Below are 57,671 nucleotides of genomic sequence, written 5' to 3'. Positions count from 1 at the left end.
ACGCGTGCCCGCTTTGCGGCGCTGCACTTTTGCCGCCCCCGCAGTCCCGCGCGAGACGTCCTGACGTCCGCGCGCAACGAATCAGGAGTGGAGGAGTTTCATGGAAGGCTTTATTACCGACTGGCTGAACCTCGCATTGCGCTGGTTCCACGTCATCGCGGCGATCGCCTGGATCGGCGAATCGTTCTACTTCGTCGCGCTCGACAACAGCCTCAAACCGCCTACGGACCCCAACCAGAAGCGTCGCGGCGTGTTCGGCGAACTGTGGCACGTCCACGGCGGCGGCTTCTACAACATGCAGAAGTACACCGTCGCGCCGCCCGAAATGCCCGACGATCTGCACTGGTCGAAGTGGCCGTCGTACACGACGTGGCTCTCGGGCGCGTCGCTCTTCACGGTGCTCTACCTGTTCGCGCCGAACACGTACCTCATCGACAAGAACGTGCTCGATATGGGTCCGGTCGTGGCGGTGGCTTCGGCGCTGGGCTTCCTGGCTGCGGGCTGGATCGTGTATGACTCGCTGTGCCGCCTGCTGGGCACGAAGGACAAGCTGCTCGGCGTATGCGTGGGCATCTACGTGGTGATCGCCGCTTACCTCGCCTGCCATATTTTTTCGGGCCGCGCCGCGTATCTGATCATGGGCGCGATGCTGGCTACGATCATGTCGGCGAACGTGTTCTTCGTGATCATTCCTGGCCAGCGCAAGATGGTCAACGCGATGCTCAAGGGCGAAGTGCCGAACCCGATCTACGGCAAGCGCGGCAAGCAACGTTCGGTGCACAACACGTACTTCACGCTGCCGGTGGTGTTCGCGATGCTGTCGAACCACTACGCGATGACCTACGCGCATGAATATAACTGGGCCGTGCTCGTGGTCATCATGCTGGCCGGCGCGCTGATTCGCCAGTTCTTCGTGATGCGTCACCGTGGCCAGCAGCTCTGGTACCTGCCGATCGGTGGCGTGGCGCTGATGTTCGTCGCGCTGGTCTGGACGCTGCCGCGCCCGGTCGTGCCGCAGGCCGAAGCCGCCAATGCGCCGACGATCAAGATCGGCGACATTCAGCCGATCCTGCAACAGCGTTGCGCGGGTTGCCACTCGGCCCACCCGACGATGATGGGCGCAGCGCCCGCTGGCGTGATGTTCGATACGCCCGATGAAATCTCGCAGAACGCGCAGCGTCTGTATCAACAGGCCGTCACGCTCAAGGCGATGCCGCTGGGCAACGTCACCCACATGACCGACGACGAACGCATGAAGATCGCCGCATGGTTCCAGGGCGGCGCGAAGCAGTAATTCTGTTACGCCAGTTCGGCTAACTAAAAAGCCCGAAGCATTTTTGTGCTTCGGGCTTTTTTTGTCGGCGTTGCGCGAGGCTAGCGCTCCGCACTTGCCCCCGCGGGCCGCACAGCGAATAGCTGCGTATTGAGGCGCCCGACTTCGTCGAGGTCGAGCATCGCGGTCTGCCCAAGAAGCTTGAGGACCGCGAGCACGACGTCGTAACGCGCACGAATCAGGTCACGGCGGCCAGCGTACAGCGCGTCGGTAGCTCGCAGTACATCCAGGCTGGTCCGGCTACCTGCGCCAAAGCCGATACGGGTGGCCTCAAGCGATGCCTGCGCACGCTGTACCACCTGATCGAGCGCCGCCATACGCGTGCCGCCCGCGCTCACGCGCAGCCAGCCGTCGCGGGCATTCGCGCCGGCATCGCGCACCGCGGCGTCGAGCTCGTCACGTGCCTTGTCCTCCAGTGCGCTTGCTTCGTCGACTTTCGCCGTGGTTTCGCCGCCGGAGTAAAGCGGAATCGTAACGGCGAGCATGCCCGTGGTGGTGGTGGTCGGCCGCGAATAACCACCCGCCGCTCCCGCCGGAGTATGAGTGATCTGGAGACTCACGTTGGGATAGCCCGCAGCCTGTGCCTTTTCGGTCTCGAAGCGCGCGATCCTCAGCGCCACTTCGCCGATCTGCACCGCATAGCCGCGCGACTGCGCCTGCGTGATCCAGCGTTGCGCGTCCGGCGGATCGAGTCGCGGCACACCACCAGGCGCCAAAGTCGAGATGGCATCGACGGAGTGACCTGTGATGCGCTCCAGCGCCGCCTGCGCAAAACGTGCCTGGCTTTGCGCGTCGAGTAACTGCAGTTGGGCCTGCGCACGGCTCGATTCGCCGTCGCGCACGTCCACCAGCGTTGCTTCGCCAGCGGCCTTCGCCCGCGCGAGCAGCGCGAGATGCGCGTCGAGCGCATGTAGATAATCCGTTGCGCGCGCCACCTCTTCAGCCGCTGCGAGCACGTCGAAATAGGCCTGCGCCGCTGCAAGGATGGCGTTTTGTTCGGCGCTGGCGGTTTGGAGACGGCCCTGCAAGACCATCCAGTCGGCCTGACGATACGCAGTCCAGCTTGCCCAGTCGAACACGGGTTGCGTGAGCCCGACGGTCCAGCCGCTTTGCCAGTAATGCTGGGTGGGAAAGTCCTCCGTGACGATGCCGTTATAGGCCCGGCCCCAGCCGCCGGAAACGTGAGGCAACAGCGCCGCGCGTGCTTTCGGCACGGCCTGCGCGGCGGCGCGCGCCGAGTCGCGCGAAGCGGCCAAAGCCGGATCGTGGTCGAGCGCGTCGCTCACGACCGAAAGCAGGTCGGCTCCGTGCGCACCGCCTGCCAGCAGGGAAAGGACGAGCGTTATCGTGGCTGCCGTGCGGTTCATCACGCCCCCTCCATCGCCGCTTGCGCATCCCGCCGCTCGACGCGTACGAACCCGCCATCGACGAGCCGGTAGTGCTTTTCGAAGCCCTCCGCCATCGCCACATCGTGCGTAATCACCACGACGGTTCGATCGAGCCTCTGAAGCAACGCCGAAATGCGCCGTACCGCAACCGGATCGAGGTTCGATGTCGGCTCGTCGAGCAGCAGCAGTTCCCGCGACTGATAAAGCGCGCGCGCCAGAAGCAGACGCTGGCGTTGCCCGGCCGAGATATTGGCGAGCGTGTCGCTGATGACCGTGCGCGTGCGCATCGGCAAGCGCATGACATCGTCGAGCAGACCGACGGCTTCGAGCAGTGACAGAATGCGCGCCTCATCGGGATTGCCCTCGAAAAGCGCGATATTGTCGGCGATTGACCCGTGCAGAATGATGTCGCCCTGTCGCATATGCGCGGCGTGGCGGCGAATCTCGTCGACGTTCAGATTGGGCCAGGCGATACCGTTGAACGTGATTTCGCCCTGTTGCGGCATATCGGTGGCCGCGAGCAATCTGAACAGCGTCGATTTGCCGGCACCGGACGGCCCCGTGATGACGATTTTGTCGCCGCGCACGATATCGAGGTTCGCATTGGACAGCACGGGCTGGTCGGAAACGCCATACGAGAAGCCGACGTTGCGCAGGGCGATGCGTTCAAAGCGGCGTACCTCGACGGTCTTGTGCAGGTCCGCGAACGGTGTGTAGCGTTCGGCCTCGCATTCGACAATATCGTCCACGCGTGCGACAGGCACGCTCAGCATGAAATACGCGAAACCCGTGTTGATGGCCAGTGCCATGCGCTCGGAGAACAACGACTTGTAGATCATGAAGGAGTAAAAAGCGCCCACCGAGATTGTGCCGGCAAGCATTAGCTTCGCTGCAAACCAGGTGATGACGAGCGTTTCTGCGTGCGCGAGCAGCTTGAGCAGTGCATCGCGCGTGGCCGTCAAGCGGCTGCTCTGAAACAGCGCCGACGCGTAATTGCGGAACAGTTCCATGAAACGCGCCACGCGGCGCGTCTCGCCTTGGGACAACTTGATGAGCGACGCTCCTCGCACCGTTTCGAACAGCGCATCGTCGCAGCGCGCGCTTTCCTGCAGCACACGCGCGTGTGTGTCGCGCATTGCCGCGAACATCGATCCGGACACCAGCAAGTACAGCGCGAAGATCGTCACCACAACCACCGACAGTTTCACGTCCTGAACGAACATCAAAAGCATGGCGAGCAGGCCGACCATCACGTCCACGCAAAACGACAGGACCGATCGCGACGCGAAAGCGTTGATTTCGTCCTGCGATTTGAAACGCGTGAAAATATCGCCGAGATTGCGTTTTTCGAAGTACGCGATCGGCACGCGCAGCAGATGCGCGAACAGGCCTTCGGTTGCGTTCACGCTCACGCGCGCGTACAGCAATTCGACGAGTACGCCCTGGACGTACTGGCTGACTGCGCCTACAAGGAAAACAGCGGCGAACGTGAAGACCAGCACGTTAAGCAGGTTCAGGTTGTCTTCGGCGACTACGTGGTCGAGCACGAACGAACCCAGATATGGCTGCGCCAGAATCGCGAACTGCGCGCCGAGTGCAACGAAGAGTGTCTTCGCGAACTGGCCGCGCAACTGCGGATTGAGCTGGCGCACGCGCGCAATGGCATCGGGCACGCGCAGACGGCGACGGATACGCTTTAGCGTGGGTGCCGGTGCGCACTCGATCAGATATCCTGAAATGCAGGCTAGAAACGTGTCCATCGCGATGCGCCGGCGTCCGACCGCCGGATCGATCAGCATCACGTAGTGACGCGTCGCCCGCTCGAACACGACGAAATGCGCGCCGCCAAAGTGGATGACCGAGCCGGGCTTGATCTGACTGACCTGCGACGCGTCGAAGCGGAACGCCTGCACTTCGAGCCCAAAGTCCGTCGCCACGTCATACAGGTCCATCAAGGACAGACCGTTTGCCGAAATCGGCCGGTAAGCGGAAAGCTCGCGGACTTCGGTGGCACGCCCGAAATGCGAAAGCACCATCGCAAGACACGCATAGCCGCATTCCGCGACTTCATTCTGGTAGATCACCTGCATGTCAGCCTCGCACAATCTTGAACAACGGCTCGAGCACCCATTCGGCGATGGTGCGGCGCTCGATCACTACGCTCGCCGTCGCCTGCATGCCAGGCAGGATGTCGAAATGCTGCGCGCCATAATCGAAGGTATGACGCGGGAGCGTGACCCATGCGACGAATTCGTCGCCCGGCGTGGATGGCGCATCGCCCTCGCCGGCCTTCGCGGGATTGGGCGCCGGCGTCGACACAGTCGTGCGGGAGATCGAATCGATGCGCGCTTCGTACGATCCGAAACGCGCATAAGGGAACGCATCGAACTTGAGGTGTACCGTCTGCCCCGGCCGCACGAAACCGCGCCGTCGCGACGGAATACGCAGTTCGGCGCGCAGCGGGCCGCCGGCATCGGTCACGATCACCATGGCGATATCCGCGGGCTGAAGCGTGCTGCCTTGAACGAGCCGCGAGAACGTCACGATGCCGGCTTTCGGTGCGGAGATCGTCGCGTCGCGACGTGTCTGCTCGAAGCGGGCATCCGCCTCCTGGAGATCGCGTGCCCGGCTTGTATCGAGTTCATGCAACTGCGCGTTGAGCGTCTGCTGCGTATTGCGCAAGTCAGCGAGCGCCGCGACCGTCTGCTGGCGTCGAGCCGCCAGTTCGGCGCGCGCGATGCGGCTCTGGTGCTGATCCGCCTGGGCTTGTTCGATGCGATCAGCGGGTACGTAGTCTGCAACGGCTTCGAGGCGCGCAAGCTTCTTCTGCGCCTCGCCAACCAGTTGGTCGCTTTGCGCGCCTTGTACATCTAGCTCAGCGAGCTCCGCGCGCCGGCTCGTTTCGTTCGCGCGTGCAGTGGCGAGTTGGGTCGTCAGATCGACGTGGCGCTGCGTGTATCGTGCGTTAGCCGCACGGCGCTCCTCGTCGCGCACCTGCGCGTCGAAGTCTGCCCGACTCATACCGCCGTGCGCGAGCGAGAGGTCGCGTTCCAGCCGGAATAGCGGCTGCGCCGCCTCGACCCGCGCGGGCGGCTGCACGTAGATTGCCGAAACGAGCCCGCTTTCGCCCTGCAACTTGATCTCGGCTGGCGAAACGATTTCGCAGCGTACGTCCTGCTTGAGTTCCACTTCGTGCGTGAAAGCAAAGCCGACGCCGAGCACGACAACGCTCGAAGCCGCGTAAGCGATCCAACGCCAGCGGATATCCCTGAACTCGGGAAGATAAAGTGGGTCCACGTTGTGAGAAGGTCCCCGTGACCGGTGTTCCGGCCATCCATGTGGTTATCGTGCCGTTGCCGGATATGCCCGGCTCCTATGCACTGGAACGTTTTTGAACGACAGGCTATCGGACCGGCGCGAAGTGATACACGCTGGGATGACCCGCGAAAAGCCAATGCGGATAGTTTTTCCGGCGCGCCGTATCGATGTTGTCAGCAAGTCGCTGTGGCGCGGCTTCGTCGGCTAGCGCAATGGGATCAAAAATGTGGATGCCGAATCGCCCACGCTCGAAGCGCAGATAGAACGACAGCAGCGTCGCGTCGACAGGCGCACCCAGCCGGAATATGCCGTTGTGCAAACGCGCCGGCCGGCCGCTCAACTTGACGCTCACGGTCTCCATCGGATATTTCGCCAGCGCAAACGGCGGAACATCGGCAAACACCACTGCCACGCCGTCTCGCCGCAGCGTTCGGATGACGCGCAAGCCGAGGCCGTTGCGGCTATCGCGGCCATTTTCGTCGTAGGTGTACAGCACACGGAGCGAGGGGATCATCTGCGCGTCGTTGCCGTACACGTCGCGCGGCACGCCCGATACAACGGAGAGGGATGCGAGTCCCAGCGCCTCGCGCACATTGTCCACGACGTAAATGTTCGCGTACTGCGAAACGTAATGGAATGGCGACAACACAACGACGCGTCCGGGCTCTGCGGCTTTGATCTGTCTGATACGAGCGGCCAGTTGCATCGCGGCGGCACGCAGATCCGGCCAGACGTCACGGCCGAGCGCTCGCCCTGCATAGAGGCGCTCGTCGAGCCAGCGCTCGCGCACATTCGCGCTCATGACACTCAATGCATCCTTGCGCGTGAGGCCCACATCGCTGCGACCGGCGTCATAACGGGCAATGCCTGTCGAGCGGGCACGGCCATCGCACGTCGCCTTAATCAGCCAATGAACTCGCGCAGCCGAATCGAGTACTGGAAATGGCGTACAGAGCAACAAACGGCGCCGTAGCAGGAATCGCCCTTGCGCCAGGCGGCTCAGGAAACGCAAGAGAGGTTGTTTAAGCACTTCGTAGACAACTGCAGGCAGCGATAAGTAGCGGTGTAATAACTAAGCGAAAAAAAGGGGGGCGCCCCCCTCTTCATTAAACGACGCTAATTAGCGCGGCACGACGGGAGCCGGGCACGGCTTCGGAGCCGGTGCCGGTTGGCTCGAGCAGCAGCTCTTGCAGCAACCACCTGCAGCGTCGATGTTGGCGAGTTGGGTACGGTCGATTTTTTGCATCGTAGTTATCCTTTAAGAATGGTTACCGCGATTTACAGCGGCGATGGCATCTTATCAATCTGCAATCCGAAGAAAAAGACAATGCAGCGAATTTATCCATCGATTTACAAAGTTCGACATAAATCTCAAACAATCAGTCATAAACCCTATAAATATAAGAATTTCTCACGAACTCGCTATAAATAAGATTAGGCGATTCGAAATTAGACCACCCTATATCCAGCAATTTTTGCTCAAAAATATTTAATAAATTCAGAAATATCGTATTTACGGCGTTCGAACGTATCAATAGATTCTACGCAAGCATCGTCTCGTGAATTCGACTGTGTCAAAGGTGTGTGAGTACGTGACAAACCCTTATTAATACGGCATCCTGAATGAATAATACTTATCGCTGTGTGTGGAGTGAAACAGACCAAACTTGGGTCGCAGCCCCCGAAACCGCCACCGCCGGCCGCAAGGCGTCCAGGCGTGTTGCCGTTATCGCCACCAGCGCGCTTGGGATTGCCGTCGCACTCTCTTCGCAGGCAGTAGATGCAGCGACTGTTGGCACTGTCGGCCAGGGTGGCCTTGAACTGTGCACCGGTGCTTCTGGATACGCGTGGGGTTCGTCGGGTGGTAGCGAGGCACTCGACTGCTCGACCGACGGCAAAGGTACAACGGATGGCCTGGCTTTTTCGTTGAACAACGCCGCGGACACGAAGGGTGGCTACGGGATGAACGCGTCCACCGCCCAGGTGGCGGGTTACAAAAACGGCACGCTCAATATCAAAGGCGCGAGCGTTATGGTCTACGGTCCAACGACTTTCGACAGTGTCGTGACCATGAGCAACCAGAAAATCGTGCAGCTTGCGCTTGGCAAAGTTTCGTCGGATAGCACTGAAGCTGTCAATGGCTCGCAACTCTATGCCGTATCTTCTAGCGTAGCCAACGCCGTGCAGTACGACTCGTCGGCGCACAACTCGGTGACGCTGGGTGGCTCGGGTCATGCACCTGTCGCACTGACGAACGTCGCTAATGGCGCGTTGAACGCAAACAGCACCGACGCGGTGAACGGTTCGCAACTCAATGCGACGAACGCGAACGTCACGTCCGTTACCAACACGGTGAACAACATCACCAACGGCGGTGGCATCAAATACTTCCACACTAATTCGACGGCGGGTGATTCGTCGGCGGCGGGCGCGAACTCGACGGCAATCGGCCCGGTCGCTTCCGCGGCGGGCACAGCCGCGATCGCGCTTGGCGCGAACACCCAGGCAACTGGTGACTATTCGGAAGCGATTGGCAACAGTGCGGTCGCATCGAATCTTGGCGATATTGCCCTGGGCGCATCTGCCACGGCCACGGGCGGTGGAAGTTACTACGCAACGGCAATCGGCACGAACAGCTCGGCCACGGCATATGCCACGACCGCACTGGGCGCGGGCGCAAAGGCAACGCAAGGCAGTGGTACGGCGCTTGGCTATCAAGCCAATGCTGCGGGTTTGAACTCAACCTCAATCGGCACGAACTCGGCGGCCACGCAAACGGGCTCGATGGCAATTGGTCAGGCTGCGAATGCCTCGGTGGCGAACTCGGTCGCGCTGGGCACGGGCTCGGTGGCGAACACTGCAGCGGTAGGCACGGCAAGCGGCACGATTGGCGGCACGACCTACACCTACGCGGGCAAGTCGCCGACGGGTACGGTGAGCGTGGGCGCAGCAGGCGCTGAACGCACGATCACCAATGTCGCTGCAGGCCGCCTCGACGCCGACTCCACGGATGCCATCAACGGTTCGCAACTGTACGCCTCGGACCTGGCAATGCAAAACCTCATCACGGACGGAAATTTCGTCGCTTACGACGATTCGACCCGCAGCCACGTGACGTTTGGTGTCGCCGGCAGCCAGACGACACTCTCCAATGTCGCCGCAGGGACGCAGCCCACCGACGCAGTCAACGTTGCGCAGATGAAGCAGGCGGTCATTACCGGCAATCCGTACATCTCCGGCTTTGGTTCGGGAGAACCCGCGCAGTCCACATCGATAGGCGCGGTGGCGCTGGGTCTTGGCTCGAAGACAACCGTGCCTTATTCGATTTCAGTGGGCGACGCGTCTTCCGGCCTCCTTCGTCGAATTGTCAATGTGGCGCCTGGCGTGGAGATGACGGATGCGGCTACGGTGAGCCAGTTGGGTTCTTCGGAAACCAACATGCTGTCGGCCGTGAACAACCTTAAGAGCAGCACCCAGACGGCCCTTCAGTCGCTCGACGCCCGGGTGGGCGCGCTGAGCGAGGCGTCGAGCGGCACGGGCGAGGTTTCGGCGAGCACCAATGCCCAGTCCAGCGGGAATGCGAGTTCGGCGCTGGCCACAGGCAACGGTTCGGTCGCACTCGGCTCGGGGTCGGTCGCGAACGAGGACAATACTGTGTCGGTCGGTAGCGACGGCACGACCAGGCGCACGCTGACCGACGCGGACGGCAACACGACCACCGTACAAAGCCAGATCAACACGCGGCGCATCGTGAACCTCGCTGCGGGCCAGGACGATACGGATGCGGTCAACGTCTCGCAGCTCAAATCCGTCGCAAGCGCATTGGGCGGCGGCGCCGGCATCAATGCTGCCGGTGGCTTCATCGCACCGTCATATTCAGTGGGCGGAACGACGGTCAACAACGTCGGCGACGCGATCGCCAATCTTGACAATCGCGTACTGAAAAATACCGCAGACATCGCTTCGATCAACACCGCACTCGACAGCGTCGCGTCGTCTGGCGCAGCGGCTTCGTCTTCCTCAACCCCGCACCTGGTTACCGCCACGCGCACGCTCCTTGGTGCAAGCCCCGTCGGTGCAGCTAGCGCCGTAGGCGACACTGCCAGCGGTTCGGTCTCAGCAACCGATACAGCATCGACGACCGATGTGGATGCCGTCCACTACGACACCGCAGATCACTCGAACATCACGCTTAGCAGCACGAGTGGCGCCAACGTCGGCTTGAGTGGATTGCAGAACGGAACCCTCTCCGCAAACAGCACCGATGCGGTAAGCGGCCAACAACTCTACGCCACGAACCAGCAGGTCGCGAGCATCAGCCAGGCCGTGCAGAACATCAGTACGACGGGATCAACGGCGGTTTCGGTGAATTCGACGAGCGGTGTCGCCGCGGCATCGGGCGCGCAATCGGTCGCGGTTGGCGGTGGCGCGGTCGCGACAGGTGCAAACTCGAGCGCGATCGGCGACAAGGCTAACGCATCGGCCAACAACGCCGTTGCGATCGGCGCGAACTCGATTGCGAATCGCGACAATGCAGTCTCGGTCGGCCAGGAAGGCGCCGAACGTCAGATCGTGAACGTCGCCGCGGGCACGTCAGGCACCGATGCCGTGAACCTGAACCAGTTGAACAGCGCGATCGCCCAGCAATCGAACGCGATCGGCCAGCAGATCTCTAATCTGCAAGGCTCGATCAACACGGTGTCGAAGAACGCCTACGCGGGCGTGGCGGCGGCCATGGCCATGCCGAACCTCACGCCTTCGGGCCCGGGTCGTACTGTCGTCGCGGCGGGCGGCGGCTACTACATGGGCGGCAGTGCGGCAGCGGTCGGTGTGACGTATCGTTCGGCCAATATGCACTGGCTCATGAACGGCGCCGTGTCCGTCACGAGCACAGGCAATCCTGGCGTGCGTGCGCAAGTCGGCTACGAGTTCTGATCGCGGCGCGTCGTATCCGGCGCGCATAGTTGGCGTACGCGCAATGCAAAAAGCCACGGCCCAGGCCGTGGCTTTTCCGTTTCATGCTCTAATCAATCCGACGCGTTTTAGCGTTGCCCTTCGCGCATCGCTTCTTCGGTCAGCCAGAGCGATTCCGGCAGATCCTGCTCGTTGAGGTTCAGTCCTTCGCCACCGCGATCGACGACGATGAAGTCGCTCACGTCGCCAAGCGCAATTAGCGGATGGTGCCAGACGCCCTTCGCATAGTTCACGCCCTGCCAGCCACTCGACACGAACGCGCGAATCTTCGTCGCGTCCAGATCGCCCGCCGGCGCAACAACGACGAGATACGGCTTGTCGTTGAGCGGCACGAATGCCTGGCTGCCGAGCGGATGACGCTCGAGCATCTTCACCTCGAAGGGCAACACGCGCGGCTGGCCGCGAAAGAGATTGACGAGCGTGCGCCCGCCCTCTTCCGTGACGTCGACGTTCGCCAGATCGTGATAGCGGATCGTCGTGCCGAGGTTGATCGGAATCTGCTTCGCGCCCTCAAGCTCGATCACGTCGCCGAACGGCGCGAACGCTTCGCGCGTGAGCGGCTCGATGGTCAGCGTTGTCTTCACTTCGCTCATGATGGTCTCGTCGCCGGATCAGGCGAGCGTGCCCCACAGACGCACGCGCGACACGCCGCCGTCCGGGATGATGTTGAAGCGCACGTGCGTAACCGGACCCAGTGCCGCGAGTTCGTTCTCGAAGTAGTGCTGCTTGTCCATCTGCAGCTTCTGTTCGTCCAGCAGCATCGGCCAGAACATCGCCTGCGTCACGAGCGAGCTGTCGGTGCCGCCCACCACGCGTGCGGCCTGGAACGAGCAGCGGTCCGGGTAGTTGCCCTTGAAGTGAGCCGTATCGACTTCGATCTTCTTGATGATGCCCGGCTGCGCCAGCGCGATGATCGCCCAGTCGTTGCCCGGTTCGCGGCGGCGGCGCGTTTCCCAGCCGTCGCCCATGTTCACGCCACGGCCCGGCATCAGCAGCGTCGAAGCCACGCCGAAGTGCTGGTTGTTCGCGCTGACAAGATACGCACCGTTTTCCATCGCAGCCAGATCGAACAGTTCCGAGCGGCTCGCGCCCTGCCAGTCCACCTGCGGCTGGCCGTACACGCGCAGACGCGCAATGCCGCCATCCGGATAGATGTTCACGCGCAGATGCGTGAAGGGCTTGTCGCTCGATACTTCCACGTAGTGGTGGCTGTTGCCGTTGAGCGAGGTCGACGGGACGATTTCCGTCCATTGCGTCGATGCGCCCGGTGCGCCGTCCACCACATAGGCGGCTTCAACCGACGCTGCCGGCGGGAAGTTGCCCGTGAAGTGGCTGGTGTCGAGGTCGAGCCCCTTGATGACGCCCGGACGCGCGAGCTTCACGACGCACCAGTCGTAGCCGTTGCTGCGCTTGCGGCGCGTTTCCCAGCCGTCCATCCACTTGCCGTGGTCGTCGTACTTGCCCGGGATAAAGACGGCCGGCTCCGGATTGAGCATGCGCTCCTTCGGCGCGAAGAAGTCGTCGCTCGCCTCGAGCGCCTGCGCCCCTAGCCGCGGGTCCGCGAGATTGACGAAGCGGCGCGTGAAATCAGGTGCGTTGGGGTCGAGAGTCGGGAGTGCCATCTTTGTCTTCCTTCGTATCTTTTCTGTGGTTCAAAACGGCGCTGCGCCCGGCGGCATGCGACTTGTTGCTGCTGCCTGCCGGAGCGCATCGCCACGTCACGCGTCGATCAGCTCATCCAGCCTGAAGCGCGCGATACGGTAAATCTGGTCGAGGCTCGCGCGCATTTCGTCGGCGCGATTGTTGTTCACGCGCGATTCGAAGTTCGCGATGATGCCGTGGCGGTCATAGCCGCGCACCGCGAGAATGAACGGAAAGCCGAACTTCTCGCGATAGGCGCGGTTGAGCGCCTGCAGCTTGTCGAATTCTTCCTGCGTGCACAGGTTCAGGCCCGCGCCGCTTTGCTCGCGGGTCGATTCCACCGTCAGTTCGCCGCGTACGGCCGCCTTGCCCGCAAGTTCCGGGTGGGCGTTGATGAGTGCGAGCTGCTGCGCTTCGCCCGAGGTTTCCACCGCCTTCGACATCGTCGTATGCAGCGCGTCGATGCTCGCGTAGGGCCGTTGTTGCGCCGCCGTCTCGGCGACCCAGGGCGAGTGCTCGAAGATGCCCGAGAGCGCGGCCACGAAGGCGTCAGTCGAGGCCTGATTCAGCTGTTCAAGGGTGTAGTGCATTGCCTTCATGCGGCGACCCCGCGGTGATCGTTCTGTTGCGGTTGATAGGGATGGTGTTCGCGCCAGTGGCGCGCGATATCGACACGGCGCGTCACCCAGACGCGATCATGTTTTTCGATGTGATCGAGAAAGCGCTGCAGCGCGCGCATACGGCCCGGGCGTCCGAGCAGGCGGCAGTGCATGCCGATCGAGAGCATCTTGGGCGCTTCGTCGCCTTCTTCGTAGAGCACGTCGAACGCGTCGCGCAGGTACGTGAAGAAGTGATCCGCCGTGTTGAAGCCCTGCGGCGTGGCGAAGCGCATGTCGTTGGTGTCGAGCGTGTACGGCACGATCAGTTGCGGCACCGTCTTGCCACCCGTTACTTCGACGTCCATCCAGAACGGCAGGTCGTCGCCGTAGTAATCGGAGTCGTAGAGGAAGCCGCCGTATTCGGCCACGAGCCGATGCGTGTTGGGGCTGTCACGGCCGGTGTACCAGCCGAGCGGGCGCTGGCCCGTCACGCGTTCGATCGCTTCCATGCCGAGCTTCATGTGCTCCGCTTCGCGCTCGGGCGTGGCGTCCTGATAATGAATCCAGCGATAGCCGTGGCACGCGATCTCGTGCCCCAGTTCGACGAAGGCGCGCCCGAGGTCCGGATGACGCTCGATCGCCATGCCCACGCCGAAGACCGTGAGCGGCAGGCCGCGCTTTTCGAATTCGCGCAGGATGCGCCAGACACCTGCGCGCGAGCCGTATTCGTAGATCGACTCCATGCTCATGTGGCGCGCCGGGTAGGCCGCGGCGCCGACGATCTCGGAGAGGAACTGCTCGGAGGCGGGGTCGCCGTGCAGCACGCAGTTTTCGCCGCCCTCTTCGTAGTTGAGCACGAACTGCACCGCGACGCGCGCCTGGCCAGGCCAGTTGGCCTGCACCGGATGGCGACCGTAACCGATCAGATCGCGGGGATATTGGGGATCGAGTGGCATGCTGTCGAATCTGTCGAAGGGTGATGACGAAACGAAACTACGCGACGAAACTACGCGAAACTGGCTATCAGTCCATGCAACGATGCCCTTTCACCGCATTAAAACCTTGCGCCACAAGGATTTGCAGGTACGGGGGCATTCTGCTTCGAGGACCGGCCCAGTGTAGCGAAATCGTTGGGGCGCGCCCATACGCGAGGACGGATAGTACGGGTCAACGGAGGTGTATGTGCCGGGCCCGTGCGGCCCGGCATCGTGCGCTTGCGTTACGCGTTTACCCGTAGCGCAGCGGGCGTACGGGCGGCGGCGTGTCGGTCGCGCTCGCCGCGCTGGTCGGACTGAAGCGAGCGAATTCACCGTCGTAACGCTTCGCGAGCGGTCTGGCGAAGTCGCCGCGCTTTGCGGTCGTCAGGCGCAGCGCCACCAGCGCCTCGACCCATTTCACGGCGGCGGTGACGCCGTCCACCACGGGCACACCCAGCGCATCCTCTACCTGCGCGCACAGGCTCGTCATGCCCGCGCAGCCGAGCACGATGGCGTCAGAACCATCCTCTTCGAGCGCGCGACGGCATTCGTCGACAATCGCCCGACGCGCCGCCGACCCCGGCTCGTCAAGCTCGAGCACGGCCACGTCGATCGCCCGCACGTTGCGGCAGAAGCGCGTCATGCCATAGCGCTCCGCGAGATGCCACGCCATCGCCTTGGTGCGCGAGAGCGTGGTGACGACCGAGAAGCCCGGAGCCAGCACGCTCGCTGCATGCATGGCTGCCTCGGCGATGCCGACCACCGGCCCGCGCGCAAGCTCGCGCGCGGCATAGAGGCCGGGGTCGCCAAAGCAGGCGATCACATAGCCGTCGAAGCCCTCACGCTCGCCCGACTCCACTTCCGCGAGCAGGCCGGGCGTGGCCAGCGCCTCGTCGTAATAGCCCTCGATCGAGGGCGGCCCCATGGTCGGACTCACGGCCACCACTTCCGTGCCGGATGCGACAACAGCACGCGCGCACTGCCCCATCGCCGCCGTCATGCGCTGGGTGGTGTTCGGATTGATCAGTTTGATACGCATGGCAATTCCTTGATCTTCACGTGTTGGTACGCAGATTCACGTGTTATTCAGGCCTGCGCACGTGCGCGCTCGCCCATCGTCAACGCGCGATAGAACAATGCGCCCAGCGCCGCGCCGATGAACCACGAGAAGTTTGCCGCGTTGCTCAGCGCCGGCACCATCACGCACAGAATCGCGATCACGGCAGCCGGCAGCAGCGCTGCAACCGCACGCCAGTTCACGCCGTTGGTGTACCAGTAAGCGCCTTTGGGCGACACCGTATAGAGATCGTCCACCGCAAGACGGCCACGCTTGACGAGGTAGAAGTCAATAATCAGGACACCATACAAAGGACCGATGAAGGCGCCGAGCACATCCAGCGTGTAGTGAATCACGGCCGGGTTGTTGAAGAGATTCCACGGCGTGATGAAGATCGAGGCCACGGCGGCCAGCATGCCGCCTGCACGCCAGCTAATCAGGCGCGGCGCGACGTTGGAAAAATCGAAGGCCGGAGAAACGAAGTTGGCGACGATATTGATGCCGATGGTGGCAATCGTGAAGGTCAGCGCGCCGAGAATCACCGCCGTCGGATGATCGATACGGCCCACGGTTTCGACCGGATCAGTAATCAGTTGTCCGAACACAGGCAGCGTGGCTGAAGTCGTGATGACGGTGACCAGCGAAAATGCGAGGAAGTTGACCGGCAGACCCCAGAAGTTACCGCGATGCACGCTGCGCAGCGACTTGCCGTAACGCGAGAAGTCACCGAAATTGAGCATCGGCCCCGAGAAATACGACACCACGAGCGCAATCGCCGTAATCATCACCGGGATCACTTGCGCGCCGTGATACTTCACGGTGCCCAGGTTAAGGCCGATGTTCTGCCAGCCCGCGCGATACACCATGTAGCCCGCGAGCGCGAACATCACCACATAAACAGCCGGCCCCGCGAAGTCGATGAACTTCTTGATGGTGTTCATGCCGTTCCAGAACACAAGGGCCTGCAGCACCCACAGCGTCATGAAGCCCGCCCAGCCCACCGTCGAAAGCCCCAGCATGCCGTGCTTGTGCACATCGGCGTAAGGCATCAGTTGCGGGACGAACTTGAGCACGACAATAACGAGCGCGCTCGACGCAAGAAAGGTCTGGATGCCATACCACGCAACCGCGATCAGGCCGCGAATCACCGCAGGAATATTGGCGCCGAGCACACCAAAGGTGCCACGGCAGGCCACCGGATACGGCACGCCGTGACGCTGGCTGGGACGCGCGATCAGGTTGCACAGCACATTGACGATCGAGATGCCGACGATCAGTGCGACGAGCACCTGCCAGCTCGTGAGGCCCAGCGCGAACAGGCTGCCAGCAAACACATAACCGCCGACGCTGTGCACGTCGGACATCCAGAACGCGAAGATGTTGTAGGCGCCCCAGGTCTGTTCCTTGAGCGGCGCGAGGTCGTGGTTATAGAGGCGTTCGCTATAGCCGGCCGGCATGCGCATGCCGTCGCCTGGGTCGCTGCTATCGCCTGAGTCGAAGGTGGGCACTGCCGGACTGCCATGTGACGCGCTGAACTGAGCCATGATCCGCTCCTTGGGATGGATACGCCGACGAAAAAAAGACGCCTGAACGCCTCAAAAAACGCGTGCTGCACCGCCTGATGCAGAAACTCATGCGGCTGCCGCGATCTCTGCGTGGATGGCGTAGCGTGTGCACCGCGCCGGTCGCCGTTTGGCGCCCTACCCGCCGTGCCGCTGCCGTCCCAATTCCTTCGTTCCTTCCCTGCACGGCGGCGTCATGCCTCGCGCCGCGCATCATTCAGTTGTCCTTCAGTTCAGTCTTGCGGGAACGCATGGGTTCCCACTTTCTACCGGTCACACGTCAGCGCGCGGCAACCGCTGCGTCACGCATGCCGAAAACATCCTGCAGATCCACCGACGCACCGGTCGGCCGATCAAGCATCTTGAGTTCCACGCCCTGCAAGTGGCGCACCATCAGCGCGGCCGCTTCCTGTGCTTGCCCGGCCTCCAGCGCCACCAGAATCGCTTCGTGATCGTCGAACGAGCACGGGCTGCGTCCGGGCGATTCGTAGAGCGCCGAAATCAGCGTTGAACGCGCGACGAGTCCGTTCAGGCAATCGCATAAGACCGTATTGCCGGTGAGCGACGCGAGTTCGGTGTGGAACTCCCCGGAAAGACGAATCCAGGCCGGAAAATCACGCCCCTCGAAAGCCTTGCGCTCGCGGCGGATGGTTTCGCCGATGCTCTTGAGCCGCCGCGTGCCGTGCTGCGCGCTGCACACACGCTCCACCACCGCCAGTTCGATGATGCGACGCATCTCGAACACTTCATGCACCTCCTGGAGCGACGGGCTGGCAACGAAGGCGCCGCGATTCGGCTCCAGATCGACGAGGTGATCGGTGGCGAGCAGCGCAAGCGCCTGGCGGATCGGCCCGCGCTTGACACTGAACACCTCGCACAACTGCGCTTCCGTGAGCTTCGCGCCAGGCGGCAGACGATGCTCGAGGATCGCGGCGCGGATGCGCGCGGCGATGGCTTCGGGCTTCGTGCCGGTCGCGTCGGCTTCGGTAGCAGCGTTTTGCACGTCTTTGGCCATGTCTGTCACCTTGATGTTGGGTATGCTAGTTTGGACATAAAGATTGTCAACAATTTTATCGACGAACCTGGGGAAGATGCCTGGTCTGACCGGTCAGCCGCGTGCATTCTTCTGGTGAGATCCGCTTCAATACGGGGAATGCCGCACTTTCATGGTGACTGGATGCCCTCAAATGGCCCAATTTTTTGTCAACAATTTATGTCGATGAGGGCTCTAGAACATTTCGCTAAAGAAGGATTTTCTGGCTGTTAGTTGCATAACGACGATCGAAAACAGCGCCCGAAGGCGCTGGCAAAATCAGCCGAGGTGCGGATAACCGCTCACATTGAGCTCGAACCCATGTGCGTTTGCGCTCAGCTGCGCATCGGCGCCGAACGGCAGCGTAACCATATCCGCGATATGACCGAACGGCAGGCCGGTAATGACCGGAATGCCCGCCAGCGCTCGCACCTGCTCCACCACCGCGTGCATGTCGTAGCCGTTGTCGTAATCGAAAGGCTTGCCGCCAGAGAAGTCGCCGAGCACGAGCGCCTTCTGGCGCGCGAGAACGCCCGAGAGATGCAACTGGTACAGCATCCGCTCGATGCGGAACGGCTGTTCGTTGACGTCCTCGACGAACAGGATGCCGCCCTCCACCGGCGGCAGATACGGCGTGCCGATCAGCGACGTGAGCACGGCCAGATTGCCACCCCAGAGCATGCCGGAGACATCGGCATGCTGAGTCTGCGGCGCCTTCACCTTGAGCGTGAATTCGGGCTGCGTGAGCGCCTGCCAGAAGTGCTGCATCGTAAAGCTGCTCAGCTCCGGTGCACCGAAGTCGCTCAGCAGCATCGGGCCGCCGAACGTCGTGAGCCCCGCGCGCGCGTAGAGCGCGAGCTGGATCGCAGTGAAGTCGCTATGGCCCACCAGCGCGATGGGCTGATCCGCCAGCCGCTTCTGCAGCCCCTCATAGTCGAGACCGTGCAGGATGCGCACGGCGCCATAGCCGCCGCGCACCGCCAGCGCGACATCGGGCAAGGCGCGCGAGGGATCGGCCAGACGATTCAGTTCGGCGGCGCGCTGGCCGTCGGTGCCGGCAAAGCGCTGAAAACGGCGCTCGGTCGCTTCGATGTTTTCAACCCGATGCCCCTGCGCGCGCAGCCGCGCGATGCCGCGATGCACGGCTTCCGGATCATGGGGATAGCCCGACGGCGCAATCAGTTCGATGGTGCGATGGGTGGTCATGTTCGACTAGTTCGAATTCCACCAGAGCGCCATCAGGCTGCGTCGGCGCGACGTGGTGGTGTGAATCAGTGAGAGTCGGTCCCGCCAGCCTCGGCCTGGACGGCTGATGCGCTGGCCTCTGCGGCGGCGCGGCGTGCTTCGCGGCTCGCCCGACGGCGCTCGGCGAAGAAGGCGCGCAGCGCGTCGCCGCATTCGGTTTCGAGCACGCCGCCCACCACGCTCGTATGGTGGTTGAGCTGATCGTTCGAAAACGCATCGACGACACTGCCGCACGCGCCCGTCTTCGGATCGCGCGCACCGTACACCACGCGCGAGATGCGCGCATGCATGATCGCGCCCGCGCACATGAGGCACGGTTCCAGGGTCACATAAAGCTCGCAGCCGGGCAAGCGGTAGTTACCCAGTGCGATACCGGCCGCACGCAGCGCCGCCATTTCGGCATGGGCCGAGGGATCATGCGTGCCGATCGGATGATTGAAGCCCGTCGCGATGACTTCGTCGCCGCGCACCAGCACCGCACCAACCGGTACTTCGCCGGCTGCGCGCGCCTTATCGGCGGCGGCCTGCGCGAGGCGCATGAAATGGCGGTCGCGTTCGGTGACGGGATCGGGTTCGGAGACAATGGGAGATTCAGAGGAAGCCGCCAGCGACTCCGCGGCTTCGGGTGCGAGGTCGCCTTGTGCGGGCTGATCGTCGGGCGCGCCGGACGGCGTCATGTCGCTCACGCTCAAGCGGCACCCGCCGCGAAACCCTGGGCGCTGGCCGCGCGCTCGGACAGCCGCTCGGCGATGCGGCGGCGATATTCCTGCGGCACCACCATCGGTCCACCGCGCAGCGACTCCAGCGCCATATCGAGGGCGAGCAGACGCGCGCGCAGACGGCACTGCGCGGCCTTGTCGCCAACCTTGGCGAGTTCTTCTTCGAAATCGCGCAGGGCGCGAAGCTGTTCGACCGCGGGCGGCACGAATCCGGCATTCTTCAGAATGCGGTTCGCAACACGCACTTCTTCGGGCACGAAGAGGTCGTCGTCGAGGTCATGGGGCGCTCCGGCACCGGGCAACCCATCGAGATCGCCACGCGCTGCTGCGGCGGCAATCCGTTGTTCGACGAGGGCATCAAGCAATTTCATCAGCAATCCACTACGTTGCGGCCACGGGATTCTATCAGGGTAACACCTGGAAGACCGCGCGAGTCCGACATGGACGACATGGAGGCCGTACACGTTGACAGCCACACGTTTTGATGCAAGGCGCATGCAAAACGTCGTCAAGCTAAGGTCGTGAAAAGCCGGAATCGTCCGATAGGCGTGCCTGAGCGGGGGAAGTATGGTCGTTTGATTCACCGCCAGCAAACCAGGCGGTGTGCCCTTCCCTTACTTGTGCAGGCAACGATGAAATCTTCTTCATTTTTCCGCTTCCCGATCACGCGCATGGTGCTTCTGGGGGCGGTTTCCATACTGCTCTGCGCCAGTCTGAGCGGTTGCAGCGTGTTTTGCGGCGCGGCGGGAGGTAGTGGCGGCGGCGCGGCAGGCGTATGCGGAGTGGGGACGGGGATGCGATTCTGAAGCGGCGCCCGAGGATCGGGCGCCGCTTTAACAACTGAAACGGGGCTTAGTCCTTCAGCACCTTGGCCACGGCATCGACCACGATGCTCACGTTCTTCTCGTTCAGGCCCGCCACACACATGCGGCCCGAACGCAGGATGTACACGCCGAACTCTTCCTTGAGCCGATCAACCTGCTCCGCGCTCAGACCCGTGTACGTGAACATGCCGCGTTGCTTCACATAGCGCGACAGCGCCTCGCCGCTCACGTGCGCCTTCAGGCCGTCGTGAATCGCTACACGCATGCGCGCGATACGCTCGCACATGGCCGCCAACTCGCTTTCCCACGACTGACGCAGCGCGGGCGTCGTCAGCACGCGCGTGACGAGCTTCGCGCCGTGGGTCGGCGGGTTGCTGTAGTTCGAGCGCACCGAGCCCGTCAACTGGCCCAGCACACGATCGGCCGCCGCCGCGTCTTCGCAGATCACGTGCAGACCGCCGCAACGCTCGCCGTACAGCGAGAAGTTCTTCGAGAACGAGTTCGCCACCAGCGCCGGGATACCGCGACGGCCCAGTTCGCGCACCGCGAAGGCGTCCGCGTCCAGACCCGCGCCGAAGCCCTGATACGCCATATCGACGAAAGGCAGCAGATCGCGCTTTTGCAGCACGTCGATCAGCTGCACCCACTGGGCGTCGTCCAGATCGACTCCGGTCGGGTTATGGCAGCACGCGTGCAGCAGCACCACGCTCTTCGCCGGCAACGCGTCGATGGCCGAGAGCATGGCGTCGAACTTCAGACCGCCGGTCGCTTCGTCATAGTACGGGTAGGTGTTCACCTCAAAACCCGCGCGCTCGAAAATGAAGCGATGGTTTTCCCACGTCGGGTCGCTCACCCACACCTGGCTCTGCGGGAAATAGCGCTTGATGAAATCCGCACCCACCTTGAGCGCGCCCGAGCCGCCGAGCGTCTGCACCGTGGCCACTCGCCCTGCCGCGCGCGACGGGCATTCGGCGCCGAACACCAGCGCCTGCACCGCATCGCGATACTGCGCGAACCCGGCCATCGGCAGATAGGGCTTCGCGCCCGGCTCGTTCAGCAGCGCGGCTTCCGCTTCGTGGACAGCCTTCATGACCGGCAGACGGCCTTCGTCGTCGAAATAGATGCCAATGCTCAGATTGACCTTGTTCTGCCGCGGATCTTTCTGGAAGTTCTCGTTGAGCGAGAGGATCGGGTCGCCGGGATAGGCATCGATATGTTCGAACATGGCCTTAGCTTGTCGGTTACGGGAAATTTGCTGGAATACGGATGATAAGCGCCGGATCGGGGTTCATGGGGCGGGCTCGCGCCCTTCTGCCCCACAAGCCCCGCCTCGCCCTTACTTAGCGCGTCTGCACGCCGCCGTGCAGCGCGGGCGCCGCACCACGACGCCAGAAGCGATACGCGCCGCCGAGCACCGCCAGCCAGACGGGAATCAGCCAGACGGAAATGCGCAGATCGGGAATCAGATACATCACCACGAGGATACCCGCGAGGAACACGAGACACAGGTAATTCGTGAACGGATAGCCAAGGCTGCGAAACACCGTCGTCTCGCCGGCACGCGCCTTCTCGCGGCGGAACTTCAGGTGAATCAGGCTGATCATCGCCCAGTTGATGATGAGCGCCGACACCACCAGCCCCATCAGCAACTCGAACGCCTTGCCCGGCATGAAGTAGTTGATGACCACACAGGCCGCCGTCGCCACCGCCGTCACGGCAAGCGCCGTCAGCGGAATGCCGCGGCTGTTGACCTTGAGCAGCGCCTTGGGCGCATTGCCCTGCTGCGCCAGACCGTAGAGCATGCGGCTATTGCAGTACACGCCGCTGTTGTACACCGACAGTGCGGCGGTGAGCACGACCACATTCAGGATGTGCGCCACGATATTGCTGTTCATCGCGTGGAAGATCAGCACGAAGGGGCTGCCGCCCGACACGACCTTTTCCCAAGGATAGAGCGAAAGCAGCACGCCCAATGCGCCGACGTAGAAAATCAGGATGCGATAGATCACCTGGTTGGTCGCGCGCGGAATGGTGTGCGAGGGATCGTCCGCTTCAGCCGCGGTGATGCCGACCAGTTCCAGGCCGCCGAACGAGAACATCACGACCGCCATCGACATCACGAGACCCGAAACGCCATGCGGGAAAAAGCCGCCATGCGCCCAGAGGTTCGAGATCCCGGCCTGCGGTCCCGCATTGCCCGAAAGCAGCAGCCAGCCGCCAAACGCGATCATGCCGACGATCGCGAGCACCTTGATGATCGCGAACCAGAATTCGAGTTCGCCGTACGACTTCACGCTCGCCAGATTGATGGCGTTGATGACGACAAAAAAGACCAGCGCCGAGACCCAGGTCGGCAACGCGGGCCACCAGTAATGCATATAAATGCCGACCGCCGACAACTCCGCCATGCTCACGAGCACGTAGAGCACCCAGTAGTTCCAGCCGGAGAGGAAACCTGCGAACGGGCCGAAGTACTTATCGGCGAAGTAGCTGAACGAACCCGCCACGGGCTCGTCGACGACCATCTCGCCGAGCTGCCGCATGATGAAGAACGCCACGATGCCCGCGATCGCGTAGCCGAGCAGCACCGAAGGGCCGGCGGTCTGGATCGTCTGTGCGATGCCGAGGAACAGGCCGGTGCCGATCGCGCCCCCGAGCGCGATCAACTGGATGTGTCGATTCTTGAGGCCGCGTTTGAGATGACCGTTCTCGTCGCCGCGGCTGCCCGAAGGCTTGGCTGGTGTAGTGGAAACCATGTCTCTTCCTGTGTCTTTTTTATCGATGCGTCGGCAAGGAGGCGGATTCGTGGTCCGTTCCCTGCGCGACCGCGCGAAATAATATTGCGCGCACAACCTTCTGCGCCGGCGCGCTCCCAAGGCCGCCACATCTGGCTGACCGCCTTGTCAGGTGCGCCCAGTGTATAGGCGACGAGGAAAAATATGATTTCATCTGATACGCAGGCAAACCCTGATTGGTACAATTTCGTTTCGCATTGAACTCATCCCGAGCAAGAAAAGTGCAGACACTCGCCCTCGACCCCATCGATCTGCGGCTTCTGGCCGCGCTGCAGGAGCACGGACGCGCCTCCAACCTCGAACTGGCCGCGGCTGTGAAGCTCTCGCCCGCGCAGACCTTGCGGCGTCACCGCCGGCTCGAAGAGCTGGGCATCATCAAGCGCTATGAGACGAGGCTGGACGCGCAGGCGCTCGGCTTCGGCGTGGTCGCGTTCATTCAGGTGACGATGGAGCGCGGGCACATGCGCGAGCTGGTGAAGTTCAAGGAGCTCATCGCAACGCTGCCGCAAGTGCAGGAGTGCTACTCCGTGACCGGCGATATCGACTACGTACTGAAGGTGGTGGCGCGCGATCTCAAGGCGCTATCCGAATTCCTGCTCGACACGCTCATGCGCGCGCCTGGCGTCAGCAGCGTGCATTCGATTGTGTGCCTCGATGAACTCAAGGGGACGAGCGCGATGCCGTTGGAGGCGTGAGCGGAGCATGAAGCCGGCTCGCTGGGATAAGTCCAGTGCGGATACGCAATTTTATCTCATTTGGGTCGCCCAGATGAGGGATGATTGCGTTTTAGCACCCTGAATAGCGGAGAAATGGCGCCATAACAGGAAGCTCAACTCATTCGCTGAAAACAAAAAACCCGCGCCAGATCAAGATCTGTGCGCGGGTTTTTCTCTTATCGCCGACGGTCTATCGCGTCGAGCGAAGCGGGACGCTTATTCCCACTCAATCGTCGCAGGCGGCTTGCCCGAGATGTCGTACACGACACGGTTAATACCGCGCACTTCATTGATGATGCGGTTCGACACATTGCCCAGCAGCTCATGCGGCAGATGCGCCCAGTGCGCCGTCATGAAGTCCATCGTCTGCACTGCGCGCAGCGCGACGACATACTCATACGTGCGGCCATCACCCATCACGCCCACGCTCTTGACCGGCAGGAACACCGCGAACGCCTGGCTCGTCAGTTCGTACCACGACTTGCCGGTTTCCTTGTCGATGGTGTTACGCAGCGTCTCGATGAAGATCGCATCGGCGCGGCGCAGCAGATCCGCGAAATCGCGCTTCACTTCACCCAGGATACGCACGCCCAGACCCGGGCCCGGGAACGGATGGCGATACACCATCTCGTGCGGCAGGCCGAGCTTCACGCCCAGTTCGCGCACTTCGTCCTTGAACAGTTCGCGCAGCGGTTCGAGCAGCTTGAGGTTCAACGTTTCCGGCAGGCCGCCCACGTTGTGGTGGCTCTTGATCGTGTGCGTGCCCTTCTTGCCCTTGCCCGCCGATTCGATCACGTCCGGATAGATCGTGCCCTGTGCGAGCCACTTGGCGTCCGTGAGCTTGCCCGCTTCGGTCTGGAACACTTCGACGAATTCCGCGCCGATGATCTTGCGCTTGGCTTCCGGATCGGTCACGCCCGCCAGCTTCGACAGGAACGCTTCGCTTGCGTCGACGTGAATCACCTTCACGCCCAGATTGCCCGCGAACATCGACATGACCTGTTCGGCTTCATTCAGGCGCAGCAGACCGTGATCGACGAACACGCAGGTCAGCTGGTCGCCGATCGCGCGATGCAGCAGCGCCGCCGCCACCGACGAATCCACGCCGCCCGACAGACCCAGGATGACGTGCTCCTTGCCCACCTGCTTGCGGATCGCTTCGACGGCTTCGTCGATGTAGTGACCCATTTCCCAGTCGGCCTTGGCGCCGCAGATGCCCAGCACGAAGCGTTCGAGCATTGCGCGGCCCTGCACCGTGTGGGTGACTTCCGGGTGCCATTGCAGGCCGTAGAAGTGGCGCGCTTCGTCGGCCATGGCCGCGATCGGGCACGACTCGGTCGATGCCATCAGCTGGAAGCCGGCCGGCATTTCGATGACCTTGTCGCCGTGGCTCATCCACACCTTGAGCATGCCGTGGCCTTCGGCCGTACGGAAGTCTTCGATGCCGTCGAGGAAGCTCGTGTGGTTGCGCGCGCGCACTTCGGCGTAGCCGAATTCGCGCAGGTGGCCGCCGTCGACCTTGCCGCCGAGCTGTTCGGCCATCGTCTGCATGCCGTAGCAGATGCCAAGAACCGGCACGCCCAGTTCGAACACGGCTTGCGGTGCACGCGGCGTGTCGGTTTCGGTGACCGAGCTCGGGCCACCCGAGAGGATGATGCCCTTCGGTGCGAATTCGCGGATGAAGGCGTCGTCAACGTCGTAGGGATGGATTTCCGAGTAGACGTTGGCTTCGCGCACACGGCGCGCGATCAGCTGGGTGACTTGCGAACCGAAGTCGAGAATCAGGATTTTGTCGTGCATGGCAGCGGACGAGACCTAAAAAAGAACGGATACAGAAAGCCGCGCACTGGCTGAAAGCCTCGCACGCGGCGTGAATTCATTGGCGCCCGGGGCGCCTGCGCCTCTGCGCGGCAAAACCGGGGGGTCCGGTGCAGCGCGGTTCGGGCGCAGGTCTGGGCGCACTCTGGCGGATGTCGCGTCTGACGGTTGGCGTCGACGCGCATCGCACCTCAACCTCGCAGCGGTGGCCGCTGCGCGTCGGCGGCTTCGTCGCGGGCGCTCTGGCGCGCCTGTTCGGCTGCTTCGGCTTGTTCGGCCTGCACCGTCGTCGCGTGTGGCGCGACCACCGGCGCAACCGGTGCTGCGTATGTTTCTGCAGTCGCTGGCGCCACAGGTTCAACAGGCACAGCAACCGGCGCGGTCTTTACATGCGAGAAACCCGGCTTCGCATACACCACCGGTTCATCACGCCTGCCTTTGGCTGCAACGCGCGCCTCACGCTGTTGCGCCGCGGCTTCAGCCGCCAGCGCCTTGTCGCGCAGCTTGACCATTCCCGCCAGACGCGCACCACCCAATCCGATGACGATCAGGCAGAGCGCCACCGCACCGGCCACCAACTGGCCGAAGCCCGTCAGCTGCGGCGTGTGCAAGCCAATCAGCCAGACCAGCATCAGCACACCGGCAATCCAGTTGACGTGGCCCGCCGTGCGACCGACCGTGGCGGTCAGCGCGCCGTCGAAGGCCGCACGCAGCGCGAGCCAGCCAAAACCGAGCAGCACCACACCGAACGCCTGTCCGATGAGCGCCGGCTGCGCCTGCACCAGTTGCAACGCGTCGTAGAGCTGGGTCCAGGGCGTGAGAAGAAACAGCACGCCAAACCCCAGCAGCAACAACGCATCGGCAATCAGCACTACGCGCAGCAGCGGCTTCATCGAGGCTTAGTCCACGTGGTAGTTGGGCGCTTCCTTGGTGATCTGCACGTCGTGAACGTGCGATTCATTCAGGCCCGCACCCGTGATCTGCACGAACTCCGCCTTCGTGTGCAGTTCGTCGATCGTGCGGCAACCGCAGTAGCCCATCGAGGCGCGCACGCCGCCGATCATCTGGAACAGGATCGCGTTGATCGGGCCCTTGTAGGCCACACGGCCTTCGATGCCTTCCGGCACGAGCTTGTCGATGTTCGCCGAGTTGTCCTGGAAGTAACGGTCAGCCGCGCCGTCCTTCATTGCGCCAACCGAGCCCATGCCGCGGTACGACTTGTACTGGCGGCCCTGGAACAGGAACACGTCGCCCGGCGACTCTTCGGTGCCTGCAAACATGCTGCCCATCATCACGGCGTTCGCGCCGGCGGCCAGCGCCTTCGACACGTCGCCCGAGTAGCGCACGCCACCGTCGGCGATGCACGGCACGCCGGTGCCCTTGAGCGCTTCTGCAACATTCGAGATCGCCGTGATCTGCGGCACGCCCACACCTGCGACGATACGCGTCGTGCAGATCGAGCCCGGGCCGATACCGACCTTCACGCCGTCCGCGCCGTATTCGACCAGCGCACGCGCGGCATCCGCCGTCGCGATGTTGCCGCCGATGACTTCGACGTGCGGGAAGTTCTGCTTGACCCAGCGAACGCGCTCGAGCACGCCCTTGCTGTGGCCGTGCGCCGTATCGACGACGATCACGTCGACGCCGGCCTGCACCAGCAGCTCGACACGCTCTTCGTTGTCCGGACCCACGCCGACTGCCGCACCCGCGCGCAGCTTGCCGTGTTCGTCCTTACAGGCGGCCGGGTGTTCGGTCTGCTTGGTGATGTCCTTGACGGTCATCAGGCCACGCAGTTCGAACGCATCGTTCACAACCAGCACGCGTTCGAGACGGTGGCTGTGCATGAGCGACTTCGCTTCGGCGAGCGGCGTGCCTTCCTTGACGGTGACGAGGCGCTCGCGCGGCGTCATGATCGAGCGCACCGGCTCGTCCAGACGGGTTTCAAAACGCAGGTCGCGGTTAGTAACGATACCGACGAGCTGTGCGCCTTCAACGACCGGGAAGCCCGAGATGCCATGCTGCTGCGACAGCGCGATGACGTCCGCGACCTTCATCTGCGGCGGCACGGTGATCGGATCACGCACGACGCCCGACTCGAAACGCTTCACTTTCGCGACTTCGCGCGCCTGCTCAGCCGGCGTGAGGTTCTTGTGGACGATACCGACGCCACCCTGCTGCGCCATGGCGATAGCAAGACGCCCTTCCGTGACGGTGTCCATCGCGGCAGAGACGAGCGGAATGTTCAGGGAGATATTGCGGGTCAGCCGGGTCTTCAGGCTGGTGTCGCGCGGGAGAACGTCGGAGAAGGCGGGAACGAGGAGCACGTCATCGAACGTGAGTGCTTTCTGGATCAGACGCATGGCAAATCCTATAGGCGCAAAAGCAGATTATACGGGATAGCGCCCTGGAAATCATCAGCGCGTACAGTAGCTTAGCGCCGATTACGGGATTTTTTTGAGGTTCGGGCGTCGCCGCTCAGGGCCGCTGGAGAAGGGTTTCCGACCCGAATTTCGATTCATCGCGCATGACCGCCCGACGAACGATACGCATGCGGCGTGCAGGATTGAACAAGACGCCAACCCGTCGCCACAGTTAAGCTGCGCTCCGTTGAACCGGAATAAATGACTTGCGGAGGCAATCGAAATGCAGCGTGGTGTGTTGTACGGCGTGCTCGCCGGAGCGTTATGGGGAACCGTGTTCGTGGTGCCCCGGCAACTGGCGGACTTCTCACCGTTGCTCCTGAGCGCTGGACGCTACGCGATGTATGGGCTCGTTTCACTGGCCGCCCTGCTGCCGATGCTCAAACGCGTCTGGCCGCGCCTCACGCGCGAAGATCTGATTGCGCTCGTGAAGCTCGCGTTGATGGGCAATCTGCTTTATTACCTCTTTCTGGCGAGCGCCATCCACCTCGTGGGCATCGCTCCGGCGTCGCTGATCGTCGGCGTGCTGCCGGTAACGGTTACGCTGCTGGGGCGCGCGGACCATGGCGCCGTGCCGCTCTCAAAGCTGGTCTGGCCGCTCGCGATGATCGCCGCGGGCATCGTCTGCATCAACGTCGATGTGTTCACGGCGTCCGCCAGCGCGGGCGATCACACAACGACGCTGACGAAAATCGCGGGGATTTCCTGCGCGGTGGGCGCGCTGATCTGCTGGACGTGGTTCGCGGTGGAAAACTCGCGCTATCTGCAACGCAATGCGCACTTCAGCGGCAACGAATGGTCGGTGCTCTGGGGCGTCGTAACAGGTGCGCTGGGCGGTTTGCTGTGGCTCGCGATTCTGGTGATGCCGGCCGGCGTGGCCCAGGACACGGTCGCCGATGGACGCTGGACGACGTTCTGGCAACTCAACCTCGTGCTGGCGATCGGCGCGTCGTGGCTCGGCAACGGTCTGTGGAACGCCGCCGCCAAGCGTCTGCCGCTCACGCTTTCAGGGCAGATGATCGTGTTCGAAACGCTGTTCGCCCTGCTCTACGGCTTTATCTACGATCACCGTCTGCCGCGCGGACTGGAAATCGCGGCCATCGTGCTGCTGGTGGTGGGCGTGAGCTGGTCGGTGCGACAGCATGCGGGCGGTCCGGAGGACATGATGCACGGTGACGGCATCGTGCCGGAAGGCGATTTGCCCGGCATCGGGCATGCGGAGAAAGACGCGGGGAGCGGCACGGAACGGCGCCGCATAGCCAACTAAAGCAAGCTCAGCGCGAATCCTTGTTCTGCCACTTGCGCCCTTCGATCGAACCCGCCTTGCGGGTTTTGTCGACGCGGCGCTGACGTGCGGTCTTGGGATCCACGACCAGCGGCCGATAGATCTCCACGCGGTCGTGATCGGCGAGTTCGGCGTCGAGCGGCTTGAGCTTGCCGTACACGCCTACCTTCAGCTTCGTCAGATCGATCTCGGGATGGCGCGTCAATATGCCGCTGGCATCGATGGCCTGCTGCACGGTGGCGCCAGCCGGCAACTGCACGCCGATGAGGGTCTGCGCGTCCGCCAGCGCGTAGCAGACATCGACATTGAGGCCGCTGGAAGTTGAGTTCGCGCTCATGCTCAGGCCTTGCCGTAGCGCTGATCGGCGCGCTTCACGAAGGAATCGACGAAGGTGTTCGCGATGTGATGGAACACCGGACCGATGATTTTTTCGAGAATGATGTTAGAAAACTCGTAGTGCAACGCGAACTCGATCTTGCAGGCGTCCGCGCGCAGCGGCGTGAAGCGCCACGACCCGGTGAACTTCTTGAAAGGGCCGTCAGTGAACTCCATATCGATGTATTCAGGGCGCTTCTGCACGTTACGCGTGGCGAAGTGCTGCTTGATGCCCTTGAAGTTGATATCGATCTTGGCCTCCATGCCGGCTTCGTCCTTGCGGCGAACCTCGACGCCGCCGCACCACGGCAGGAAGTTGGGATAGTCGTCGACATCGGTGACGAGGTCGAACATCTGTTCCGCCGAATGGCGAATCAACACGGTTTTCTGGACATCCGCCATAAATTGCGCAATGCGATGCAAGGGTGAATGCGCCACGGGCTTTCGCTGGCCCGCTTTGCTAAAATCGTAATTTTAAACGAGTTGGGCGTTTCCCATTTTCCTATGAGCATCATCGACAACAGAAAAGCCTTCTTCGATTACTTCATCGAAGAGCGCCACGAGGCGGGGCTCGTGCTCGAAGGATGGGAGGTCAAGGCGATGCGCGCCGGGCGGGCCAACATCAAGGAAGCCTACGTCATCATCAAGGATGGCGAGCTTTACCTGATCGGCGTGCACATCAGCCCGCTGCCCGAAGTCTCGACCCACATCCAGCCCGACCCCACGCGCACCCGCAAGCTGCTGCTGCACCGCGAGGAAATCGACAAACTGATCGGCAAGGTCGAGCAGCGCGGCTTCACGATCGTGCCGCTGAACTTCCACTACAAGGGCGGGCGCGTGAAGTGCGAAATTGGCCTGGCCAAGGGCAAGAAGCTGCACGACAAGCGCGAAACCGAGAAGCAGCGCGACTGGCAGCGCGAAAAGGCGCGCCTGATGCGCAACCCCACCTGAAGCGCCAAGCGCGCTAATCCCTCAGACATGAAAAAGGGCGGCCCCGGCCGCCCTTTTTTCGTTCTGTCACATTGGACCGAAAGCTCAAACGCCTTTGGTGGTGTCCCGGGTCATCTGCGTTTCCTTCATGCCCGTGCGGTTCACGATCGTCAGCGCCGACGCAATCATCGAACTCAGATCGCTCATATTGCCCGGCACGATCAGCGTATTGCCCTGCTTCGCCAGATTGCCGAAGGCCGTCACGTACTGTTCGGCGACCTTGAGGTTGACCGCATCCATGCCGCCCTGCGCCTGGATCGAGTTGCCGATCTTCTGGATCGCGGTCGCATTCGCCTCCGCGACGGCCAGAATCGCCGCCGCCTGACCCTGCGCCTGATTGATCGCAGCCTGCCGCTCGCCTTCGGACTTCTGGATCGCCGCCTCGCGCGCGCCCGCTGCCAGGTTGATCTGCTCCTGCTTGCGCCCTTCCGACGCCGCGATCAGCGCACGTTTTTCACGCTCGGCGGTGATCTGCGCCTGCATCGCATGAAGGATCTCCTTGGGCGGCGTGAGATCCTTGATCTCGTAGCGCAGCACCTTCACACCCCAGTTCGACGCCGCCTCGTCGAGCGACGACACCACGCTGTGGTTGATGAAATCGCGCTCTTCGAAGGTCTTGTCGAGTTCGAGCTTGCCGATCACCGAGCGCAGCGTCGTCTGCGACAGCTGCGTGATCGCAAACACAAAGTTGCTCGATCCATACGACGCCTTCATCGGATCGGTCACCTGGAAATACAGCACGCCGTCCACCTGCAACTGCGTGTTGTCGCGCGTGATACAGATCTGGCTGGGCACGTCGAGCGGGATTTCCTTGAGCACGTGCTTGTAGGCCACGCGGTCGATGAACGGCAGCACGATCGTGAGACCCGGCGTGAGCGTGGCGTGGTAGCGGCCCAGCCGCTCCAGCACCCACGCGTGTTGCTGCGGCACGATCTTGACGGTCTTGGAGATCAGGACGATGACGATCACGAGCAGAATCAGCCCGACAACTGGTACTTGCATGCGCTTCCCCTTTTGCTTAGTTCAGACGCTTCATTCAGCTTCGTTCGGACGCATTCAGGCGTGGCGTGCACCGACGCCCGTCACGTCGCCCTGTGCGGCCGCAACGATGAGGCAACTGCCCCGTACAGCCTTGATCTGATAGAGATGGGCGTCTTCGGGCTCGCCGGGCGCGAGTTCGACGTCCCATTCGGCGCCGCGATACATCGTGCGCGCGCGGCCTTCATGCCACGCGGCCACCGTGAGCGTCGAGCCGATGTCGAGATTCACACCGGGGTCGCTCGACGCATCGACCATGCGCCGCCTGCGCCCAAAGCGCGAGCGCCGCAGCGCGATCACAGCGATAAGCGCCACCAGCGCGGCCGCCACAAGCTGCAGGTCGAGCGGCGCGTCCAGCTCGAAGGCCACGACGCCTGCCAGAAATCCGAGCGCGATCATCAACAGATAGAAGGTGCCGGTCATCAACTCGGCCACGATCAGCACGCCCGCGCCGATCCACCAGAACACACCATGCGGACCCACGTCGACCTCCCAAAGTAAAACACCCCGGATAGACCGGGGTGTTATAGCACGAAGCTGACACTTTTTTCCGCTGCCTGCGAAAGCTCAATGCAAGCTGCATCAAGCTTCGCGCGCAAAGGCAACGGGACGGCTCGCACCGTCCGTCGGCGTGGTTCGTGACCTTACTTCGCCTGCGCCTTTGCAAGCGCCTGCCACGTTTCGATCACCGTGTCGGGGTTCAGCGAGATCGAAGCGATGCCTTCTTCCGCCAGCCACTGGGCGAAGTCCGGATGATCGGACGGGCCCTGGCCGCAGATGCCAACGTACTTGTTCAGGCGGCGGCAGGTTTCGATCGCGCGCTTGAGCAGGAACTTGACGGCCGGGTCGCGTTCGTCGAAGTCGGCGGCCAGCAGCTCCATACCCGAATCCCGGTCGAGGCCGAGCGTGAGCTGCGTCAGGTCGTTCGAGCCGATCGAGAAACCGTCGAAGTACTGCAGGAACTCTTCGGCGAGAATCGCGTTGGTCGGCACTTCGCACATCATGATCAGGCGCAGGCCGTTTTCGCCGCGCTTGAGGCCGTACTTCGCCAGCAGCGCAACCACGCGCTCCGCCTGCTTGAGCGTACGCACGAACGGCACCATGATCTCGACGTTCGTGAGACCCATCTCTTCACGCACGCGCTTGAGCGCCAGGCACTCCATTTCGAACGCTTGCGCGAAGTCGTCGGCGATATAACGCGACGCGCCGCGGAAACCCAGCATCGGGTTTTCTTCATCCGGCTCGTAGCGCGAACCGCCGATCAGCTTCTTGTACTCGTTCGACTTGAAGTCCGACATACGCACGATGACGGGCTTCGGATAGAACGCCGCGCCAATCGTTGCGATGCCTTCCGTCAGCTTGTCGACGTAGAACGCACGCGGCGACGCGTGGCCGCGCGCAACGCTCTCAACCGCCTTCTTCAGGTCGGCGTCGATGTTCGGGTACTCGAGAATCGCCTTCGGGTGAACGCCGATGTTGTTGTTGATGATGAACTCGAGACGCGCAAGGCCCACACCGGCATTCGGCAGCTGCGAGAAGTCGAACGCGAGTTGCGGGTTGCCGACGTTCATCATGATCTTGACCGGAATCGACGGCAGCTCGCCACGCTGGATTTCGCTGACTTCGGTTTCCAGCAGACCGTCATAGATGCGGCCTTCGTCGCCCTCGGCGCACGACACCGTCACCAGCGCCCCGTCCTTCAGCACGTCGGTTGCGTCGCCGCAGCCCACGACTGCCGGCACGCCCAGCTCACGCGCGATGATCGCCGCGTGGCAGGTACGGCCGCCACGATTCGTGACAATCGCTGCTGCACGCTTCATCACCGGCTCCCAGTTCGGGTCGGTCATGTCGGCGACCAGCACGTCGCCCGGCTGCACGCGTTCCATTTCGGACGGATCGTGAATCACCTTCACGCGACCCGCGCCGATCTTTTGGCCGATGGCGCGGCCCGTTGCCAGAACCTGCGACTGGCCCTTGAGCTTGAAGCGCTGTTCGACCTTGCCCGCAGCCTGACTCTTCACGGTCTCCGGACGTGCCTGGAGAATGAAGATCTTGCCGTCGAGACCGTCCTTGCCCCACTCGATGTCCATCGGACGCTGGTAGTGCTTTTCGATAATGACGGCGTACTTGGCCAGCTCGATCACGTCTTCGTCGGTGATCGAGAAGCGGTTGCGCTGCTCGTGCGAAACGTCGACCGTCTTCACGCGGCCCGGCTCGCCCGGCTGCGTGAATTCCATCTTGATGAGCTTCGAGCCGATCGAGCGGCGGATGATCGGCGACTTGCCTTGCGCGAGCGTGGTCTTGAAGACGTAGAACTCGTCCGGATTCACCGCGCCCTGCACAACGGTCTCGCCCAGGCCGTAGCTCGACGTGATGAACACGGCTTCCTTGAAGCCCGATTCCGTGTCCAGCGTGAACATCACGCCTGCGGCGCCGCGATCCGAACGGACCATGCGCTGCACGCCAGCCGACAGCGCGACTTCAGCGTGGGTGAAGCCCTTGTGGACGCGATAGGAAATGGCGCGGTCGTTGTAGAGCGACGCGAACACGTGCTTGAGGCGGTCGAGCACGTCTTCGACACCCACCACGTTCAGGTAGCTTTCCTGTTGACCGGCAAACGAAGCGTCGGGCAGATCTTCTGCCGTTGCCGACGAGCGCACCGCGAACGAGAGTTCGGAAGGCGAGCTGGCTTGCAGCGTTTCGAAGCCTGCGCGGATGTCCGCTTCCAGCTGCGGCTGCAGCGGCGCGTCGACGATCCATTGACGGATTTCCTTGCCGGCTTCGGCCAGCGCCTTGACGTCGTCGACGTCGAGCGTTTCCAGACGAGCGGCGATCCGTTCGGTCAGGTTGTTGTGTTTCAGGAAGTCGCGGAAGGCGAGCGCCGTCGTTGCGAAGCCCGTAGGCACACGCACGCCAGCCTCAGCCAACTGGCTGATCATTTCGCCGAGCGAGGCGTTCTTGCCGCCCACGATCTCGACATCGGTCATCCGCAACTGCTCGAAAGGCACTACATACGCCTGATCCTTGGCAACGGTGTTAGTCATACAAGCCCCTAAGTGTGAAAAAAATTCACGATTGCGCAAGTGGGCTCGAACGCGAGTCACCCATTGGGGGCGATTTCACGTCTTGCGCAACCTGTTGGAGAAGCAATCGCCGTGGCTCCGAAACACTGGAGCAGGCATAAGGAAAAGCAGGAAGATGCGCGCGATTGCAGGAAGTTATGCAAAATCGCTGCAAGTTGACGCCAGTTTGAGCCACGATGGACTGCGGTTTGGCGCGGTTGCACTGCAATTGCTTATCCAACAGGTTGCCGCTATTCTACCGTGCCGACTACGGAAAATGTGTCAGTCGGTGAGAATCGCGCCCCGGACTTGTCCTACAGCGGTCCGACCGGCGCCTACGGGGCTTTTCAGCCCGCCCCGAGCGCATTAGCAGCTCACGTACCCAGCCTCAACCGATGCCGCCTACCGTATTCATCGTCTCCGACGGTACCGGGATCACTGCCGAAACGTTCGCGCATTCGATCCTGTCCCAGTTCGACCAGAAATTCCGCCTCGTGCGTGTGCCCTTCGTCGATTCGTCCGATAAGGCGTACTCCACAGCCGAAAAGATCAACGAAGCCGCGGTGCAGGAAGGCCGCCGCCCGATCGTCTTCACGACGCTGGTGGACAGCAACTCGAACGAGATCGTCAAGCGCGCCAACGCGCTCGTGCTCGACATGTTCCAGACCTTCGTGGAGCCGCTGGAGCAGGAACTGGAACTCAAGTCGAGCCACGCGATGGGCCGCGGCCACCAGAACGCGGACACCGACGAGTACAAGAACCGCATCGAGGCGATCAACTTCTCGCTCGCGCACGACGACGGTCAATCCGACCGCAATCTCGCCGACGCAGACGTGATCCTGGTGGGCGTGTCGCGCAGCGGCAAGACGCCGACCAGCCTTTATCTGGCGATGCAGTACGGCGTGAAGGCAGCAAACTATCCGCTGATTCCCGACGATTTCGAGCGCGGCAAGCTGCCGACTTCGTTGCTGCCGCATCGTTCGAAGATCTTCGGATTGTCAATCGACCCGCAGCGTCTCACGGAAATCCGCAACGAGCGGCGCCCCGGCAGCAAGTACGCGGCACTGGAAAACTGCCGCTACGAAGTGAACGAAGCCGAAGCGATGATGCGTCGCGAAGGCATCAAGTGGCTCTCCTCCACGCATAAGTCGATCGAGGAAATCGCCACGACGATCCTGCAAGAAATCCGCATCGACAAACCGGCCTATTGATTGACGGTTTGCAACAAAAAAGGCCTGCCGATTCGCATCGGCGGGCCTTTTTGCTTTTGGCGTTAGCGCGAAGTCAGCGTGCGTGGCGCTGCTGACGGCATTGCTCGAAAACGCACACGGCCGCCGCTGCCGCGACATTGAGCGACTCCATACCGCCCGGTTGCGGAATCGTCACGCGCAGCGCCGCCGCGTCGCGCCACACTTGCGAGACGCCCGCGCCTTCGTTGCCGAACACCCAGGCGAGCTGCCCCGTCAGGTCCGCCTCATCGATGGCCTTCGCGCCATGCGAATCGGTGATGACGATGGGCACGCCAAGCATATCGATAAGCGTCTGCGGTTCGACGTTTTCGTAGACCTGCAACAGAAAATGCGCGCCCATCGCCGAGCGCAGCACCTTGGACGACCAAGCGTAAGCCGTGCCCGGCGTGCAGAACACCTTGTCGATGCCCGCCGCCGCGGCGCTACGCAGAATCGAGCCGACATTGCCCGCGTCCTGCAGACCGTCCAGCACGAGACAGGTCGATGCGACGCGCTGAGGCAGCGTGGCTTCCGGCATGTCCACGAGCAGCAGCATCCCCGCGCCGTGCACGACGTTCGACAGCTGGCCGAACAGCGCGTCGGGCAAGGTGATGACGCGGCGCTCGTCGACACGCGCGACGATGTCCTGTGCCTCCGCGTGCGCAAGCGCGCCTTCAGTAACGACGCAATATTCGGGCTGCACGCCGCCGTCGAGCCACGCGCTCGCGAGGTGGAACCCTTCGAGCAGGGCCTGATGGGCGCGCCGCTGTTGATGCGTCGAGCCGGCCAGCGCCTTCAGGCGCTTGTAGAGCGGATTGTCGCGCGAGGTAATGGCTTTCACGGGCAGGCCTGGCGATTCAGAAAAGGATCAATAAAAAGGAAAACGGCGCCGCACGAGGCGGCGCCGGATGAGTTCGGCAGGCGCATCGCGCGGAGTCAGGCGGGCGCGAAGGCGTCGTCGGAACCTGCCGCACCGCTGGCCACCGTCGTAGTCAGCACCGCGCCGTGCAGTTCGAAGGCCTCACGCACCGGCGCGAACGAACGCCGATGATGCTCGCACGGTCCATGCGTGCGCAGCGCCGCCAAATGCTGGGGCGTGCCGTAGCCTGCGTGGGCATCGAAGCCATAAGCGGGAAACGACGAGTGCAGTTCCAGCAGCATGCGGTCGCGCGTGACCTTCGCGATGATCGAAGCCGCCGAGATGGCCGGCACCAGCGCGTCGCCGCCGATCACCGCCTCGCTGCGCACCGGCAGCACCGGGCAGCGGTTGCCGTCGATCTTGGCGAGCGTAGGCGTCACGCTCAGGCCTTCGACCGCGCGGCGCATCGCCAGCATGGTCGCGTGCAGGATATTGAGCGTGTCGATTTCCTCGACGCTCGCTTCGGCCACGCACCACGCAAGCGCACGCTCGACGATGAGATCGTAGAGCGCATCGCGCGACTTCGCGGTCAGCGCCTTCGAATCGTCAAGGCCTTCGATGGGGCGCGCCGGATCGAGAATCACCGCAGCAGCGACCACCGGGCCGGCCAGCGGCCCGCGCCCTGCTTCGTCCACGCCGCAGATGATATCGTCAGGCGATTCGAACAGCAGACCAGCCTGCTCCGCACGCTGCAGGCGCACGGCGCGCTTTTGGGCGGCCTGCGAAGGCGCCTTCGGCTTGGCGGCTACTTTCGCGCGCTTGTTCGCACCCTCGCTCATGCCCGCCCCTTGCGGCTTTCCACCACGCGCGCCACCACTTCGGCAGCCCGCTCCTGGGTGTTCTGGCGCAGCGCGTGATGCATCTGCGTGAACACTTCGGTCAGGGTGCGCCGGTTCGCCTCGTCGTGCAACTGGGTGAGCGTGGCGTCCGCGAGGGCTTCGGGCGTGGCGAAATGCTGGAGAATCTCCGGCACCACGAAACGACCCGCCAGGATGTTCGGCAGCCCGACATAAGGCAGATAGCCCTGACGGCGCATGATCTGCCCCGTGAGCCAAGGCACCTTGTACGAAATCACCATCGGCTTCTTGAGCAGCGCCGCTTCCAGCGTGACCGTGCCGCTCTTCACCAGAATCGCGTCGGCGGCCGTCATGGCCAGCTGCGATTGACCGTCGACGATCGTGAGCGCGAGCCCCTGGTGCTGGCTCGCCAGTTCCTGCAACTGCGCGTGAATCGCCGGCGTGGCCGCCGGCATCACGAAGCGCAGGCCCGGCTCGCGCTGCTGCATGATCTGCATCGCGTCGAAAAACGTCGGGCCGATCAGGTTGATCTCCGAGCGACGGCTGCCGGGCAGCACCGCGATGATCGGGCCGCTATCGGGCAGGCCGAGCGCGCGGCGCGCGCCGGGCACGTCCGGCTCGAGCGGGATATCGTCGGCGAGCGGGTGGCCCACGTAGGACGCGGCCACACCGGCTTTTTCCAGAATCGCGGTTTCGAACGGGAACACGCAGAGCATGTGATCCACCGACTTCTGGATCTTCTTGATGCGCCCGCCCCGCCACGCCCAGATCGACGGGCAGACGAAATGGATCGTGGGAATGCCCGCTTCACGCAACGAATGTTCGAGGCCGAAGTTGAAATCCGGTGCATCCACGCCGATAAAGACGTCGGGCTGTTCCGCGAGCAGTTGGTGCTTCAACTCGCGGCGGATGCGCAGGATTTCGGGAATATGGCTGAGCGCCTCGACATAGCCACGCACCGTGAGCTTGTCCATCGGCCAGTGCGCGTCGAAACCGACGGCCTGCATGCGCGGGCCGCCGATTCCGTAGTACTGCGCAGTATCCGGCAGCTTGCTGACAAGCCCCTTGAGCAGCGACGATGCGAGCAGGTCGCCGGACGGTTCGCCGGCGACCATGGCAAGACGCAACGGATGGGTTTGCAACGCCATCGTTTAGCGGATGATGCCGCGTTGCGACTGCTCGACGAAGCTGAGCAGCGCCTTCACGTGCTCGTCGCCGTCGCCGCCCGCCTGCGCGAGTTCGGCGAGTTGCAGCTTCGCTTCTTCAAGCGACAGGCTGTTCTTGTACAGCGTGCGGTAAGCCGCGCGCAGCGCCGAGATCGCGTCGGGCGAAAAGCCGCGACGGCGCAGACCTTCCACATTGATGCCGTGCGGCACTGCCTTGTTGCCAGCGGCGATCACGAACGGCGGCACGTCCTGCACCAGCGCCGAAGCGCCGCCGACCATCGCATGCGCGCCAATGCGGACGAACTGGTGCACGCCCGTCATGCCGCCGACGATCGCGTGATCGTCCACAAAGACGTGGCCCGCGAGCTGCGCATTGCTCGACATGATGATGTTGTTGCCCAGACGGCAGTCGTGACCGACGTGCACGTAGGCCATGATCCAGCAATCGTCGCCGATCGACGTGACGCCGGTGTCCTGCACCGTGCCCGTGTGCAGCGTGGTGAACTCACGGATCGTATTGCGGTTGCCGATCACGAGCTTCGTGGGTTCGCCGCGGTACTTCATGTCCTGCGGGCGGCCGCCGATTGAGGCGTAATGACCGATCGAATTGTCTTCGCCGATCGTCGTGTGGCCTTCCAGCACGCTATGCGAGCCGACCTGGGTACGCGCGCCGATGGTGACATTCGCACCGATCACCGCATAGGGGCCGATCTCGACCGATTCGTCGACTTGCGCGCCTGGCTCGACGATCGCAGTGGGATGGATCCTGCTCATTCGTCATGCTCTCCGATTCTGTTGTCGTGCGCAGCGCGCCTGCAGGCACGCTGCGGCATGCGACGGCGCAGCTTACTGCGCCGCGTCCATTTTCTTGACGGTGCACATGAGTTCCGCCTCGCAGGCGACCACGCCGTCCACGTCGGCTTGCGCCTTGAACTTCCAGATGCCGCGCATGTAGCGCTCGAACGTCACGTTCAGCATGAGCTGATCGCCCGGCTCGACCACGCGCTTGAAGCGCGCACCGTCGATACCGACGAAGTAATACAGCGTGTTCTCGAAGTCCTGCTCTTCTTCCGAGAACGTGAGCAGCGCGGCGGTCTGCGCCAGCGCTTCAAGGATCATCACGCCCGGCATGACCGGACGCTGCGGGAAGTGCCCCGTGAAAAAGGGCTCGTTGATCGTCACATTCTTCAACGCCTTGATGCTCTTGTGCGGCTCGAGCTCGAGGACCCGGTCCACCATCAGGAACGGATAACGGTGCGGGAGCAGCGTGAGAATCTTGTGGATGTCGAAGTTGAGTTTTTCGATGTTCATGGTGTTTCTGCTCACGCAGGAATTGCGTGTCACTTTCGATTGCGTTGCCCGAAGCGCCTGACTAGCGCCCGGCTATGAGCGGCGGTTGCCGCGCCGGCGAGGCGTACCCCTGCGGTTCGCGCCCAGGCGCAGTATGCGCTCCGCGCGCGACTTCGTGCATACGGATTCCCCCGGTTTGCGAGCCGGGCGCGCAGCCCGGAACACATTGCGCGAGGGTCGGCCCGGCACGCGGCGAGAGCCGCGCCACCAGGCCTGGTTCTTATGCGTCGCCCTGCGGTTTCTGGGCGACAGCGGCTTCGAGCGCGCGGATGCGATCGCGCAGCTTGTCGATGTTGCGCAGCAGCGCGGCGCTCTTGTTCCAGTCGCCGTGTTCGACGGCTGGGAACGCGCTGGTGTAGATGCCGGCCTTCGGCAACGACTTCGACACACCCGACTTCGCCGTGACGATCACGTAGTCGCCCAGCGTCACGTGCCCGGCAATGCCAACCGCGCCGCCGATCATGCAATGCTTGCCGATCGAGGTGCTGCCCGCGATGCCGGCACAGCCGGCGATCACCGTATACGCGCCGATCCGGCAGTTGTGGCCGATCTGCACGAGGTTGTCGATCTTGACGCACTCCTCGATGATCGTGTCGGCCATCGCGCCGCGGTCGATCGTGGTGTTCGCGCCGATTTCGACATCCGGCCCGATCGACACGCCGCCCACCTGCGGAATCTTGACCCAGCTACCCGTGCGCGACTCGCCTTCGCCCGTGAAATCGGGGGCAAAACCGAAACCGTCCGAGCCGATCACCGCGCCCGCGTGCACGATGGCGCGTGCGCCGATCTTGCAGCCGTAGTACACGGTCACGCCCGGATAGAGGTGCGAGCCCTCGCCCACCTGAGTGCCGCGGCCGATCACCACATTGGCGTCCAGACGCACGTTTTCGCCGATCACCGCGCCCGCTTCCACGGTCACGTTCGGGCCAATCACGGCGCTAGCCGCGACTTTGGCCGTCGCGTCGACGTGGGCGCTCGGGTGCACGCCCGGCTGCACCTTCGGTGCGGCCAGGTCGATGAACGCCTGCGCAACGCGCGCGAAGTAAGCATACGGATTGGGTGTGACGATGAAGTTGCGGCCCTCGCGCGAAGCGAGTTTCGCCAGATCGTCCGGGCTGATGAGGACCGCGCCCGCGCGGGTCGTTTCGACCTGCGAGAGATACTTCGGATTGGCAAGGAAAGCCAGTTGCTGCGGACCCGCCTGGTCGAGCGGCGCGAGCGAGCCGACGCGGTGCGTCGCATCGCCCACCACTTCGCCGCCGAACTGCCCGGCGATTGCCTCAAGCGTAAATGCCATGCGCGTGCTGCTCCTGCCTTAGTTGCTGTTGCTGCCGGTGGCGCCGTTGGCCAGCGCCTTCAGCACCTGGTCGGTGATGTCGATGCGCGGACTCACGTAGACCGCTTCCTGCACGATCAGATCGTAATGCTGCTGCTCGGCGATCTGCTTGATCACCTTGTTCGCGCGATCGAGCACCGCCGCGAGTTCTTCGTTGCGGCGCTGGTTCAGATCTTCGCGGAACTCACGCTGCTTGCGCTGAAAATCGCTGTCGAGCTGGGACAGATCGCGCTGCTTCTGGGCGCGATCCGTAACCGACAGGCTGGGCCCGCTCTTGTCGAGCGAGTCCGACATCGTTTTCAGGCGCTGCGCCATGTCCTGCAGATCCTTGTCGCGCTTCGCGAACTCGGCTTCGAGCTTGGTCTGCGCAGCCTTCGCGGGGGCGGATTCGCGCAGGATGCGGTCGGAGTTGACCGCTGCGATTTTCGCTTCCTGCGCATGGGCCGCGCCCGTGCCGAAAGCGAGCATCGCCAGCGACAGCGTCAAGGCCCCGATCGTCCGCCTGGAAAACATACCCGTTAGCAAAGTTATCCTCTCGTTTCTGTAAATACCTGTTCCTGCGCGTACCGTCAGAATGCCGTGCCGATCTGGAACTGGAACTTCTGGTACTGGTCGCCTTCGTGCTTCGTAACCGGGAAGCCAAGGCTGAGCTTGAGCGGGCCGATCGGCGAGATCCACGCCAGACCCACACCGTAGGCGTAACGCAGGCCGTTCGAACCGATGCTGGTGCCTTCGTCGCCCCAGACGTTACCACCGTCAAGGAAGGTAAAGACGCGCAGCGTGCGGTCGTAGCCCGTGCCCGGCAGCGGGAACGTGACTTCGATGTTGCCGACCACCATCTTCGAGCCGCCGATCGGGTCGTTCGTCGTCTTGTCGCGCGGACCCAGCGAGCTAGGCTCATAACCCCGCACCGAACCGATACCGCCGGCGTAGTAGTTCTTGAAGATCGGGTACGGTTTGCCGCCCAGACCGTTGCCGTAGCCGGCCTGGAAGTTCAGGCCCAGCACGAAGCCGCGCGCAAACGAGTAATAGTACTGCGCCTGCACATCGGTCTTGTAGTACTCGGTCGCGCCAATCGGCGTGCCGTACTCGGCGTTGGCCTGCAGGAAGTAACCGCGGCTCGGAATCAGCGCGCTGTCACGCGCGTCGCGCGACCAGCCGATCGTCAGCGGCACGTTGTTCGACACGCGGCCGAACTGCGTGACGTAATCCTTATACGACTGCGGCGTTGCGTCATCGACGTCCAGACGATCCTGCTCGAAGCCCACGCCGAAGAACACGGTATCGACTTCCGAGAACGGAATGCCGAACTTCAGGTCGCCGCCTGCCGTGATGATCTTGAAGCTCGAATCGGTCGAGTAGTACAGCGGCTGGTACGTGCGGTAGTAGACGTCGGTGATGCGCTTGATGCCGTCCACGGTGAAGTACGGATCGACCTGCGTAACCGACAGCGTACGGTACGACTTCGCGGTGTTGACGTTCACCGACAGCGACGTGCCCGAACCGAACACGTTGTCCTGCGACACGCCCGCCGAGAGCACCACCTTGTCGGTCGACGAGAAGCCGGCGCCCAGCGTGATCGCGCCGGTCGGCTTTTCGGCGACCTTCACATCCACGTCCACCTGGTCGGCCGTGCCTTCCACGGGCACCGTGGTGACGTCGACGTCGGTGAAGTAGCCCAGACGGTTGATACGGTCCTTCGACAGCGCGAGGCGGCTCGAATCGAACCACGAGCTTTCGAGCTGGCGCATTTCACGGCGCACGACTTCGTCGCGGGTACGCGTGTTGCCGACCACGTTGACGCGGCGCACGTAGACGCGGCGGCTCGGATCGACCTGCAGCGTGAGGTCGACGGTGTGATTGGCCTGGTTGATCTGCGGCAGCGCGTTGACGGTTGCGAACGCGTAGCCGTATTCACCGAGCTTGTCGACGATAGCCTTGGTCGCCGCCTGCAGCTTTTCAGCCGAGAAACGATCGCCTGCCTTGATCTTGACCAGCTTGCTGAGTTCCGCCTCGCGGTCCAGCAGATTGCCGGCGAGATGGATGCCCGAGACCTTGTACGGCTCGCCCTCGTGCAGCCCGATCGTGAGGTACATGTCCTTCTTGTCGGGCGAGATCGAGACCTGCGTCGAGTCGATGTTGAACTCGAGGTAGCCGTGATTCAGGTAGTACGAGCGCACGTTCTCGAGGTCGCCCGTGAGCTTTTCCTTCGAGTACAGGTCGTTCTTCGTGTACCACGAGAACCAGTTCGGCGTGGACAGCTGCATTTCGCTCAGGAGCGTGCTGCTGCTGTACGTCTTGTTGCCGATAAAGTTGATCTGGCGGATCTTCGCGCTCGGACCTTCGACGACCGAGAACAGCAGACCGACGCGGTTGCGGTCGATCGGCGTAACGGTGGTCGTGACTTCGGCGGCGTAGAAACCGCGCGTGAGGTACTGGCGCTTGAGTTCCTGCTCGGCCTTGTCGACCAGCGCCTTGTCGTAGTAGCGGCCTTGCGACAGACCGACCGCGCGCAGCGCCTTGGTGAGGTTGTCCTTGTCGAACTCGTGGATGCCGGCGAAATCGATCGTGCCGATCGCGGGACGCTCCTGCACCTGAACGACCACCACGCCGCCTTCGGTGGCGATGCGCACGTCGTTGAAGAAGCCGGTTGCATACAGTGCGCGAATCGCTTCGGAGGCCTTGTCGTCGGTGAACGTATCGCCCTGCTTGATCGGCAGGTACGCGAACACCGTGCCCGGCTCTACGCGTTGCAGTCCTTCGATGCGGATGTCCTGTACCACGAAAGGCGTCGTTGCTGCGTGGGCCACCAGACCCTGCGCGGCAAGCGCCGCGGCTGCAACCGTTTTTGGAACCAAGCGATGAGGTCTAAACAACGTGCTTCCCCAGTGTGTATAGCTGCATCAGATCAGGCGGCCCGCACACGGACGCCGCCAGACTTCTTTAAAAATGGATTAACCGAGCCAGGTCGTTGAACAACGCGATCGCCGACAGCGCGACGATGCAGGCAAGTCCCGCCCGCTGCAGCACCATCTGCCAGCGATCCGAGACGGTTTTGCCCGTTACGGCTTCAACCGCATAATATAACAGATGCCCCCCGTCCAATACCGGAATTGGGAGCAGGTTGAGCACGCCAAGGCTAATACTGACAAGGGCGAGGAACGAAAGGAAGGCTGAGGGCCCGAGTCTCGCGCTCTTGCCGGCATAGTCAGCAATCGTCACGGGGCCCGAAAGATTCTTGAGCGACGCTTCGCCCGTGAGCATGTGGCCGAACATCCGCAGCGAATACACGCCGATATCCCAAGTGCGATACGCGCCGAGCCGTGCGCTCTCGAGCGGCCCGTAACGCACCTCCACTGAAGGCCCCTGCGCCGCAAGCGCCGCGCCGATGCGGCCCACCTGCTCGCCCGTTTCCTCGTCGCGCTGCACGGCGGGGGTCACAGTGATCGTGAGCGGCTGCGCCACGCCTTGCGCGTCGCTCTGTGTCGTGCGCGCCGCGCCGCCCGACTCGTCGCCCTGTGCGCCGTCCTTGCCCGCATCCTTGCTTGCGACCTGTTCTGCACCGCCGCGCACAATCTGCAGTTGCACCGGCTTGCCTGCGTGCGCTTTCACGTAGGCAATAAAACTGCTTGCGCTGTCAACGGGTCGCCCGTCGATCGCGCCCAGACGATCGCCCTTCTGCAACCCGGCCTGCTGGGCCGCACTGCCCGGCTCCACGCCTGCGATGCGCAGCGAGCCGCCGCCGGGCTCGAAGCCGATCTTCGACATGAAGTCGTCGTCGAGATCCTTGCTGTCGAGGCGCGAGAGATCGAGCGAATAATCGGAGCTGGCGTTGTTGCCGGCGTGAGCGTCGCGCGCGGCCAGCACCACATGGCGATGGTCGAACGCGGCGGACAGCAGTTTCCAGCGCAGATCGGCCCACGAGCGCACCGGGTCCATGCCGTTGCCGTTCGCCGCACTGACGGACAGGACGGTCTCGCCGCCCTGGAAACCCGCGTTCGCGGCAACTGACTGCGCCGGCGGCGCGGCCACGACCGCGGCAGGCTCAGTTACGCCGCTGGCATAGACCACGGCGAGCAGGACGATGGCAAGGATGAAATTGGCGACGGGACCTGCAGCGACGATGGCGATGCGCTTGCCGACCGATTGACGGTTGAAGGCATGCGGGAGATCGTCTGGGGAAATGGCGCCGGGACGGTCGGCGAATTCGCGCTCGTCGAGCATCTTGACGTAGCCGCCCAGCGGCAGCGCCGAAATCGTCCATTCGGTGCCGCTCTTCTTGCTGACCCAACGCAGAAGCGGTCGCCCAAAGCCGATGGAAAATCGCAGAACCTTGACGCCGCACAAACGCGCGACGCTGTAGTGACCATACTCGTGGACGACGACGAGCACGCCAATCGCCACGACAAAAGCCACCAGTTCGGTGAGCAGATTCATATGCGCCTCCTGTGCTGGAAGCAGCGCGCCAGTGCGGGGAGCGGCCCTGCCTGCGGGCCGAACCTGATGGACGCCCGGGCGCCTGCCGTTGCTGCGCAGGTGTTCCGGGCGGGCCTGGGAAGGCCTTAAGCCGGCACCGGCAGGCTGTCGATGATCTTGTGTGCCGCGCGGCGCGCGGCTGCGTCGGCTTCGAGAACGACGTCGAGGCTGGTGGCGCTGCGGTTCTGCAGCGCATTCAGCACGGCGTCGACCGTCTGCGCGATCGCCATGAAGCCGATACGACGATTCAGGAACGCTTCCACGGCGACTTCGTTCGCCGCATTGAGCGTCGCGCTCGCAATGCCACCCTCGGCCAGCGCCTTCATCGCCAGCGCCAGACACGGGAAGCGCTGGTAATCAGGCTTCTCGAAATTGAGCGTGGCGACCTGCGCGAGATCGAGTTGCGCGACGCCCGAATCGATACGGTCCGGGAACGACATCGCGTGCGCGATCGGCGTGCGCATGTCGGGATTGCCCAGTTGCGCGAGCACCGAACCATCCGCGTACGACACCATCGAGTGAATCACGCTCTGCGGATGGATCAGCACGTCAATGCGGTCGCCCGGCAGATCGAACAGGTAATGCGCCTCGATCACTTCGAGGCCCTTGTTCATCATGGTGGCGGAATCGACCGAAATCTTGCGGCCCATCGACCAGTTGGGGTGCTTGCAGGCCTGCTCCGGCGTCACATCAACAAGCGTGGACGGCTCGCGCGTGCGGAACGGACCGCCCGAGGCGGTGAGGATGATCTTTGTCACGCCGCCGTGCTGCGCGCCATCGCGCGGCATGCACTGGAACACGGCGTTGTGCTCGCTGTCGAGCGGCAGGAGCACGGCGCCGCTGTCGCGCACCGTGTCCATGAAGATGTCGCCCGACATCACCAGCGCTTCCTTGTTCGCGAGCAGGATGCGCTTGCCGGCCCTGGCGGCCGCGAGCGACGGCTCGAGACCTGCCGCGCCGACGATGGCTGCGACCACCGTATCGCAGGCGTCGCTCTTCGCGACGTCGATGAGCGCCTGCGGACCGTAGGTCACGACGGTCTTCGAACCGGCCGCGCGCAGCTTACGCTCGACTTCGGCAGCCGTTGCGGCGTCGCCGACCACGGCCACTTCGGGCGTGAAACGCAGACATTGATCGACGAGCTTGTCGCCGTTGCGGTGCGCCGTGAGCGCGTAGACGGAGAAGCGATCCGGATGACGTGCGACCACGTCAAGCGTGCTGTCTCCGATCGAGCCCGTGGAACCGAGCAGGGTGAGTCGTTTTTGCATTTTCATTTCTCTAACCGGGCGCTTGCGGCGTTAGCCGAGCAGCAACATGGCCAGCGGCAACACCGGCAACAGCGCGTCGATGCGGTCGAGGACCCCGCCGTGACCGGGCAGCAGGCCGCTCGAATCCTTCACGCCAGCCTGACGCTTGAGCATCGACTCGAACAGATCGCCAACCACGCTGAACGCGACCAGCACCGTAAGCACGAAGAGCGCACGGCCGACACCCAGCTGGGCGGCCAGCGCCGAATACAAAGTGGGCTCGAACGCGTTCAGCACGAGCGCGACAACCGACACGACCATCACGGCGGCCCAGCCACCCACTGCGCCTTCCCAGGTCTTGCCGGGGCTGATCGAGGGAGCCAGCTTATGCTTTCCGAATGCCTTGCCCGAGAAGTATGCGCCGATATCGGCCAGCCAGACGACCAGCAGCAGCGAAAGCACGAAGCTCACGCCAAGCGCGCGGGCGCCAACGAGCGCATGCCAGCAGGCGGCGAAGATGACGAAACCGGCGGCCAGCAGGAAGACGCGCCAGGCGCCCGCGGCGAGCACCGGCTTGCGCACCAGCACATAAGGGCCGGCGACCAGCCAGAAAATGCCGGCGGCCTGATAGAGCGGCCGCGCCGATTCAAGCCGGGTACTGGCGAAGACGAGAACGGCGGCGATGGCCGCATAGACGATCGAGCCGAGCTTGCCGGCCTTGAGCAGGCGCGCCCATTCCCACGCGGCGAACACCACCACGAGGCCGATCAGCGCGCCAAAGGCGGCCACCGGGGCGAACAGCGTTACCGGCAGGAAGACGGCCAGCAGGACGATCGCCGTGATGACACGGGTCTTTAGCATGAAAGCGAGTCGGCGTTCTGGTTTTGGGTAACGAGCTGGGCGCTCGTACGGCCGAAGCGGCGCTCACGATCGGCGTAGGACGCGATCGCGCGGTTGAGCGCGTCGGCATCGAAGTCCGGCCAATACGTGTCGGTGAAATAAAATTCTGCGTAAGCGAGCTGCCAGAGCAAGAAATTGCTCACACGCTGCTCTCCGCCAGTGCGGATGAAGAGATCCGGCTCCGGCGCGTAGTTCATGGCGAGATACTGGCTGACCGTGTCTTCGGTCACCGGCACCGCCTCGCCTGCCGCCACCGACGCCTCCACCAGCTTGCGGGTGGCCTGCATGATGTCCCAGCGCCCGCCGTAATTTGCGGCGATGGTCAGCGTGAGGCGGGTGTTGCGCGCGGTCTTGGTTTCCGCGCGGCGAATCAGGTCCTGGATGCGCTCGTTGAACATCGACAGATCGCCCACGACGCGCAGGCGAATGCCGTTGGCGTGCAGGCGCGCCACTTCGCGCTCGAGCGCGGTGACGAACAGGCGCATCAGGAAGGAGACTTCGTCGGTGGGACGCCGCCAGTTCTCGGAACTGAAGGCGAACAGCGTGACGAATTCGACGCCACGCGCAACGCACGCCTCGACGACCGAACGCACGGCGTCCACGCCGCGCGTATGGCCTGCGACGCGCGGCAAGCGGCGCTGCGTTGCCCAACGGCCGTTGCCGTCCATGATGATCGCGATGTGGCGCGGCACGGCCGCCACGTCGGGCACGTGAACGGTTGAGCTGGTATAGGTCATGGCCGTCGGACTAAAACTGCAATAAGGAAAGGGAAACCTGGCGGATCTGGAAGCCTTGCGGCCTCACACCGTCATGATTTCCGCTTCCTTCGTCTGGACGAGCTTGTCGATTTCGGTCACGAAGCGGTCCGTCAGCTTCTGGACGTCGTCGCTGCCGCGGCGCTCGTCGTCTTCCGAAATTTCCTTGTCCTTGACGAGCTTCTTGAGTTGCTCGTTGGCGTCGCGACGCAGGTTACGCACGGCAACCTTGGCCGTTTCGCCTTCGTTCTTGACGACCTTGGTGAGTTCCTTGCGGCGCTCTTCGGTCAGTGCGGGCATCGGCACGCGGATCAGATCGCCGTGCGTGGCCGGGTTCAGACCCAGATCCGACTCGCGGATGGCCTTTTCGATCACCGGCACCATCTTCTTTTCCCACGCCGTGACGCCGATCGTGCGGGCGTCGACCAGCGTCATGTTGGCGACCTGCGAGATGGGCACGGGCGAACCGTAGTAGTCGACCTGGATGTGGTCGAGCAGACCCGTGTGTGCGCGGCCCGTGCGGATCTTCGCCAGATCGCCCTTGAACGCGTCGATCGAGCGCTGCATTTTCTGCTCGGCGCCCTTCTTGATGTCAGCCACAGCCATTTTGATACCTCCGAATCTTCATTACGGTACGGGCCCGCCAGCGCGCATAATGGGCGGCGCGGCCCGAGATCGATCTCGTGTGAGACGAGAGTTTACACGTGGACGAGCGTGCCTTCGTCTTCGCCCTGAATGATGCGCTTGAGCGCACCGGGCTTGACGATCGAAAAAACCCGGATCGGCAGCTTCTGGTCGCGGCACAGCGCGAAGGCCGTGGCGTCCATCACCTGCAGATTGCGGCCGATTGCCTCGTCGAAGCTGATCGTCGAGTAACGGGTGGCCGTCGGGTCCTTCTTGGGGTCGGCCGAGTAGACGCCGTCCACCTTGGTGGCCTTGAGCACCACTTCCGCGCCCACTTCCGCGCCGCGCAGCGCAGCGGCGGTATCGGTGGTGAAGAACGGGTTGCCCGTGCCGGCCGCGAAAATCACGACCTTGCCTTCTTCGAGCTGACGGATCGCGCGCGGGCGGATGTACGGCTCGACCACCTGGTCCATACGCAGCGCGGACTGCACGCGTGCTTCGATGCCGGCGTGACGCATGGCGTCCTGCAGCGCGAGCGCGTTCATCATGGTCGCGAGCATACCCATGTAGTCGGCGGTTGCGCGGTCCATACCGGCCGCGCCGCCCGCGACACCGCGGAAAATATTGCCGCCGCCGATCACGACTGCGAGCTGGGTGCCCAGACGCACGACCTCGGCCACGTCCGCCACCATACGTTCGATCGTGGCGCGATTGATGCCGAAGGCATCATCGCCCATCAGGGCTTCGCCGGAAAGTTTGAGCAGGACGCGTTTATAGGCGGGTGTGGGCATGGAGGTATCCAGGATCGCGCGCAAAGGGCAATAACTTGAAACTGTAGGGGTGAAATACGGCTTGGGGCAAGCGCCACCAGAAATAGCGAAGATTTGCGCCACGGGGCACGGCGGATGGCCGCCATGCCCGGCGTCGCTATTCGGGCGTCGCTACGCTGCCCACCGCGGCGGTGAAACGCCGCCGCGGCTTGCTACGGTACTGCGGTCAGACTTTTACTGCCTTGAAGCGTGCCGTTGTTTAAGCGGCGTTTGCTGCTTTAAGGCTTGCGCGGCCTTATTGCTGCTTTGCAGCAGCGACTTGTGCGGCCACTTCGGCTGCGAAGTCGTCTTGACGCTTCTCAATGCCTTCGCCAACGACGAACAGCGCGAACTTCTGCACCGAGCTGTTAGCAGCCTTCAGCATCTGTTCGATCGTCTGCTTGTCGTTCTTAACGAACGGCTGGTTCAGCAGCGAGACTTCCTTCAGGTACTTCTGGACCGAACCGTCAACCATCTTGGCGACGATTTCAGCCGGCTTGCCCGATTCAGCAGCCTTCTGCTCAGCGATGCTGCGCTCCTTGGCGATCAGCTCGGCCGGCACGTCGTCCGACGACAGCGAGACCGGCTTCATCGCGGCGATGTGCATCGCGACGTCCTTGCCCACTTGCTCTTCAGCGCCCGTGTACTCGACCAGCACGCCGATACGCGTGCCGTGCAGGTACGCAGCCAGCTTGTTAGCGGTTTCGAAACGCGCGAAGCGGCGGATCGAGACGTTTTCGCCGATCTTGCCGACCAGTGCCAGACGCACTGCGTCGACCGTCGAGCCTTCCAGCGGCAGAGCCGAGAGAGCCGCGACGTCAGCGGGGTTTTGCGTAGCGACCAGTTCGGCCACCGTGTTCGAGAATGCGAGGAAGTCGTCGTTCTTCGCAACGAAGTCGGTTTCGCAGTTCAGTTCGACCACGGCGCCAGCGTTGCCGCCGATGAACGAAGCGATCACGCCTTCAGCCGTGACGCGCGATGCAGCCTTGCTCGCCTTGTTGCCGAGCTTGACGCGCAGGAGTTCTTCAGCGCGTGCCAGGTCGCCGTCGGCTTCCGTCAGCGCCTTCTTGCATTCCATCATCGGCGCATCGGTCTTCGCGCGCAGTTCTGCCACCATGCTTGCGGTAATTGCCGCCATCATTCGCTCCTTGAGTCTGTCTGGTACGCGCCAGACGCATGCTTCGATGCGCCCGGCAGGAATTCGTTTCCGTTATTGCCCGTGCTGAAACGCTTTTTTACAGCTGCTTCTACAGGACTACGGTGCCGCCCATATGACGCGGCGTCGAATGCCACGGCTTAAAAAAAAGGGGCCTATGGAAAGCCCCCTTTTTTTGCCGGACACGGGGGCAGCTTACGCCTCCGGGTTGACCTCGACGAACTCGTCGTCGCCGTCGTTGCCGCGTGCAGCTGCGACCACTTCGTTCACCGAGTTCGCGCGGCCTTCGAGGATCGCGTCCGCCACGCCTTGCGTGTACAGCGCGACAGCCTTGCTGGCGTCGTCGTTACCCGGGATGACGTAGTCGATGCCTTCCGGCGAGTGGTTCGTGTCGACCACAGCGATAACGGGGATGCCCAGCTTGTTGGCTTCCGTCACAGCGATCTTGTGGTAGCCGACGTCAACCACGAAGATTGCGTCCGGAATGCCGCCCATGTCCTTCACGCCGCCGATCGACTTTTGCAGCTTGGCGATTTCGCGTTCGAACAGGAGCGCTTCCTTCTTGCTCATCTTTTCGAGTTCGCCTGCCTCAACTGCTGCTTCCATGTCCTTCAGGCGCTTGATCGAAACCTTCAGCGTCTTGAAGTTGGTCAGCATGCCGCCGAGCCAGCGTGCGTTCACGAACGGCATACCTGCGCGGTTTGCTTCTTCAGCGATCGTGTCACGCGATTGACGCTTCGTGCCGACGAACAGAATCGTGCCACGGTTCGATGCCAGTTGACGCACGTACTTCAGTGCGTCGTTGTACATCGGCAGCGTCTTTTCGAGGTTGATGATGTGAATCTTGTTGCGATGACCGAAGATGAAGGGGGCCATCTTCGGGTTCCAGAAGCGCGTCTGGTGACCGAAGTGGACACCTGCTTCCAGCATTTGGCGCATGGTAACTGCCATGTTTGATTCTCCGCGAGGGTTGGGTTCTTAAGCCGGCTGCCGTATCGGAGCGCCGCCCCGCTTTCGGGACTGACGCCGCGACACCCTGGGTGCACCGGCTTGCGATTTCAAATTGCACTACCTAAGTTGCCTTGGCCGATTGATCCTGACAGATTCGAACGGACGGGAGCGACTTAGCCGAAGAGTATAGCACGCAAATTGTGCATGCCTCAAGACGGCTATTACCCTCGGGCCATACCGACCGGTCGATGTATCGACGATTGCGGAATCAGGCCGCCGGCAGCATAGCGCATTCTCAAAAGCCAGCGACCATAGTGATTAGGTGCGATAATTCGATATTCGACTGCATTTTCGGGCGCATACCATGGCCATTTCGATCAAGACCGAACACGACATCGCGCAAATGCGCGTCGCCTGCCGACTGGCGAGCGAGGTGCTCGATTACATTACGCCCTTTGTGGTGGCGGGCGTCACGACCGGCGAAATCGACCGGCTCTGTCACGAATACATGACCAACGTGCAGGGCACGGTGCCCGCGCCGCTGAATTACCAGCCGCCTGGCTACCCGCCCTACCCGAAGGCAATCTGCACCTCGGTCAACGATGTGATCTGTCACGGTATTCCGGGCGACAAGGCGCTGAAGAACGGCGACACGCTCAATATCGACGTCACGGTCATCAAGGACGGCTACTTCGGCGACACAAGCCGCATGTTTATCGTCGGCGAGGGTTCGATTCTCGCGAAGCGCCTCGTGCAGACCACCTACGAATGCATGTGGCTCGGCATCGACCAGGTTCGCCCCGGTGGCCATCTGGGCGATATCGGCCATGCGATCCAGCGTTACGCGGAAGCGCAAGGTTATAGCGTCGTGCGCGAATACTGCGGCCACGGCATCGGCACGGTATTCCACGACGAGCCGCAGGTGCTCCATTACGGCCGCGCCGGCACCGGCGTGGAACTGCTGCCCGGCATGATCTTCACCATCGAGCCGATGATCAACGCGGGCCGCCGCGACATCCGCACGATGCCGGACCAGTGGACCGTCAAGACCAAGGACCGCAGCCTGTCGGCGCAGTGGGAGCACACCGTGCTCGTGACTGAAACCGGCTACGAAGTGCTGACGGTTTCGGCGGGCACGCCCGCCAAACCGGCGATCGTCGCGCAGGCGGCAAGCGCCACGGCCTGAACTGGGCAGCAAAGCCAGTCACTGCCGCTCGCCGCTTCATTCCGGCCGGGCGGCAGCGCACGGCTCCCGCCACACGCGGGAAGCCTGCAACAGCAGCACATACGCACCAAACACGGCATCACCCGCACGACCAGCACCAACGGCATGACACGGCCAAAGGCCGCATAAATCCGGGCAAGCCGACCAGGCCCGGCTGAACGAGCCTCACCCCAGTCCGTCCGGCTTGCCCCACGAACTCCGCCGCACGCACGGCACCTCGCCCGACCAACCGCGCCACCACCAGACCATGAGCGTTCTCGCCGTCGCCGCACCCGATACGTCGTCGCTGAAGTCCGACTACAAGGCCGCCAAGGCCGAGTTGCTCGAGCGTTTCAAGAGCGCGTCCAATGTCGATTCGCTGATGCACGCCCTCGCGCGCACCACCGATGAGATGCTGCGTCGCGCCTGGAGCCTGTGCGAATTGCCGGCGTCGCTGGCGCTGGTGGCCGTAGGCGGCTTCGGCCGCGGCGAACTCGCGCCCTTTTCCGACGTCGACATCCTCGTGCTGCTGCCCGACGACGAAGCCCTCGCACCGCTCGAAGCGCGCATCGAACGTTTTATCGGTCTGGCCTGGGATCTCGGGCTGGAAATCGGCAGCAGCGTGCGCAGTGTTTCGCAATGTCTGGAGGAAGCGGCCAACGACGTGACGGTGCGAACGTCGCTGCTCGAGGCGCGCCGCATCACCGGCAGCACCACCTTGTTCGGCGACTTCGCCCAGCGTTACCGCGACGCCATGGACCCGCGCGCTTTTTTCCAGGCGAAGGTGCTGGAAATGCGCCAGCGCCACGCGCGCTTCCAGGACACGCCCTACGCGCTGGAGCCGAACGTCAAGGAAAGCCCCGGCGGACTGCGCGACCTGCAACTGATCCTGTGGATCACGGAAGCCGCGGCCTTCGGCAGCAGCTGGAAGGAACTCGACCAGCGCGGCCTGATCACGACGCGCGAAGCCCGCGAACTGCGCCGCAACGAAGCGTTCCTCAAGGCACTGCGCGCGCGCCTGCATGTGATCGCCGGACGCCGTCAGGACATTCTGGTGTTCGACCTGCAAACGCCCGTTGCCGAAAGCTTCGGCTTCAAGGCCAGCAGCGCGCGGCGCGCAAGCGAACAGTTGATGCGACGCTATTACTGGGCCGCCAAGGCAGTGACCCAGCTCGCCAGCATCCTGATCCAGAACATCGAAGCGCAGCTCTTCCCGAGCACGAGCGGCATCACGCGGACCCTGTCGGACCACTTCGTCGAAAAGCAAGGCATGATCGAAATCGTGTCCGACGATGTGTTCGAGCGAGAACCGCACACGATCCTCGAAGCTTTCCTGCTCTACGAACAGGTGCCAGGCGTGAAGGGACTGTCGGCGCGCACCATGCGCGCGCTCTATAACGCGCGCGAAAAGATGGACCTGCACTGGCGGCGCGATCCGGAAAACCGCCGCCTGTTCATGGAAATCCTCAAGCAGCCGGCCGGCATCACCCACGCCATGCGGCTGATGAACCAGACGAGCGTGCTTGGGCGCTACCTGCTGAACTTCCGGCGCATCGTCGGCCAGATGCAGCACGACCTCTATCACGTCTACACGGTCGATCAGCACATCCTGATGGTGCTGCGTAACATCCGCCGCTTCGCCGTGGCGGAACACGCGCATGAATATCCGTTCTGCAGCCAGTTGATCGCCAATTTCGAGCGGCCCTGGGTGCTCTACGTGGCGGCGCTCTTTCACGACATCGCCAAAGGACGCGGCGGCGACCATTCGCAGCTGGGCATGGCCGACGCGCGGCGCTTCTGCCGCGAGCACGGCATCGAAGGCGAGGACGCCGACCTGATCGTCTGGCTCGTCCAACAGCATCTGACCATGAGCCAGGTCGCGCAAAAGCAGGACACGAGCGACCCCGAAGTGGTGAAGCGTTTCGCCGATATGGTGGGCTCGGAGCGACGTCTTTCGGCGCTCTACCTGCTGACGGTGGCCGACATTCGCGGCACCAGCCCGAAGGTCTGGAACAACTGGAAGGGCAAGCTGCTCGAAGATCTCTATCGATCGACGCTGGCGGTGCTCGGCGGCGCGCGGCCCGACACGCATTCGGAACTCAAGACGCGCCAGGAACTGGCGCTCGCGCTGCTGCGCCTCGAAACCGTGCCGGAACATGCGCATTTCGCGCTCTGGGACAAGCTCGACGTCGGCTATTTCCTGCGTCACGACGCCGCCGATATTGCCTGGCAGACGCGCGTACTCTACCGCCACGTCGAAACGCCTTCGCCCGTTGTGCGTGCACGTCCCTCGCCGATCGGCGAAGCGCTGCAGGTGCTGGTCTACGCGAAGGATCGCGCCGATCTGTTCGCGACGATGTGCGCGTACTTCGACCGCAGCGGCCTGTCCGTGCTCGATGCGCGCGTGAGCACGACGCGGCACGGCTATGCGCTCGACAATTTCATCGTCGCCCACACCGAGGGCGACGTGCATTACCGCGACATCGCGAACCTGGTCGAGCAGGAGCTCGCCGAGCGCCTCGCGGCCGAAAGCCACGTGCTGCCGGAACCGTCGAAGGGACGGCTCTCGCGACTGTCGCGCACCTTCCCGGTGACGCCGCGTGTCGACCTGCGGGCCGACGAACGCGGCCAGTATTACATCCTGTCCGTGTCGGCCAACGACCGGCCGGGCCTTCTTTATTCGATCGCGCGCGTGCTGGCCGAGCACCGGGTCGGCGTCCATGCGGCGCGGATCAACACGCTCGGCGAGCGCGTCGAGGACGTCTTTCTGCTGGACGGTTCGGGACTCTCCGACAACCGTCTGCAGATCCGGGTCGAAACCGAACTGCTGCGCGCGATAGCAGTGTGAAAGTCATAGCGAATTACCTGAATCATGCGAGCCAAACTCACAGCCAAACACCCGCGCCCGACCACCCCGGAGCGCTCCCCCGTCCGACGCGGCAGCACGACCGCCCGCAAACCGGTGCGGCCGGCTGAAGCGCGGCCCGCTGACGCGCGGCCGGCGGCCGGGAAACCCGCGGGCGGTAAGCCCGCACGCCCCGGCAAGCCGATGTCGCGCGAAGGTGGCGGCGAACGCGGCTTTGCGCGCCGTGACGAGGGTGGCGAACGCCGTCCATTCCGCGCGCGCGAAGATGGCGGCGATCGTCGTCCTCCGCGCCGCGATGAAGGTGGTGAGCGTCGCTCGTTTGGGCCGCGTGAGGATGGCGGTGAACGTCGCTTCCCGCGTCGTGACGAAGGTGGCGAGCGTCGTTCGTTTGGGCCGCGTGAAGATGGTGGTGAGCGTCGCTTCCCGCGTCGCGATGAAGGCGGCGAACGCCGTCCGTTCCGTGCTCGCGAAGATGGCGGTGGCAGCCGTCCTCCGCGCCGCGATGAAGGTGGCGAACGTCGTTCGTTCGGTCCGCGTGAAGATGGCGGTGAACGTCGCTTCCCGCGCCGTGACGAAGGTGGCGAGCGTCGTTCGTTCGGTCCGCGTGAAGATGGTGGTGAACGCCGCTTCCCGCGTCGCGACGAAGGTGGCGAACGCCGTTCGTTCGGTCCGCGTGAGGATGGCGGTGAACGTCGCTTCCCGCGTCGCGATGAAGGC

The 57,671-nt window shown here is 63.2% G+C and carries 49 protein-coding genes and 1 pseudogene; 9 read left to right on the top strand and 41 right to left on the bottom strand.

Going from position 1 to position 57,671, the window contains the following annotated elements; all coding sequences use genetic code 11:
- The first annotated feature begins 100 nt into the window (after positions 1-100).
- Complete coding sequence (locus VG320_RS10350; protein WP_327200016.1) at positions 101-1,294, top strand: urate hydroxylase PuuD; 1,194 nt, start codon at positions 101-103, stop codon at positions 1,292-1,294.
- Between the two features lie 80 nt (positions 1,295-1,374).
- Here the strand turns inward: VG320_RS10350 and VG320_RS10345 are convergent, their stop codons facing one another.
- The 4 genes from VG320_RS10345 to VG320_RS10330 all read right to left on the bottom strand — a co-directional run bounded on the left by VG320_RS10345 (position 1,375) and on the right by VG320_RS10330 (position 6,841).
- A complete protein-coding gene (locus tag VG320_RS10345; protein ID WP_327200015.1) occupies positions 1,375-2,700 on the bottom strand; it encodes a TolC family outer membrane protein in 1,326 nt (441 codons plus the stop codon).
- Positions 2,700-4,811, bottom strand: coding sequence for a peptidase domain-containing ABC transporter (locus VG320_RS10340; RefSeq protein ID WP_327200014.1), 2,112 nt, complete (start codon positions 4,809-4,811; stop codon positions 2,700-2,702). Before VG320_RS10340 ends, VG320_RS10345 begins: the two co-directional genes overlap by 1 nt.
- Before the next feature lies 1 nt (position 4,812).
- Positions 4,813-6,018, bottom strand: a complete 1,206-nt coding sequence (locus VG320_RS10335; RefSeq protein ID WP_327200013.1) for an HlyD family secretion protein — start codon at positions 6,016-6,018, stop codon at positions 4,813-4,815.
- A 106-nt stretch (positions 6,019-6,124) separates the two neighbouring features.
- A complete protein-coding gene (locus VG320_RS10330) occupies positions 6,125-6,841 on the bottom strand; it encodes a hypothetical protein (RefSeq protein ID WP_327200012.1) in 717 nt (238 codons plus the stop codon).
- An 821-nt stretch (positions 6,842-7,662) separates the two neighbouring features.
- Between VG320_RS10330 and VG320_RS31175 the strand changes: the two are divergent.
- Positions 7,663-7,791 (top strand): annotated as a pseudogene (locus VG320_RS31175) (ESPR-type extended signal peptide-containing protein); the annotation flags it as partial.
- Between the two features lie 210 nt (positions 7,792-8,001).
- Positions 8,002-10,974: a YadA family autotransporter adhesin gene (locus VG320_RS10325; RefSeq protein WP_327200011.1), complete on the top strand. Its 2,973-nt coding sequence runs from the start codon at positions 8,002-8,004 to the stop codon at positions 10,972-10,974.
- 107 nt (positions 10,975-11,081) lie between these two features.
- On the opposite strand, the gene VG320_RS10320 is transcribed toward VG320_RS10325, so the two are convergent.
- The 12 genes from VG320_RS10320 to VG320_RS10265 all read right to left on the bottom strand — a co-directional run bounded on the left by VG320_RS10320 (position 11,082) and on the right by VG320_RS10265 (position 23,426).
- Positions 11,082-11,606 (bottom strand): ureidoglycolate lyase, encoded by a 525-nt coding sequence (locus VG320_RS10320; RefSeq protein ID WP_327200010.1) that lies wholly within the window; start codon positions 11,604-11,606, stop codon positions 11,082-11,084.
- An 18-nt stretch (positions 11,607-11,624) separates the two neighbouring features.
- Positions 11,625-12,635, bottom strand: a complete 1,011-nt coding sequence (alc, locus tag VG320_RS10315) for an allantoicase (RefSeq protein WP_327200009.1) — start codon at positions 12,633-12,635, stop codon at positions 11,625-11,627.
- Between the two features lie 96 nt (positions 12,636-12,731).
- Positions 12,732-13,253 (bottom strand): 2-oxo-4-hydroxy-4-carboxy-5-ureidoimidazoline decarboxylase, encoded by a 522-nt coding sequence (gene uraD / locus VG320_RS10310; protein ID WP_327200008.1) that lies wholly within the window; start codon positions 13,251-13,253, stop codon positions 12,732-12,734.
- Entirely contained in the window at positions 13,250-14,209 is a 960-nt protein-coding gene (gene puuE / locus VG320_RS10305) for an allantoinase PuuE (RefSeq protein ID WP_327200007.1), read from the bottom strand. The genes uraD and puuE overlap by 4 nt, the downstream gene beginning before the upstream one ends.
- A gap of 271 nt (positions 14,210-14,480) precedes the next feature.
- Complete coding sequence (locus VG320_RS10300; protein WP_327200006.1) at positions 14,481-15,269, bottom strand: aspartate/glutamate racemase family protein; 789 nt, start codon at positions 15,267-15,269, stop codon at positions 14,481-14,483.
- A 47-nt stretch (positions 15,270-15,316) separates the two neighbouring features.
- Positions 15,317-16,831 carry an NCS1 family nucleobase:cation symporter-1 gene (locus VG320_RS10295; RefSeq protein WP_327200005.1) on the bottom strand — a complete coding sequence of 505 codons (1,515 nt, stop codon included), beginning with the start codon at positions 16,829-16,831 and terminating at the stop codon, positions 15,317-15,319.
- Between the two features lie 298 nt (positions 16,832-17,129).
- Positions 17,130-17,864, bottom strand: coding sequence for a GntR family transcriptional regulator (locus VG320_RS10290; protein ID WP_327200004.1), 735 nt, complete (start codon positions 17,862-17,864; stop codon positions 17,130-17,132).
- Between the two features lie 297 nt (positions 17,865-18,161).
- Entirely contained in the window at positions 18,162-19,088 is a 927-nt protein-coding gene (ldcA, locus tag VG320_RS10285; RefSeq protein WP_327200003.1) for a muramoyltetrapeptide carboxypeptidase, read from the bottom strand.
- Between the two features lie 65 nt (positions 19,089-19,153).
- Positions 19,154-19,804, bottom strand: coding sequence for a tRNA adenosine(34) deaminase TadA (tadA, locus tag VG320_RS10280; RefSeq protein WP_327200027.1), 651 nt, complete (start codon positions 19,802-19,804; stop codon positions 19,154-19,156).
- 11 nt (positions 19,805-19,815) lie between these two features.
- On the bottom strand, positions 19,816-20,217 hold the full coding sequence (locus VG320_RS10275) for a DnaJ family domain-containing protein (RefSeq protein ID WP_327200002.1): 402 nt from the start codon (positions 20,215-20,217) through the stop codon (positions 19,816-19,818).
- Positions 20,218-20,698: 481 nt separating this feature from the next.
- Positions 20,699-21,895 carry an amino acid aminotransferase gene (locus VG320_RS10270; protein WP_327200001.1) on the bottom strand — a complete coding sequence of 399 codons (1,197 nt, stop codon included), beginning with the start codon at positions 21,893-21,895 and terminating at the stop codon, positions 20,699-20,701.
- 115 nt (positions 21,896-22,010) lie between these two features.
- Positions 22,011-23,426 carry an amino acid permease gene (locus tag VG320_RS10265; RefSeq protein WP_327200000.1) on the bottom strand — a complete coding sequence of 472 codons (1,416 nt, stop codon included), beginning with the start codon at positions 23,424-23,426 and terminating at the stop codon, positions 22,011-22,013.
- Positions 23,427-23,686: 260 nt separating this feature from the next.
- Here VG320_RS10265 and VG320_RS10260 point away from each other — a divergent pair, with 260 nt between their 5' ends.
- The gene (locus VG320_RS10260) at positions 23,687-24,160 is read left to right on the top strand and encodes an Lrp/AsnC family transcriptional regulator (RefSeq protein WP_327199999.1); all 474 of its coding nucleotides are present in this window, start codon (positions 23,687-23,689) and stop codon (positions 24,158-24,160) included.
- A 237-nt stretch (positions 24,161-24,397) separates the two neighbouring features.
- Here VG320_RS10260 and guaA read toward each other — a convergent pair whose 3' ends face one another.
- The 3 genes from guaA to guaB form a co-directional block, all read right to left on the bottom strand.
- Positions 24,398-25,981, bottom strand: a complete 1,584-nt coding sequence (guaA, locus tag VG320_RS10255) for a glutamine-hydrolyzing GMP synthase (protein ID WP_327199998.1) — start codon at positions 25,979-25,981, stop codon at positions 24,398-24,400.
- Positions 25,982-26,190: 209 nt separating this feature from the next.
- On the bottom strand, positions 26,191-26,892 hold the full coding sequence (locus VG320_RS10250) for a hypothetical protein (protein WP_327199997.1): 702 nt from the start codon (positions 26,890-26,892) through the stop codon (positions 26,191-26,193).
- A gap of 6 nt (positions 26,893-26,898) precedes the next feature.
- Entirely contained in the window at positions 26,899-28,359 is a 1,461-nt protein-coding gene (gene guaB / locus VG320_RS10245; RefSeq protein ID WP_327199996.1) for an IMP dehydrogenase, read from the bottom strand.
- A 283-nt stretch (positions 28,360-28,642) separates the two neighbouring features.
- On the opposite strand from guaB, the gene VG320_RS10240 reads away from it, so the two are divergent.
- Complete coding sequence (locus VG320_RS10240; RefSeq protein WP_327199995.1) at positions 28,643-29,686, top strand: DMT family transporter; 1,044 nt, start codon at positions 28,643-28,645, stop codon at positions 29,684-29,686.
- Positions 29,687-29,693: 7 nt separating this feature from the next.
- On the opposite strand, the gene VG320_RS10235 is transcribed toward VG320_RS10240, so the two are convergent.
- The gene (locus VG320_RS10235; RefSeq protein ID WP_327199994.1) at positions 29,694-30,041 is read right to left on the bottom strand and encodes an RnfH family protein; all 348 of its coding nucleotides are present in this window, start codon (positions 30,039-30,041) and stop codon (positions 29,694-29,696) included.
- A 2-nt stretch (positions 30,042-30,043) separates the two neighbouring features.
- The gene (locus VG320_RS10230) at positions 30,044-30,481 is read right to left on the bottom strand and encodes a type II toxin-antitoxin system RatA family toxin (RefSeq protein WP_327199993.1); all 438 of its coding nucleotides are present in this window, start codon (positions 30,479-30,481) and stop codon (positions 30,044-30,046) included.
- Between the two features lie 102 nt (positions 30,482-30,583).
- On the opposite strand from VG320_RS10230, the gene smpB reads away from it, so the two are divergent.
- Positions 30,584-31,030 carry an SsrA-binding protein SmpB gene (gene smpB, locus VG320_RS10225; protein WP_327200026.1) on the top strand — a complete coding sequence of 149 codons (447 nt, stop codon included), beginning with the start codon at positions 30,584-30,586 and terminating at the stop codon, positions 31,028-31,030.
- A gap of 84 nt (positions 31,031-31,114) precedes the next feature.
- Here the strand turns inward: smpB and VG320_RS10220 are convergent, their stop codons facing one another.
- The 3 genes from VG320_RS10220 to ppsA form a co-directional block, all read right to left on the bottom strand.
- Positions 31,115-32,071 carry a stomatin-like protein gene (locus VG320_RS10220; RefSeq protein ID WP_327199992.1) on the bottom strand — a complete coding sequence of 319 codons (957 nt, stop codon included), beginning with the start codon at positions 32,069-32,071 and terminating at the stop codon, positions 31,115-31,117.
- Between the two features lie 54 nt (positions 32,072-32,125).
- On the bottom strand, positions 32,126-32,590 hold the full coding sequence (locus tag VG320_RS10215; protein WP_327199991.1) for an NfeD family protein: 465 nt from the start codon (positions 32,588-32,590) through the stop codon (positions 32,126-32,128).
- A 161-nt stretch (positions 32,591-32,751) separates the two neighbouring features.
- Positions 32,752-35,151 (bottom strand): phosphoenolpyruvate synthase, encoded by a 2,400-nt coding sequence (ppsA, locus tag VG320_RS10210; protein ID WP_327199990.1) that lies wholly within the window; start codon positions 35,149-35,151, stop codon positions 32,752-32,754.
- Between the two features lie 413 nt (positions 35,152-35,564).
- Here ppsA and ppsR point away from each other — a divergent pair, with 413 nt between their 5' ends.
- The gene (ppsR, locus tag VG320_RS10205; protein WP_327199989.1) at positions 35,565-36,380 is read left to right on the top strand and encodes a posphoenolpyruvate synthetase regulatory kinase/phosphorylase PpsR; all 816 of its coding nucleotides are present in this window, start codon (positions 35,565-35,567) and stop codon (positions 36,378-36,380) included.
- A gap of 73 nt (positions 36,381-36,453) precedes the next feature.
- On the opposite strand, the gene VG320_RS10200 is transcribed toward ppsR, so the two are convergent.
- From VG320_RS10200 to rpsB, 16 genes are all read right to left on the bottom strand, one after another.
- A complete protein-coding gene (locus VG320_RS10200) occupies positions 36,454-37,239 on the bottom strand; it encodes an RNA methyltransferase (protein WP_327199988.1) in 786 nt (261 codons plus the stop codon).
- A gap of 95 nt (positions 37,240-37,334) precedes the next feature.
- Complete coding sequence (gene rnhB, locus VG320_RS10195; protein WP_327199987.1) at positions 37,335-38,096, bottom strand: ribonuclease HII; 762 nt, start codon at positions 38,094-38,096, stop codon at positions 37,335-37,337.
- Entirely contained in the window at positions 38,093-39,262 is a 1,170-nt protein-coding gene (lpxB, locus tag VG320_RS10190) for a lipid-A-disaccharide synthase (RefSeq protein ID WP_327199986.1), read from the bottom strand. Before lpxB ends, rnhB begins: the two co-directional genes overlap by 4 nt.
- 3 nt (positions 39,263-39,265) lie before the next feature.
- Positions 39,266-40,054: an acyl-ACP--UDP-N-acetylglucosamine O-acyltransferase gene (gene lpxA, locus VG320_RS10185; protein WP_327199985.1), complete on the bottom strand. Its 789-nt coding sequence runs from the start codon at positions 40,052-40,054 to the stop codon at positions 39,266-39,268.
- Between the two features lie 72 nt (positions 40,055-40,126).
- The gene (gene fabZ, locus VG320_RS10180) at positions 40,127-40,591 is read right to left on the bottom strand and encodes a 3-hydroxyacyl-ACP dehydratase FabZ (RefSeq protein WP_327199984.1); all 465 of its coding nucleotides are present in this window, start codon (positions 40,589-40,591) and stop codon (positions 40,127-40,129) included.
- Between the two features lie 259 nt (positions 40,592-40,850).
- The gene (lpxD, locus tag VG320_RS10175; RefSeq protein WP_327199983.1) at positions 40,851-41,927 is read right to left on the bottom strand and encodes a UDP-3-O-(3-hydroxymyristoyl)glucosamine N-acyltransferase; all 1,077 of its coding nucleotides are present in this window, start codon (positions 41,925-41,927) and stop codon (positions 40,851-40,853) included.
- An 18-nt stretch (positions 41,928-41,945) separates the two neighbouring features.
- A complete protein-coding gene (locus VG320_RS10170; RefSeq protein ID WP_327199982.1) occupies positions 41,946-42,491 on the bottom strand; it encodes an OmpH family outer membrane protein in 546 nt (181 codons plus the stop codon).
- 44 nt (positions 42,492-42,535) lie between these two features.
- Positions 42,536-44,842 carry an outer membrane protein assembly factor BamA gene (gene bamA, locus VG320_RS10165; protein WP_327199981.1) on the bottom strand — a complete coding sequence of 769 codons (2,307 nt, stop codon included), beginning with the start codon at positions 44,840-44,842 and terminating at the stop codon, positions 42,536-42,538.
- A gap of 67 nt (positions 44,843-44,909) precedes the next feature.
- Complete coding sequence (gene rseP / locus VG320_RS10160; protein WP_327199980.1) at positions 44,910-46,403, bottom strand: RIP metalloprotease RseP; 1,494 nt, start codon at positions 46,401-46,403, stop codon at positions 44,910-44,912.
- 125 nt (positions 46,404-46,528) lie between these two features.
- Entirely contained in the window at positions 46,529-47,710 is a 1,182-nt protein-coding gene (locus VG320_RS10155; protein WP_327199979.1) for a 1-deoxy-D-xylulose-5-phosphate reductoisomerase, read from the bottom strand.
- Positions 47,711-47,740: 30 nt separating this feature from the next.
- Complete coding sequence (locus VG320_RS10150) at positions 47,741-48,550, bottom strand: phosphatidate cytidylyltransferase (RefSeq protein ID WP_327199978.1); 810 nt, start codon at positions 48,548-48,550, stop codon at positions 47,741-47,743.
- Positions 48,544-49,326: a polyprenyl diphosphate synthase gene (uppS, locus tag VG320_RS10145; RefSeq protein WP_327199977.1), complete on the bottom strand. Its 783-nt coding sequence runs from the start codon at positions 49,324-49,326 to the stop codon at positions 48,544-48,546. The genes VG320_RS10150 and uppS overlap by 7 nt, the downstream gene beginning before the upstream one ends.
- A gap of 63 nt (positions 49,327-49,389) precedes the next feature.
- Positions 49,390-49,950: a ribosome recycling factor gene (gene frr / locus VG320_RS10140; protein WP_103703898.1), complete on the bottom strand. Its 561-nt coding sequence runs from the start codon at positions 49,948-49,950 to the stop codon at positions 49,390-49,392.
- 92 nt (positions 49,951-50,042) lie between these two features.
- Positions 50,043-50,759, bottom strand: coding sequence for a UMP kinase (gene pyrH, locus VG320_RS10135; RefSeq protein ID WP_027814826.1), 717 nt, complete (start codon positions 50,757-50,759; stop codon positions 50,043-50,045).
- A gap of 274 nt (positions 50,760-51,033) precedes the next feature.
- The gene (tsf, locus tag VG320_RS10130; protein ID WP_321841564.1) at positions 51,034-51,915 is read right to left on the bottom strand and encodes a translation elongation factor Ts; all 882 of its coding nucleotides are present in this window, start codon (positions 51,913-51,915) and stop codon (positions 51,034-51,036) included.
- A gap of 213 nt (positions 51,916-52,128) precedes the next feature.
- Positions 52,129-52,884 (bottom strand): 30S ribosomal protein S2, encoded by a 756-nt coding sequence (rpsB, locus tag VG320_RS10125; protein WP_103703900.1) that lies wholly within the window; start codon positions 52,882-52,884, stop codon positions 52,129-52,131.
- Positions 52,885-53,248: 364 nt separating this feature from the next.
- On the opposite strand from rpsB, the gene map reads away from it, so the two are divergent.
- Complete coding sequence (map, locus tag VG320_RS10120; protein WP_327199976.1) at positions 53,249-54,070, top strand: type I methionyl aminopeptidase; 822 nt, start codon at positions 53,249-53,251, stop codon at positions 54,068-54,070.
- A gap of 286 nt (positions 54,071-54,356) precedes the next feature.
- Positions 54,357-56,936 carry a [protein-PII] uridylyltransferase gene (locus VG320_RS10115; RefSeq protein WP_327200025.1) on the top strand — a complete coding sequence of 860 codons (2,580 nt, stop codon included), beginning with the start codon at positions 54,357-54,359 and terminating at the stop codon, positions 56,934-56,936.
- 3 nt (positions 56,937-56,939) lie between these two features.
- Here VG320_RS10115 and VG320_RS10110 read toward each other — a convergent pair.
- Positions 56,940-57,671: hypothetical protein (locus tag VG320_RS10110; protein ID WP_327199975.1), on the bottom strand; the 732-nt coding region annotated here is incomplete at its 5' end.

The sequence above is a fragment of the Paraburkholderia sp. genome (genome assembly GCF_035948235.1).
In the GTDB taxonomy this organism is placed as follows: domain Bacteria; phylum Pseudomonadota; class Gammaproteobacteria; order Burkholderiales; family Burkholderiaceae; genus Paraburkholderia.
This window is presented reverse-complemented; position numbering and strand designations above follow the sequence as displayed.

Coding starts and splice junctions, on each gene's coding strand:
- guaB (WP_327199996.1), bottom strand. CDS start 28,359: ATGCGTCTGATCCAGAAAGCACTCACGTTCGATGACGTGCTCCTCGTT.
- alc (WP_327200009.1), bottom strand. CDS start 12,635: ATGGCACTCCCGACTCTCGACCCCAACGCACCTGATTTCACGCGCCGC.
- VG320_RS10350 (WP_327200016.1), top strand. CDS start 101: ATGGAAGGCTTTATTACCGACTGGCTGAACCTCGCATTGCGCTGGTTC.
- ldcA (WP_327200003.1), bottom strand. CDS start 19,088: ATGACCACCCATCGCACCATCGAACTGATTGCGCCGTCGGGCTATCCC.
- uppS (WP_327199977.1), bottom strand. CDS start 49,326: ATGACCTATACCAGCTCAACCGTTCACGTGCCCGACGTGGCGGCCGTG.
- rseP (WP_327199980.1), bottom strand. CDS start 46,403: ATGAATCTGCTCACCGAACTGGTGGCTTTTGTCGTGGCGATTGGCGTG.
- ppsR (WP_327199989.1), top strand. CDS start 35,565: ATGCCGCCTACCGTATTCATCGTCTCCGACGGTACCGGGATCACTGCC.
- VG320_RS10270 (WP_327200001.1), bottom strand. CDS start 21,895: ATGTTCGAACATATCGATGCCTATCCCGGCGACCCGATCCTCTCGCTC.
- VG320_RS10250 (WP_327199997.1), bottom strand. CDS start 26,892: ATGAAGCCGCTGCTGCGCGTAGTGCTGATTGCCGATGCGTTGTTGCTG.
- tadA (WP_327200027.1), bottom strand. CDS start 19,804: ATGACGCCGTCCGGCGCGCCCGACGATCAGCCCGCACAAGGCGACCTC.
- fabZ (WP_327199984.1), bottom strand. CDS start 40,591: ATGAACATCGAAAAACTCAACTTCGACATCCACAAGATTCTCACGCTG.
- rnhB (WP_327199987.1), bottom strand. CDS start 38,096: ATGAGCGAGGGTGCGAACAAGCGCGCGAAAGTAGCCGCCAAGCCGAAG.
- VG320_RS10295 (WP_327200005.1), bottom strand. CDS start 16,831: ATGGCTCAGTTCAGCGCGTCACATGGCAGTCCGGCAGTGCCCACCTTC.
- smpB (WP_327200026.1), top strand. CDS start 30,584: ATGAGCATCATCGACAACAGAAAAGCCTTCTTCGATTACTTCATCGAA.
- VG320_RS10345 (WP_327200015.1), bottom strand. CDS start 2,700: ATGAACCGCACGGCAGCCACGATAACGCTCGTCCTTTCCCTGCTGGCA.
- lpxD (WP_327199983.1), bottom strand. CDS start 41,927: ATGGCATTTACGCTTGAGGCAATCGCCGGGCAGTTCGGCGGCGAAGTG.
- VG320_RS10240 (WP_327199995.1), top strand. CDS start 28,643: ATGCAGCGTGGTGTGTTGTACGGCGTGCTCGCCGGAGCGTTATGGGGA.
- ppsA (WP_327199990.1), bottom strand. CDS start 35,151: ATGACTAACACCGTTGCCAAGGATCAGGCGTATGTAGTGCCTTTCGAG.
- map (WP_327199976.1), top strand. CDS start 53,249: ATGGCCATTTCGATCAAGACCGAACACGACATCGCGCAAATGCGCGTC.
- VG320_RS10290 (WP_327200004.1), bottom strand. CDS start 17,864: ATGGCCAAAGACGTGCAAAACGCTGCTACCGAAGCCGACGCGACCGGC.
- guaA (WP_327199998.1), bottom strand. CDS start 25,981: ATGCACGACAAAATCCTGATTCTCGACTTCGGTTCGCAAGTCACCCAG.
- pyrH (WP_027814826.1), bottom strand. CDS start 50,759: ATGCCCACACCCGCCTATAAACGCGTCCTGCTCAAACTTTCCGGCGAA.
- VG320_RS10115 (WP_327200025.1), top strand. CDS start 54,357: ATGAGCGTTCTCGCCGTCGCCGCACCCGATACGTCGTCGCTGAAGTCC.
- VG320_RS10300 (WP_327200006.1), bottom strand. CDS start 15,269: ATGCGTATCAAACTGATCAATCCGAACACCACCCAGCGCATGACGGCG.
- VG320_RS10340 (WP_327200014.1), bottom strand. CDS start 4,811: ATGCAGGTGATCTACCAGAATGAAGTCGCGGAATGCGGCTATGCGTGT.
- frr (WP_103703898.1), bottom strand. CDS start 49,950: ATGGCTGTGGCTGACATCAAGAAGGGCGCCGAGCAGAAAATGCAGCGC.
- VG320_RS10230 (WP_327199993.1), bottom strand. CDS start 30,481: ATGGCGGATGTCCAGAAAACCGTGTTGATTCGCCATTCGGCGGAACAG.
- lpxB (WP_327199986.1), bottom strand. CDS start 39,262: ATGGCGTTGCAAACCCATCCGTTGCGTCTTGCCATGGTCGCCGGCGAA.
- VG320_RS10275 (WP_327200002.1), bottom strand. CDS start 20,217: ATGAAATTGCTTGATGCCCTCGTCGAACAACGGATTGCCGCCGCAGCA.
- VG320_RS10330 (WP_327200012.1), bottom strand. CDS start 6,841: ATGAGCGCGAATGTGCGCGAGCGCTGGCTCGACGAGCGCCTCTATGCA.
- uraD (WP_327200008.1), bottom strand. CDS start 13,253: ATGAAGGCAATGCACTACACCCTTGAACAGCTGAATCAGGCCTCGACT.
- VG320_RS10325 (WP_327200011.1), top strand. CDS start 8,002: ATGAACGCGTCCACCGCCCAGGTGGCGGGTTACAAAAACGGCACGCTC.
- tsf (WP_321841564.1), bottom strand. CDS start 51,915: ATGGCGGCAATTACCGCAAGCATGGTGGCAGAACTGCGCGCGAAGACC.
- VG320_RS10235 (WP_327199994.1), bottom strand. CDS start 30,041: ATGAGCGCGAACTCAACTTCCAGCGGCCTCAATGTCGATGTCTGCTAC.
- VG320_RS10265 (WP_327200000.1), bottom strand. CDS start 23,426: ATGGTTTCCACTACACCAGCCAAGCCTTCGGGCAGCCGCGGCGACGAG.
- VG320_RS10320 (WP_327200010.1), bottom strand. CDS start 11,606: ATGAGCGAAGTGAAGACAACGCTGACCATCGAGCCGCTCACGCGCGAA.
- VG320_RS10220 (WP_327199992.1), bottom strand. CDS start 32,071: ATGCAAGTACCAGTTGTCGGGCTGATTCTGCTCGTGATCGTCATCGTC.
- puuE (WP_327200007.1), bottom strand. CDS start 14,209: ATGCCACTCGATCCCCAATATCCCCGCGATCTGATCGGTTACGGTCGC.
- VG320_RS10155 (WP_327199979.1), bottom strand. CDS start 47,710: ATGCAAAAACGACTCACCCTGCTCGGTTCCACGGGCTCGATCGGAGAC.
- rpsB (WP_103703900.1), bottom strand. CDS start 52,884: ATGGCAGTTACCATGCGCCAAATGCTGGAAGCAGGTGTCCACTTCGGT.
- lpxA (WP_327199985.1), bottom strand. CDS start 40,054: ATGAGCAGGATCCATCCCACTGCGATCGTCGAGCCAGGCGCGCAAGTC.
- VG320_RS10150 (WP_327199978.1), bottom strand. CDS start 48,550: ATGCTAAAGACCCGTGTCATCACGGCGATCGTCCTGCTGGCCGTCTTC.